60 protein-coding genes, 3 tRNA genes and 6 pseudogenes (2 of these 69 only partly in view) are annotated in these 55,653 nt (G+C 50.4%); 41 read left to right on the top strand and 28 right to left on the bottom strand.

Going from position 1 to position 55,653, the window contains the following annotated elements:
* The 7 genes and pseudogenes from HV237_RS09745 to HV237_RS09775 form a co-directional block, all read left to right on the top strand.
* Window positions 1-12 (top strand): annotated as a pseudogene (locus HV237_RS09745) (phage tail tape measure protein); its annotated part reaches 2,292 nt to the left of the window's first position; the annotation flags it as partial.
* Between the two features lie 225 nt (window positions 13-237).
* A complete protein-coding gene (locus HV237_RS09750; RefSeq protein WP_043016026.1) occupies window positions 238-453 on the top strand; it encodes a hypothetical protein in 216 nt (71 codons plus the stop codon).
* Window positions 454-536: 83 nt separating this feature from the next.
* Window positions 537-884 (top strand): phage tail protein, encoded by a 348-nt coding sequence (locus HV237_RS09755; RefSeq protein WP_094169311.1) that lies wholly within the window; start codon window positions 537-539, stop codon window positions 882-884.
* Window positions 881-1,636, top strand: a complete 756-nt coding sequence (locus HV237_RS09760) for a phage minor tail protein L (protein ID WP_094169310.1) — start codon at window positions 881-883, stop codon at window positions 1,634-1,636. The genes HV237_RS09755 and HV237_RS09760 overlap by 4 nt, the downstream gene beginning before the upstream one ends.
* A 1-nt stretch (window position 1,637) precedes the next feature.
* Window positions 1,638-2,348 carry a C40 family peptidase gene (locus HV237_RS09765; protein ID WP_043016029.1) on the top strand — a complete coding sequence of 237 codons (711 nt, stop codon included), beginning with the start codon at window positions 1,638-1,640 and terminating at the stop codon, window positions 2,346-2,348.
* A 29-nt stretch (window positions 2,349-2,377) separates the two neighbouring features.
* Window positions 2,378-2,788, top strand: coding sequence for a hypothetical protein (locus HV237_RS09770; protein ID WP_043016030.1), 411 nt, complete (start codon window positions 2,378-2,380; stop codon window positions 2,786-2,788).
* Between the two features lie 53 nt (window positions 2,789-2,841).
* Window positions 2,842-3,138, top strand: a pseudogene (locus HV237_RS09775) (tail assembly protein); the annotation flags it as partial.
* 20 nt (window positions 3,139-3,158) lie between these two features.
* Here HV237_RS09775 and HV237_RS09780 read toward each other — a convergent pair.
* A complete protein-coding gene (locus HV237_RS09780) occupies window positions 3,159-4,190 on the bottom strand; it encodes an IS630-like element ISEc33 family transposase (protein WP_046092923.1) in 1,032 nt (343 codons plus the stop codon).
* Window positions 4,191-4,281: 91 nt separating this feature from the next.
* Here HV237_RS09780 and HV237_RS09785 point away from each other — a divergent pair.
* From HV237_RS09785 to HV237_RS09805, 6 genes and pseudogenes are all read left to right on the top strand, one after another.
* A pseudogene (locus HV237_RS09785) lies at window positions 4,282-4,587 on the top strand (tail assembly protein); the annotation flags it as partial.
* A 55-nt stretch (window positions 4,588-4,642) separates the two neighbouring features.
* A complete protein-coding gene (locus HV237_RS09790) occupies window positions 4,643-7,819 on the top strand; it encodes a host specificity protein J (protein WP_181541800.1) in 3,177 nt (1,058 codons plus the stop codon).
* Window positions 7,812-8,123 (top strand): hypothetical protein, encoded by a 312-nt coding sequence (locus HV237_RS09795; protein WP_181541802.1) that lies wholly within the window; start codon window positions 7,812-7,814, stop codon window positions 8,121-8,123. Before HV237_RS09790 ends, HV237_RS09795 begins: the two co-directional genes overlap by 8 nt.
* Window positions 8,123-8,815 carry a hypothetical protein gene (locus HV237_RS09800; RefSeq protein WP_104651395.1) on the top strand — a complete coding sequence of 231 codons (693 nt, stop codon included), beginning with the start codon at window positions 8,123-8,125 and terminating at the stop codon, window positions 8,813-8,815. The genes HV237_RS09795 and HV237_RS09800 overlap by 1 nt, the downstream gene beginning before the upstream one ends.
* Window positions 8,816-8,930: 115 nt before the next feature.
* The gene (locus tag HV237_RS26165) at window positions 8,931-9,164 is read left to right on the top strand and encodes a cor protein (protein ID WP_249415307.1); all 234 of its coding nucleotides are present in this window, start codon (window positions 8,931-8,933) and stop codon (window positions 9,162-9,164) included.
* Between the two features lie 58 nt (window positions 9,165-9,222).
* Entirely contained in the window at window positions 9,223-10,596 is a 1,374-nt protein-coding gene (locus HV237_RS09805) for a phage tail protein (protein ID WP_181541804.1), read from the top strand.
* Between the two features lie 149 nt (window positions 10,597-10,745).
* Here HV237_RS09805 and HV237_RS09810 read toward each other — a convergent pair whose 3' ends face one another.
* Complete coding sequence (locus HV237_RS09810) at window positions 10,746-10,988, bottom strand: DinI family protein (protein WP_038642073.1); 243 nt, start codon at window positions 10,986-10,988, stop codon at window positions 10,746-10,748.
* A gap of 92 nt (window positions 10,989-11,080) precedes the next feature.
* Window positions 11,081-11,161, bottom strand: a pseudogene (locus HV237_RS09815) (DinI family protein); the annotation flags it as partial.
* Between the two features lie 30 nt (window positions 11,162-11,191).
* Between HV237_RS09815 and HV237_RS09820 the strand changes: the two are divergent.
* Window positions 11,192-11,697, top strand: a pseudogene (locus HV237_RS09820) (S24 family peptidase).
* A gap of 219 nt (window positions 11,698-11,916) precedes the next feature.
* On the opposite strand, the gene HV237_RS09825 reads toward HV237_RS09820, so the two are convergent.
* Complete coding sequence (locus HV237_RS09825) at window positions 11,917-12,867, bottom strand: hypothetical protein (RefSeq protein WP_220132865.1); 951 nt, start codon at window positions 12,865-12,867, stop codon at window positions 11,917-11,919.
* Between the two features lie 486 nt (window positions 12,868-13,353).
* Window positions 13,354-14,415, bottom strand: coding sequence for a porin (locus HV237_RS09830; protein ID WP_047357988.1), 1,062 nt, complete (start codon window positions 14,413-14,415; stop codon window positions 13,354-13,356).
* 444 nt (window positions 14,416-14,859) lie between these two features.
* Here HV237_RS09830 and HV237_RS09835 point away from each other — a divergent pair, with 444 nt between their 5' ends.
* From HV237_RS09835 to HV237_RS09845, 3 genes are all read left to right on the top strand, one after another.
* Window positions 14,860-15,552, top strand: coding sequence for a phosphohydrolase (locus tag HV237_RS09835; RefSeq protein WP_181541808.1), 693 nt, complete (start codon window positions 14,860-14,862; stop codon window positions 15,550-15,552).
* A 76-nt stretch (window positions 15,553-15,628) separates the two neighbouring features.
* The gene (locus HV237_RS09840) at window positions 15,629-17,059 is read left to right on the top strand and encodes a DNA cytosine methyltransferase (RefSeq protein ID WP_047357990.1); all 1,431 of its coding nucleotides are present in this window, start codon (window positions 15,629-15,631) and stop codon (window positions 17,057-17,059) included.
* A complete protein-coding gene (locus HV237_RS09845; protein WP_047357991.1) occupies window positions 17,040-17,507 on the top strand; it encodes a very short patch repair endonuclease in 468 nt (155 codons plus the stop codon). The genes HV237_RS09840 and HV237_RS09845 overlap by 20 nt, the downstream gene beginning before the upstream one ends.
* Here the strand turns inward: HV237_RS09845 and yedA are convergent.
* A complete protein-coding gene (yedA, locus tag HV237_RS09850; protein WP_016156848.1) occupies window positions 17,499-18,419 on the bottom strand; it encodes a drug/metabolite exporter YedA in 921 nt (306 codons plus the stop codon). The two genes, HV237_RS09845 and yedA, sit on opposite strands and share 9 nt — an antisense overlap.
* A gap of 178 nt (window positions 18,420-18,597) precedes the next feature.
* On the opposite strand from yedA, the gene HV237_RS09855 reads away from it, so the two are divergent.
* Window positions 18,598-19,509 carry a DUF808 domain-containing protein gene (locus HV237_RS09855; RefSeq protein WP_047357992.1) on the top strand — a complete coding sequence of 304 codons (912 nt, stop codon included), beginning with the start codon at window positions 18,598-18,600 and terminating at the stop codon, window positions 19,507-19,509.
* A gap of 77 nt (window positions 19,510-19,586) precedes the next feature.
* Window positions 19,587-19,769 carry a DUF2158 domain-containing protein gene (locus tag HV237_RS09860; RefSeq protein ID WP_047357993.1) on the top strand — a complete coding sequence of 61 codons (183 nt, stop codon included), beginning with the start codon at window positions 19,587-19,589 and terminating at the stop codon, window positions 19,767-19,769.
* A gap of 206 nt (window positions 19,770-19,975) precedes the next feature.
* Here HV237_RS09860 and yodD read toward each other — a convergent pair whose 3' ends face one another.
* Window positions 19,976-20,203 carry a YodD family peroxide/acid resistance protein gene (gene yodD / locus HV237_RS09865; protein WP_003030417.1) on the bottom strand — a complete coding sequence of 76 codons (228 nt, stop codon included), beginning with the start codon at window positions 20,201-20,203 and terminating at the stop codon, window positions 19,976-19,978.
* Between the two features lie 163 nt (window positions 20,204-20,366).
* On the opposite strand from yodD, the gene dsrB reads away from it, so the two are divergent.
* Window positions 20,367-20,555, top strand: coding sequence for a protein DsrB (gene dsrB, locus HV237_RS09870; protein WP_016156846.1), 189 nt, complete (start codon window positions 20,367-20,369; stop codon window positions 20,553-20,555).
* A 54-nt stretch (window positions 20,556-20,609) separates the two neighbouring features.
* Here the strand turns inward: dsrB and rcsA are convergent, their stop codons facing one another.
* The 14 genes from rcsA to fliF form a co-directional block, all read right to left on the bottom strand.
* Window positions 20,610-21,233 (bottom strand): transcriptional regulator RcsA, encoded by a 624-nt coding sequence (gene rcsA, locus HV237_RS09875; RefSeq protein WP_016153497.1) that lies wholly within the window; start codon window positions 21,231-21,233, stop codon window positions 20,610-20,612.
* Window positions 21,234-21,522: 289 nt separating this feature from the next.
* Window positions 21,523-22,308, bottom strand: coding sequence for a flagellar biosynthetic protein FliR (gene fliR / locus HV237_RS09880; RefSeq protein WP_047357994.1), 786 nt, complete (start codon window positions 22,306-22,308; stop codon window positions 21,523-21,525).
* Between the two features lie 8 nt (window positions 22,309-22,316).
* A complete protein-coding gene (gene fliQ, locus HV237_RS09885) occupies window positions 22,317-22,586 on the bottom strand; it encodes a flagellar biosynthesis protein FliQ (protein WP_003030425.1) in 270 nt (89 codons plus the stop codon).
* A 9-nt stretch (window positions 22,587-22,595) separates the two neighbouring features.
* The gene (fliP, locus tag HV237_RS09890; RefSeq protein ID WP_006684053.1) at window positions 22,596-23,333 is read right to left on the bottom strand and encodes a flagellar type III secretion system pore protein FliP; all 738 of its coding nucleotides are present in this window, start codon (window positions 23,331-23,333) and stop codon (window positions 22,596-22,598) included.
* Entirely contained in the window at window positions 23,333-23,710 is a 378-nt protein-coding gene (fliO, locus tag HV237_RS09895) for a flagellar biosynthetic protein FliO (RefSeq protein WP_029139581.1), read from the bottom strand. The genes fliP and fliO overlap by 1 nt, the downstream gene beginning before the upstream one ends.
* Window positions 23,710-24,123, bottom strand: coding sequence for a flagellar motor switch protein FliN (gene fliN, locus HV237_RS09900; protein WP_003030433.1), 414 nt, complete (start codon window positions 24,121-24,123; stop codon window positions 23,710-23,712). Before fliN ends, fliO begins: the two co-directional genes overlap by 1 nt.
* Entirely contained in the window at window positions 24,120-25,124 is a 1,005-nt protein-coding gene (fliM, locus tag HV237_RS09905; protein ID WP_003030434.1) for a flagellar motor switch protein FliM, read from the bottom strand. The genes fliN and fliM overlap by 4 nt, the downstream gene beginning before the upstream one ends.
* 4 nt (window positions 25,125-25,128) lie before the next feature.
* A complete protein-coding gene (fliL, locus tag HV237_RS09910; protein WP_016153493.1) occupies window positions 25,129-25,596 on the bottom strand; it encodes a flagellar basal body-associated protein FliL in 468 nt (155 codons plus the stop codon).
* 104 nt (window positions 25,597-25,700) lie between these two features.
* Entirely contained in the window at window positions 25,701-26,915 is a 1,215-nt protein-coding gene (gene fliK, locus HV237_RS09915) for a flagellar hook length control protein FliK (RefSeq protein ID WP_047357995.1), read from the bottom strand.
* A complete protein-coding gene (gene fliJ / locus HV237_RS09920) occupies window positions 26,912-27,355 on the bottom strand; it encodes a flagellar export protein FliJ (RefSeq protein WP_016153491.1) in 444 nt (147 codons plus the stop codon). The genes fliK and fliJ overlap by 4 nt, the downstream gene beginning before the upstream one ends.
* Window positions 27,356-27,376: 21 nt before the next feature.
* On the bottom strand, window positions 27,377-28,747 hold the full coding sequence (gene fliI / locus HV237_RS09925; RefSeq protein WP_016153490.1) for a flagellar protein export ATPase FliI: 1,371 nt from the start codon (window positions 28,745-28,747) through the stop codon (window positions 27,377-27,379).
* Window positions 28,747-29,454 carry a flagellar assembly protein FliH gene (fliH, locus tag HV237_RS09930; protein WP_016153489.1) on the bottom strand — a complete coding sequence of 236 codons (708 nt, stop codon included), beginning with the start codon at window positions 29,452-29,454 and terminating at the stop codon, window positions 28,747-28,749. The genes fliI and fliH overlap by 1 nt, the downstream gene beginning before the upstream one ends.
* Window positions 29,447-30,442 (bottom strand): flagellar motor switch protein FliG, encoded by a 996-nt coding sequence (gene fliG / locus HV237_RS09935; RefSeq protein WP_016153488.1) that lies wholly within the window; start codon window positions 30,440-30,442, stop codon window positions 29,447-29,449. Before fliG ends, fliH begins: the two co-directional genes overlap by 8 nt.
* Window positions 30,435-32,117, bottom strand: a complete 1,683-nt coding sequence (fliF, locus tag HV237_RS09940; protein ID WP_047357996.1) for a flagellar basal-body MS-ring/collar protein FliF — start codon at window positions 32,115-32,117, stop codon at window positions 30,435-30,437. Before fliF ends, fliG begins: the two co-directional genes overlap by 8 nt.
* A gap of 216 nt (window positions 32,118-32,333) precedes the next feature.
* Here fliF and fliE point away from each other — a divergent pair, with 216 nt between their 5' ends.
* Window positions 32,334-32,648 (top strand): flagellar hook-basal body complex protein FliE, encoded by a 315-nt coding sequence (gene fliE, locus HV237_RS09945; protein WP_016153486.1) that lies wholly within the window; start codon window positions 32,334-32,336, stop codon window positions 32,646-32,648.
* Between the two features lie 45 nt (window positions 32,649-32,693).
* Here fliE and yedF read toward each other — a convergent pair whose 3' ends face one another.
* On the bottom strand, window positions 32,694-32,927 hold the full coding sequence (yedF, locus tag HV237_RS09950; RefSeq protein WP_000790504.1) for a sulfurtransferase-like selenium metabolism protein YedF: 234 nt from the start codon (window positions 32,925-32,927) through the stop codon (window positions 32,694-32,696).
* The gene (yedE, locus tag HV237_RS09955) at window positions 32,924-34,129 is read right to left on the bottom strand and encodes a selenium metabolism membrane protein YedE/FdhT (protein ID WP_019077070.1); all 1,206 of its coding nucleotides are present in this window, start codon (window positions 34,127-34,129) and stop codon (window positions 32,924-32,926) included. Before yedE ends, yedF begins: the two co-directional genes overlap by 4 nt.
* A gap of 185 nt (window positions 34,130-34,314) precedes the next feature.
* On the opposite strand from yedE, the gene yedD reads away from it, so the two are divergent.
* Window positions 34,315-34,728 (top strand): lipoprotein YedD, encoded by a 414-nt coding sequence (gene yedD / locus HV237_RS09960; RefSeq protein WP_016153484.1) that lies wholly within the window; start codon window positions 34,315-34,317, stop codon window positions 34,726-34,728.
* A 40-nt stretch (window positions 34,729-34,768) separates the two neighbouring features.
* Here the strand turns inward: yedD and amyA are convergent, their stop codons facing one another.
* The 4 genes from amyA to fliD form a co-directional block, all read right to left on the bottom strand.
* On the bottom strand, window positions 34,769-36,256 hold the full coding sequence (amyA, locus tag HV237_RS09965; RefSeq protein WP_019077069.1) for an alpha-amylase: 1,488 nt from the start codon (window positions 36,254-36,256) through the stop codon (window positions 34,769-34,771).
* A 68-nt stretch (window positions 36,257-36,324) separates the two neighbouring features.
* Window positions 36,325-36,696 (bottom strand): flagella biosynthesis regulatory protein FliT, encoded by a 372-nt coding sequence (gene fliT / locus HV237_RS09970; RefSeq protein WP_003030458.1) that lies wholly within the window; start codon window positions 36,694-36,696, stop codon window positions 36,325-36,327.
* On the bottom strand, window positions 36,696-37,103 hold the full coding sequence (gene fliS / locus HV237_RS09975) for a flagellar export chaperone FliS (protein WP_047357997.1): 408 nt from the start codon (window positions 37,101-37,103) through the stop codon (window positions 36,696-36,698). Before fliS ends, fliT begins: the two co-directional genes overlap by 1 nt.
* Window positions 37,104-37,118: 15 nt before the next feature.
* Window positions 37,119-38,531, bottom strand: a complete 1,413-nt coding sequence (fliD, locus tag HV237_RS09980) for a flagellar filament capping protein FliD (protein ID WP_047357998.1) — start codon at window positions 38,529-38,531, stop codon at window positions 37,119-37,121.
* Between the two features lie 255 nt (window positions 38,532-38,786).
* On the opposite strand from fliD, the pseudogene HV237_RS09985 reads away from it, so the two are divergent.
* The 10 genes and pseudogenes from HV237_RS09985 to sdiA form a co-directional block, all read left to right on the top strand.
* A pseudogene (locus tag HV237_RS09985) lies at window positions 38,787-39,506 on the top strand (flagellin FliC); the annotation flags it as partial.
* A gap of 105 nt (window positions 39,507-39,611) precedes the next feature.
* Window positions 39,612-40,643, top strand: a complete 1,032-nt coding sequence (locus HV237_RS09990) for an IS630-like element ISEc33 family transposase (RefSeq protein WP_046092923.1) — start codon at window positions 39,612-39,614, stop codon at window positions 40,641-40,643.
* Window positions 40,644-40,886: 243 nt separating this feature from the next.
* Entirely contained in the window at window positions 40,887-41,594 is a 708-nt protein-coding gene (locus tag HV237_RS26330) for a flagellin (RefSeq protein WP_181541810.1), read from the top strand.
* Between the two features lie 162 nt (window positions 41,595-41,756).
* Complete coding sequence (gene fliA, locus HV237_RS10000) at window positions 41,757-42,476, top strand: RNA polymerase sigma factor FliA (RefSeq protein WP_016153479.1); 720 nt, start codon at window positions 41,757-41,759, stop codon at window positions 42,474-42,476.
* A 57-nt stretch (window positions 42,477-42,533) separates the two neighbouring features.
* A complete protein-coding gene (gene fliZ / locus HV237_RS10005) occupies window positions 42,534-43,085 on the top strand; it encodes a flagella biosynthesis regulatory protein FliZ (RefSeq protein ID WP_016153478.1) in 552 nt (183 codons plus the stop codon).
* 100 nt (window positions 43,086-43,185) lie between these two features.
* Window positions 43,186-43,986, top strand: coding sequence for a cystine ABC transporter substrate-binding protein (tcyJ, locus tag HV237_RS10010; RefSeq protein ID WP_016156835.1), 801 nt, complete (start codon window positions 43,186-43,188; stop codon window positions 43,984-43,986).
* Window positions 43,987-44,092: 106 nt separating this feature from the next.
* Window positions 44,093-45,079, top strand: coding sequence for a D-cysteine desulfhydrase (dcyD, locus tag HV237_RS10015; RefSeq protein ID WP_047358000.1), 987 nt, complete (start codon window positions 44,093-44,095; stop codon window positions 45,077-45,079).
* 21 nt (window positions 45,080-45,100) lie between these two features.
* On the top strand, window positions 45,101-45,769 hold the full coding sequence (tcyL, locus tag HV237_RS10020) for a cystine ABC transporter permease (RefSeq protein WP_003030474.1): 669 nt from the start codon (window positions 45,101-45,103) through the stop codon (window positions 45,767-45,769).
* Entirely contained in the window at window positions 45,766-46,518 is a 753-nt protein-coding gene (gene tcyN, locus HV237_RS10025; protein ID WP_003030477.1) for an L-cystine ABC transporter ATP-binding protein TcyN, read from the top strand. Before tcyL ends, tcyN begins: the two co-directional genes overlap by 4 nt.
* A gap of 231 nt (window positions 46,519-46,749) precedes the next feature.
* On the top strand, window positions 46,750-47,472 hold the full coding sequence (sdiA, locus tag HV237_RS10030) for a transcriptional regulator SdiA (protein WP_016156833.1): 723 nt from the start codon (window positions 46,750-46,752) through the stop codon (window positions 47,470-47,472).
* Window positions 47,473-47,538: 66 nt separating this feature from the next.
* Here sdiA and HV237_RS10035 read toward each other — a convergent pair whose 3' ends face one another.
* Window positions 47,539-47,763, bottom strand: coding sequence for a DUF2594 family protein (locus HV237_RS10035; protein ID WP_016153474.1), 225 nt, complete (start codon window positions 47,761-47,763; stop codon window positions 47,539-47,541).
* A 458-nt stretch (window positions 47,764-48,221) separates the two neighbouring features.
* Here HV237_RS10035 and uvrY point away from each other — a divergent pair, with 458 nt between their 5' ends.
* The 9 genes from uvrY to HV237_RS10080 form a co-directional block, all read left to right on the top strand.
* A complete protein-coding gene (gene uvrY, locus HV237_RS10040) occupies window positions 48,222-48,878 on the top strand; it encodes a UvrY/SirA/GacA family response regulator transcription factor (protein ID WP_006684079.1) in 657 nt (218 codons plus the stop codon).
* Entirely contained in the window at window positions 48,875-50,707 is a 1,833-nt protein-coding gene (gene uvrC / locus HV237_RS10045) for an excinuclease ABC subunit UvrC (protein WP_016153473.1), read from the top strand. Before uvrY ends, uvrC begins: the two co-directional genes overlap by 4 nt.
* A 55-nt stretch (window positions 50,708-50,762) precedes the next feature.
* Window positions 50,763-51,311 (top strand): CDP-diacylglycerol--glycerol-3-phosphate 3-phosphatidyltransferase, encoded by a 549-nt coding sequence (gene pgsA / locus HV237_RS10050; protein WP_016153472.1) that lies wholly within the window; start codon window positions 50,763-50,765, stop codon window positions 51,309-51,311.
* A 151-nt stretch (window positions 51,312-51,462) separates the two neighbouring features.
* Window positions 51,463-51,538, top strand: a tRNA-Gly gene (locus tag HV237_RS10055).
* Between the two features lie 51 nt (window positions 51,539-51,589).
* Window positions 51,590-51,663, top strand: a tRNA-Cys gene (locus HV237_RS10060).
* 12 nt (window positions 51,664-51,675) lie between these two features.
* A tRNA-Leu gene (locus HV237_RS10065) sits at window positions 51,676-51,762 on the top strand.
* Window positions 51,763-51,995: 233 nt separating this feature from the next.
* Window positions 51,996-53,582 carry a type I restriction-modification system subunit M gene (locus tag HV237_RS10070; protein ID WP_047358001.1) on the top strand — a complete coding sequence of 529 codons (1,587 nt, stop codon included), beginning with the start codon at window positions 51,996-51,998 and terminating at the stop codon, window positions 53,580-53,582.
* Entirely contained in the window at window positions 53,579-54,748 is a 1,170-nt protein-coding gene (locus tag HV237_RS10075) for a restriction endonuclease subunit S (RefSeq protein ID WP_047358002.1), read from the top strand. Before HV237_RS10070 ends, HV237_RS10075 begins: the two co-directional genes overlap by 4 nt.
* Before the next feature lie 21 nt (window positions 54,749-54,769).
* Window positions 54,770-55,653, top strand: the beginning of a protein-coding gene (locus HV237_RS10080; protein WP_181541812.1) for a type I restriction endonuclease subunit R. 2,401 nt of this gene lie beyond the right edge of the window; the window shows 884 of its 3,285 coding nt (coding positions 1-884); its start codon is at window positions 54,770-54,772; the stop codon falls past the right edge of the window.

Raw genomic sequence — 55,653 nt, forward strand, 5'->3', positions numbered from 1 at the left:
GGTCTGGTTGGTGGTGAGGCGATGAAGTGGAATGATTCTTTAGAAAAATCTAGCGTAACGGTTAATATGGGAGGGATCGTAATTGGTCAGGCAAACCAACAACCCTCAGGAAGTACTTCGTCAGTTGATCATGATGCAATTATGCGACAACTTAAACCTGCTATGATCTCTGTCGTCAGTGAACAGGCAAGTAAACCTGGAACACCTTTATGGAGTGCAATAAGAGGAAAGCGTTAAATGAAATTCCATGTTGAAGATATAAATGCTTATGAAAACTGCAATGGAAAAAACACTGATGCCAAAGTTAAGGTAACAACAAAGGAAAATGGTTTACCAGATATCAGCATATCTGTGAGTATTCCATTGAACTGGGATTGTACGCTGGAACAGACAAAAGAGGCATTGATTCAAGAGGCTAAACAGAAATTACAAAAAGTTGTTAATAGCTTTTGAGTTCTCACTTTTCTTAATAAAAACCTGCTTCGGCAGGTTTTTTTATGTCTGCTTAAAAAAGCAAATCCAAAACGGACGTGACTATGGCGATCGAGCATTTTGCATGGCGGATTAAAGCTTCCAGCCAACCAACTCTGAAAAGCAAAGATACGGTACGTACGGCACAGTTTGGTGATGGTTATAAGCAGGTGTCAGGTACCGGGCTGAATAATGAAACGCTCAGTTATGAGTATTCATTTACCGGCGAACCGGAAACCGTCAGGGATATCTATGCTTTCCTGCGGCGCCATAAGACGAAATCATTTTCGTTTACCCCGCCTGGCGGTGATCTTGCGCTGTGGCGCGTTGAGGCAGACAGCCTGCAGCGCGTCACCAAAAGTAAAACGGTGGAAACCGTATCAGCCACCTTTGAACAGGCGTTTGCACCATGAGCTTAAACAGTGATTATCAGAAACTTGAGCCGGGCAATGTTGTCCGGCTTTTTGATGTCGATGGCACCGCATTTGGTGTTTCCGACGTTCTCCGCTTACACGCCCACAATATTGCCCACACTCCCGATGAAATTGCCGCTGCTGGTGGAGATGAAAATAAGCTACCGGCGAAATCGATCTGGTGGCAGGGGCAGGAATATAAAGCTTGGCCCTGCCAGATAGAGGGTATTGAGACGGCGACTGACGGGACCAGCGCGCAGCCGACGCTGTCGGTCGCTAACCTGGATAGTTCCATTACGGCGCTGTGTCTTGCTTATGATGACCTGCTGCAGGCAAAGGTCACGATTCATGACACGCTGGCGCAGTATCTGGATGCGAAAAACTATCCGGAGGGCAACTCGTCAGCGGATCCGCAGCAGGAAAAGCTGAAGGTGTTTTACATTGACGCCAAGAGCAATGAAACCAACGAGGTGGTGGCGTTTACGTTGTCCAGTCCGATGGATCTGCAGGGGTTGATGATCCCGACGCGGCAGCTACATTCGCTTTGTACCTGGTGTATCCGTAACAAATACCGCTCTGGTGATGGATGCGACTATGCCGGAACGCGTTATTTCGACAAGCACAACAACCCAGTCAACGATCCGTCACTCGATGAATGTCCCGGTACGCTCACTGCGTGCAAGTTGAGGCATGGCGAGGGGAACGAGTTGCCGTTCGGTGGCTTCCCTGGCACATCCCTGATCAGGAGCTGATATGCGTCAGAAAATTATCGACGCCATTATGGCGCATGCTGCTGCTGAATATCCGCGTGAATGCTGCGGCGTAGTGGTGCAAAAAAGCAGGGTGCAGCGGTACATTCCCTGCCGTAACTTGGCAACCGATCCGACAGAGCATTTCCACCTGTCGCCGGAAGATTACGCCGCTGCCGAAGACTGGGGAACAGTGATTGCCATTGTCCACAGCCACCCGGATGCCACGACGCAGGCGAGCGAACTGGATAAGGCACAGTGTGACGCTACGTTACTTCCGTGGCATATCGTCAGCTGGCCGGAGGGGGATCTGCGTACCATTCAGCCGCGGGGCGAGCTGCCGCTACTGGAGCGCCCGTTTGTGCTCGGTCACTTCGATTGCTGGGGGCTGGTGATGAGCTATTTCCGGCAAACGCATGGCATTGAGCTGAAGGATTACCGCGTGGATTATCCCTGGTGGGAAGACAGTTATCCCGAAAACTTCTACCACGATTGCTGGTATGAATGCGGATTCCGTGAATTCAGCGGTGCGCCGCAGCCAGGTGACATGGTCATCATGCAGGTCCAGGCCAACAAGTGGAACCATGCCGGGATCCTGCTGGAGGGCAATATGTTACTCCACCATCTTTACGGACATTTGAGTCAGCGTGTGCCGTATGGGGGATACTGGCAGGAACGGACGATGAAGGTTCTACGGTATAAGTCTCTGTGCTAACCTTTTGCAAAACCAAAGGGGATAGGGATATGAAAAAGACTTTGCTGCTTCTAATCGCAATAGCTGTTGCGGGCTGTTCAACTGAACCAGTTCTTCCACAAAATGCAAAAGAAGTTGATGCCGCGGTTGAATTTCATCAAAAACCAAATACGACAGAAGTTACCATCATTCGTGATAAAGGGTTTGTAGCTGGAGGGTGTGCTATCACATCCTATGTGAATGGCGTGCCAGTTGCTGAACTTGAAACAGGGGAAAAAGTTAGAGCTTATTTACCAGCGGGTGAAATAATTATTGGTGCTGGATTCGCTGGAAAGGGGCTATGTAGTGGAGCACCAAAAAAAGAGCGGGAGTTTATAATCAAACCTGACACACCGAGGGTGTTAAGAATATTCACGGATCAAAGTGGTAATGTTGATATTTTACCAATGACTGTAAATTGAAATATATTAAATATGAGAACCACCTTCGGGTGGTTTTTTTATGGGAGTAACAAATGCAAGAAGTAATGACTCAAATTGAGCTACATGGGCCTTTGGGAAAAACCTTTGGTAAGGTTCACCATCGCTTGATTAGCACTACTCACGAGGCATGCAGGGCGCTATCTGCAACTATTAAAGGCTTCGAGCAGTACATGCACACCAGTAAACAGCGAGGTCTGACCTTTGCGGTATTTCGTGGAAAGAAAAATATTGGGGAAGATGATTTAGGTTTCCCGGTGACTGGTGAAGTAATCAGAATTGTTCCAGTTACTATAGGTAGTAAAAAATCCGGTGTCCTTCAGACAATCCTAAATAGCTGCGCCTAATACCGCTACACTTTTGCCTGACCATGTTTTCCTCCGGGGAATGGGCTGGCGGTTTCCATAAAATGGCGGACCTTTTTCAGTAACTGCCACATTGAGCGGCACTGATGATTACGGGTTATCGTGTCATGAAGTGCCTGCCATAGCCGTTCCACATGATTCACCCACGGCGAGTAAACCGGCTGGTAAATTACCCTGAACTTGGGATTTGCTTTCAACCAGCGCTGTGTTTCGCGGCTTTTATGGATAATGTAGTTATCAACGATCAGCGTGATTGTTTTCGCCCGCCGGTAAGTGGCTTTCAGGTGCTTCAGCAGAGCGATAAACAGCGCTGAACTTTTGCTGTTGCCGCCCACGTAGCTGACTTTACCCGTGCCACTGTGCAGTGCGCCGGCCAGATAGTATTTTTCGTTCTGCCCCGGCGTCACTACCCGTTTCTGCTGTCCGCGCAACTGCCAGTCCGCACCGATTTTAGGATTAAGGTGGATATCCACTTCATCTTCATAAAATACCGGATGCTCTGCGCTGCATTCATCCAGCGCTTTGTGGATTACCGCCATCTTTTCATCTTTATGTGGGTCACGGATACGCAGAGTTGGCGCGGCCCTGCGCCATACAAGCCCCGCAGATGGCAACCAGCGGCGAACGGTTCCTGCATGTAACTGGCAACCGGTTATCTCATTGATTTTTATTGCCAGTAATTCGGTGCTCCAGCGTGAACGTTGATAACCAAAATCGCCGGGAGAATGCTTTATCAGCTCACGTAACAGGGTGCAGATATGTTCAAAAGGCCAGCGTCGGGAGCGCCCTGCGGGTAAGGATTTCAGGCCTTCAATACCTGAGTGCGTAAACCAGTTAATCCAGCGACCAACGGATGAACGGGCACAACAGAGAGTTCTGGCAACATCGCTGACCCGTTCACCCCGATGAAGCATCAGCATGGCCGTGAGTCTGCGGGCATGATTTTTATCGCGCGTTTTATGAATAGCTTTCTGCATCAGGCGTCGTTCGCCACGGGGTATTGGTGCTATGATCGGCATCGCTCAGTCCGGTTGGTGGTTTTGGTTGGTTTGGCGATTGATCAGATCGCACAATCCGGGCTGAGTTCCCTTTCAGTGATCTACTATTCCGCGCAGCTATTTAGGCGCAGTATTAGTAGCTGTTGGTGTAGTTCTAAATTTTACGCCTTTTGCAGCGGCCTCGCCTTTCTTCTATCAGGCTGGTGGTGCGTTGATCATTGGTGGCGTTGTTCAAATGCTTTCACCTCAACCGTCGGGTCTTGCCAGTAAGCAAAGTGCAGATAACCGCGCTTCATATGCTTTCGGTGGGGTGACAAATACTGGCGCACAAGGTTATCCGGTCCCGCTTCTTTATGGTCGCAGACGCATTGGCGGGGCGATCATCTCTGCTGGTATATACGTCGAAGACCAGCAATAACCAAAATAATCTTCCTTTCAGGCTACCAGATGGTGGCTTTTTTTATGGGCGCAATATGGCTACAACAACCCAGATTAAAGGCCGCAAGGGCGGCAGTTCCAGTTCCCGAACCCCTACCGAACAGCCTGATGATCTGCAATCTGTAGCGAAGGCCAAAATCCTCGTTGCGCTTGGGGAAGGGGAATTTGCAGGGCAATTAACCGGAAAAAATATCTACCTGGACGGCACGGCGCTGGAAAACGCCGATGGCTCCCAAAACTTTAGCGGCGTGACGTGGGAGTTTCGCGCGGGAACTCAGGCACAAAATTACATTCAGGGCATTCCCGGTACCGAAAACGAAATCAACGTTGGAACTGAAGTATCAAGCGCAACAGCCTGGACGCATACATTTACCAACACCCAACTATCAGCCGTTCGCCTGCGACTGAAATGGCCTTCACTGTTTAAGCAGGAGGACAACGGCGATCTGGTTGGGTATTCCATCAATTATGCAATAGACCTGCAAACTGATGGTGGGACCTGGCAAACCGTGCTTAATACCAGCGCAACCGGCAAAACGACGTCTGGTTATGAGCGCAGCCACCGTATTGATTTACCGCAGGCTGGCAGCACCTGGACAATCCGACTGCGTAAGATCACCGCTGACGCAAACAGCGCCAAGATCGGCGACACGATGACGCTGCAAAGCTACACGGAAGTGATTGATGCCAAGCTGCGCTATCCGAACACCGCGCTGCTGTACATCGAATTCGACTCAAGTCAGTTCAATGGTTCGATTCCACAGATATCCTGTGAACCACGTGGCCGGGTGATCCGCGTGCCTGATAACTTTGACCCCGATACACGGACTTATAGTGGTACATGGCAGGGCGCGTTTAAGTGGGCCTGGACCGATAACCCGGCGTGGATATTTTACGATCTGGTTATTACCGATCGCTTTGGTCTGGGTAATCGCCTGAGTGCAGCCAACATCGATAAATGGACGTTGTACCAGGTATCGCAGTATTGCGATCAGCCGGTACCGGATGGAAAGGGTGGAAGCGGGACAGAGCCACGCTATACCTGTAACGTCTATGTTCAGGACAGGAATGACGCTTACACTGTGCTGCGTGACTTTGCGGCTATATTCCGGGGTATGACGTACTGGGGCGGTGATCAGATTGTTGCGCTTGCCGATATGCCGAGAGATGTGGATTACGCTTACACCCGCGCTAACGTTATCGACGGACGCTTTACCTATTCCAGCAGCACGACAAAAACGCGGTATACCACCGCGCTGGTTTCCTGGTCTGATCCGGGTAACGCTTATGCGGATGCGATGGAGCCAGTATTTGAGCAGCCTCTGGTGGCCCGGTACGGATTTAATCAGCTGGAAATGACAGCCATCGGTTGTACCCGTCAATCAGAAGCGAACCGAAAGGGGCGCTGGGGTATTCTCACCAACAATAAGGATCGTGTTGTTTCGTTTGATGTTGGCCTGGACGGAAACATTCCGCAGCCGGGATACATCATCGCCGTGTCAGACGAGCTTCTGTCCGGCAAAGTTATGGGTGGCCGCATCAGTGCTGTTAACGGTCGCGTGATAAAACTTGACCGCGTAGCTGATGCAGCAGCAGGCGATCGCCTTATTATCAATCTTCCCTCCGGTGCGTCACAGAGCAGGACTATTCAGGCGGTTAACGGGGAATCAGTCACAGTCACCACGGCATACAGTGAGACACCACAGGCCGAAGCTGTATGGGTGGTTGAGTCAGATGAACTCTACGCCCAGCAGTATCGTGTTGTCAGTGTCTCCGATAACAATGATGGTACCTTCTCGATTACCGGCGTATGGCACGACCCGGATAAATATGCCCGTATTGATACCGGAGCCATCATTGACCAGCGGCCAGTGAGTGTGATCCCGCCAGGTAACCAGTCGCCGCCGGCTAACATTGTGATCAGCTCGTTTTCAGTGGTGCAGCAGAATATCAGCGTCGAAACCATGCGTGTGAGCTGGGACCAGGCGCAGAACGCTATCGCCTATGAGGCACAGTGGCGCCGCAATGACGGGAACTGGGTAAACGTACCGCGCAGCTCCACCACTTCCTTCGATGTTCCTGGTATTTATGCCGGACGTTACCTTGTTCGTGTGCGCGCCATTAATGCCTCTGAAATATCCTCTGGCTGGAGCTACTCCGAAGAGAAAACGCTGACGGGTAAGGTGGGAAATCCGCCGAAACCCGTTGGATTTGCGACAACACCGATTAACTGGGGCATTCGTCTGAACTGGGGATTCCCGGCTAACACTGGGGATACACTGAAAACGGAAATTCAGTACACCGCGAACAGTGATTTCTCAAATCCTCTTTTGCTGTCGGATGTGCCTTATCCTTCTGCTGAATACACTCAACTGGGATTAAAAGCGGGGCAGGAATTCTGGTACCGTGCGCAGCTGGTAGACAGAACGGGTAATGAATCCGGCTGGACCGACTGGGTTCGTGGTGAATCTAATGCGAATGCTGACGACTACCTGGGCGATATTGCTGATGACTTCCTGACGTCTGCCGATGGTGACCGCCTGACAGGCGACATTGATACCAACCTTGAAGGGATCCTGCAGAACGCGCTGGCCAACCACGGAACCGTTGAGCATCAGTTTCAGCAGTTTGGGGAGGTTCGCGCAGAAATTCTGGTAGTTAAAACGACCATTGCGCAGGTAGATAAAGCCATGGCTGAAATGTCCACGCAGGTGCAGGCGCAGTTCAATGATGTGACTGCCGCACTGGAGGACAAACTTACTGCCGTAGTTGATGCCACCGGAGCATCTGCGATTTACACCCTTAAAACCGGGGTCCGGATTAACGGAGTCATGTATAACGCCGGGATGTCGATCGCGGTACTGGCGGAAGCGGGTAAGCCGGTAGTCACTCGTGTCGGGTTTAACGCCAACCAGTTCGTCCTGATGAGTGGCAGCGGTGATACGCAGTATTCTCCTTTTGCTGTTATCAATGGTCAGGTATTTATCAGCGATGCGTTTATTCAGAACGCCAGTATCACCAGTGCGAAAATTGCGGATGCTGCGATTACTAACGGCAAAATCTCAGGCGCATTCTGGTCTACGGGCTATAAAATTGCAAATCAGGGCGGTTGGTGTCTGTCTAAGGCTGATAACAACCTGTCATTTACTGGGCCCAGCGGGCGACTGCTGGTACAGCTGGGGCATATTACCGGAGTAGCGCCTAATGTCTGATTTTGGTTTTGATTGCTGGCATGAGGACGGATCATCAGCAAACTTTGGTATTAAACCAATATCAATCATTGGAACGATAAAGCTGAGTGCCGGCCAGACGTCAGGTGCATATTCGTTCAACGTGCCGGCAGGGAAGAGGCTCGGATATATGCTGGGTCTGGCAAAAACTATAGCGTATGTAGAGGGGCGCCGAACAATAACCGTTTCAGGCAATAGTATTGTAATTGGCGCAGGCACTGATAACTCTCTGAACCAGCCTCAGGCAAATGAGAGCTATGTTTTTGTTTTTCTGGAAAATGCATAATGGCTAACAGATATGGTGCGTTATTATCGTTGAAAAGCGGCGAAACATTTATCACCCCCCAGTCAGTACCTGTTTGTCTGTATTCAAAGCAGACGTTTTCGTCAGTATCGAATGGTGCTCTACATTATATTGAGCAACTGGTTAATATACCTGATGCAACACAACCTGTTATCCCGTTTGTTCTGACATCCCGTCAGGCCGCGTGTGCTGTCTGGATTGAATCAAACGGACAACTGGCTGTACGGGCCTATGAGATACTAAATACCGCATTTACCCTGACAGTCTATTTATTCACTATATTCCCTCAGCCCATGCCAAATCCTCCGTATGGGCTGGCTGTCTGGGACGACCAGACGGGGAATCTGGTTATTACTCATGAATCGAAAATCCTGACGGACGTGGTAACTGTCGGAACAATCGGGGCAAATGGAGGCATTTATATTGACGAGAGCAGAGCGGGTAAATGGGCAATTATCCCGGATGTTGCAGGTCAGCAGGTATGGCGAATATCTGGCGGTGGACCGGGCGGTCAGCTCTGGCCTGTTCCGGTTACTTTTACAGCTGTATATAACGGGGCCAGCACCCGAATTTATACCGCTGCCACTCAGGCAATTCCATCTGGTAGCGCGCAGCCAATGGCCCCTGTAAATGCAGGTAATACAGTTATTGCAGTTGAAGTGTCAAAATATTGAATGCCTGTACGATCGTTTTAAACGATCAATGTATTTTAAATGATCTGTTAAATCTATTATCTATTGTTGTCCGCTATTGATATTTTGAATATGAATAACTACAGCGAGTAACAATATGAAAATTATATTAATCGTTCTTGCATTTTTATCATTAACTGCATGTTCCGGCACTCTCGAAAAGAAATTACCCTTATGTACAGCAACGGCGATGATCGGCGATCAGGAAACAGACGTGCTCATTTACGGGATACGTAAAATTGTAAACCAGACACAATATCAGGCCGGTTATCCATTTAACTGGCGATGGGTGAATAAAAATAACTTCACCCATTCTAATTGCCCTCAATGAAATACCAAAAATAACCCGCTCCGGCGGGTTTTTTATTATCTGAATTCAGGAGATATCCATGTCAGCAGGAACCTTAACCCTGACGAATAACTCTGCTGCTGTATCCGGCAGCGGAACCGCATTCACTACAGAACTGGCGGCCGGTGATTTTATTGTCGTTACGGTCGGTGGTATTCCTTACACCCTCCCGGTTAAGACCGTTAACAGCAATACATCACTGACACTGGTGAGTAATTTCACCGGGCCAACGCAATCTGGAGCGGCCTGGTATGCAGTTCCTCGCATCGCCATGAACCTGGTCACCGCAGCTGTAATAACACAAGCGGCTGAAGCGCTGCGCGGGCTGAACTATGACAAACAGAACTGGCAGCAGGTATTCAGTGGCACAGGTAATGTCACGGTGAAATTACCTGACGGAAGTTCCTTTACCGGACCAGCATGGGGGGGAATAGTAACGATACTTAACGGAAAAGCGGGCGCTGGTGCTAACGGTGATATCACCAGTTTGTCTGGTTTGACGACGGCACTCAGTATTGTGCAGGGGGGAACAGGGGCAAAAATTCCACGAGATGCAGCAGTTAACTTAAAAACATTTCTCAATGGCGGGACAAATATCGACCGCACTACACCCACGCTGGATAGCTTTGTCGGAGGGCTGGGTAGTGCTGGCGAATCCTATACAGTTACTGCCACTGATTCACATAATATTTCGAACTGGCCAACGAAAGTATTCTCCACTAGTAAGGCTTATGGGTGGGGTAATTTATTGTCTTTCCAGTTTGCTGGTGTTAATGCTGGCAACTGCACACAGTTTTATGCAGATAATACCAACGGTTGCAATTTGTATGTTCGTAATCAGTTCGGTGGGGGGGTATTTCGAGCATGGGCAGCGCTATTAAGCGATATGAATACCGTAAAAGATACCAATGGGTTTATCAAAGCAGCTTCGCCAGTAGTTAAGTTGTTTGCTGACGGTAGCGCGGAAACAAACGAAGAATCGCAAGGCGTAACAGTAACTCGGCTGGCCGTGGGGGAATACCTTATTGAAGGCTGTATGGGCCTGAATGCTGATGCCAGCTGGGGTGGCATTGATGGTGGTTTCGATATTCCGACCGACAGGAATAAGCAACCCCGTATCTGGCTTGACTACAGAGTCAATCCTGACGGCTCAATTTTGATTAAAACATATCATCGTGTGTATGCCACTGCGCCGGAATTTGCCCAGAACAGAATAGGGCACACAGATATAAACCGGATATTCACTGAAACCGTGACAGACGGAGAGCCTGTAGATATTCCTGCCGATTCGTTTGTGTCCGTGCGTGTGGAAATGCCGGAAAACAGCATCTGGCACCAGAAACAGAAGGATTTACAGGAGGCGATGGAAAAAGCTGAATACGAACGCGAGCAAACTCAGCAGGATGTTCAGTAGGGAAAAAGTAGGGAAAAATGACAGGTGCCGCAATCACGCCGTATGCAAGAGCATGATTGCGGCCGACTGGCGAACGTTCGATAGTGCGAGTATTGAATGATTGCCAGTCACCGCGGATTGTACTTAAGCGATATGACGGTTCAAGGCGTTTAATCTGAAACCAGCCACATATCAGCCTCTTCAAACATTTCCTGAACAGTACGGCTTATCTGTTCCTTCTCATGCTTGCTGGCGTCAGTGTTGATCGCCGGCAGTGTCATCATCGGTTTAACCCGGACATCAGCATCGGGGAAGATCCGGTGAACCCTCTTACTCAATTCGCCCAGAATAATATCTTTTGCACCGGGCAGACCATCAAAATTCCTTTTGTCATAAACGAGTTCCACGAACATTGCTCATTGCCTCTTTACTGGATGGATGTACAGTATTTATACTGTTTTTTTATCCAGTATTCAAGAAGGGGTTAATGATGCCACGACGTAGCGATATTGAGATAGCCTGGCATGCTTCGATACAGCGAGAACCGAATGGCCGGAAGACTGTCACCACACAGCGGTTTGTCCAGGAACTGGGTAAGGTTAACTGGCACTGGACGCTGAAGCAGGCCAACTATTGGATAGAATGTTATGTGACAACATTCCGCGATGTCTCCACGCAGGAAGGCGAGAACCGAACCTTTCAGCTGTTCAATCCAAACGGAGGACTATAGCCATGGGGTTCCCTTCACCAGCCAGCGATTACGTTGAAACGAGGATCTCACTCGATAAGCAGCTTATCAGTCAGCCCGCAGCGACTTACTTCATGCGTGCATCACGTTCACATTTCAGGGAAGGGATAATCCAGGGGGCGCTGCTTGTGGTAGATGCGTCCCTTACTGCCTGCGATGGCTCACTGCTGATATGTGCGATAGATGGGGAATTCAGGATCAAACGATATCGAACTCACCCTCAGCCCCATCTGGTTAATCTGGAGAACGGGAGAAGGGAGGCGCTGCCAGCAGATGATGACGGTTACAGTTCTGCACCCGCTATATTCGGGGTGATCACGTACATTATTAATGATGCCAGAAACGCGGAGTTTGATGACTGCCCTGTGATGTGAATAGCTGAAAATATGCGAAGAAGTCGATGCTTTATGTCGATGATTTTGCCCTGATTATTCTCCATTGACTCCACGTTATGAAAACAGGCATACCAAGACCAGCTTTAGCAGGCTGGCCCCTATAGGATTTTGGTCGGCACGAGAGGATTTGAAACTCCGCCCCACCAAAATTGCTTGTTATAACTATTGTGTATAGGTGAAAAGTAGGGTCGGCAAAAATCACCTAAGTTTTAAGGGATGGATTTCGCGAGAATTTAGACCAGAAAGTATGTAGTTCTCATCATTTACGCCCAGTATAGCAACAAGGAACCGGCAGATTAATGCTTCCATCTGAAAGAGAATGTTGTTGTGATTAGGGGATGATTGCGTTGCCCCATAAGCAGAGAACCCAAGTGGTTGACCGAAAAAAATTGCTTCATGGAAGTTTTCATTTCGGGTTGAAACAATACTGTTTTCACCATCAGCCCAAAATGGAGGCATAATTTCGAATTTTTCGCACACCCACTTAACTCTGTTAGCATGAGTTGGTTTTTGTAATTTCTTAGTTTTGTCTCTTCTGTCCCACATGATGGAGAAACAACCATCGAGAGCCATATAAAGATACTGAAATTTTTCAAAATGCATGCTTTGAGGCCTTTGGGATAAAAATAAAGCATGAATAACCGCTGCGATGCGCATACATTCAAATGGGTGAAGATTTTGTTTGCCCAGAAAATTTAAAGCTAGCTGTATTGCATCTTGTTCGCTTGAACCTGAAACACAAAAATCAACTAACGTTCCTAGTTTTGTAGGTGTGGCATCTAAAAAACCAGCTTGTGTTGTTGTCAGACGTATGCCAGTAAAAAAAGATAAGCACCAGATGACAAAATCTAGATCCTCCCGACTAAAATCCCCATTTAGCGCCAGCGTATGAGTCTTAGGCAGACTGAAAACACGACCACTGTATGGCTTTTTTCTTACAATGCCGCGCAAATCTTGGGTTTCTTGTTGCCCAGCATAGATCCATCCGTTGTCAGCGTTAGGATGATCTTTTAGATGCTTTATGACTGATTCATAATCTTGGAGAGTACTAACTGAAAAACAATCGGTTTTAATCTCCACGAATTTGGGATAAAAGCCAAATTTAGCGACGTAATGTTTATCACCTTTCTCATTCGTATCCATGCTCATAGTTATCCTTCTTGAACATATTAATTTCTTCTATGGTAACCAGAAGAACTCACTTCTGCTACTGGAGTAATGCTGACGTTATCGCGAGCAATTAGCTATGAAATCGTTCATACACATATGTCTTCTTATCGAGATCATGTACGCAAAAAGTGTTGGTATATTAAGTATGGACAAGCGATTAAATAGTTGAATTTTATGAAGTGGAAATGTTGTGTATATACCAGCGTGAAAAGTTAAGTTATTGAAAATATTAGCAATGAAATCGGTCTCGAAAACCGGAGTAGGGGCAACTCTACCGGGGGTTCAAATCCCCCTCTCTCCGCCACTATTCAAGCACTTGCACGCCTTGCTTTCAACGACAGTTCTCATGGATGTCTTTTTCTTTGAGTATCCTCACAAGTTTATCGTTGTAATGCCCGTGTGGTAAAAAATACGCTTCGTTGAACAAAAAAAAGCCCGCAGCGCGGGCTTTTGAGTTTGTGGAGATTAGAACTGGTACACAATACCCATGGCAAACTGATCATCAACTGCGTTGCCAGTAATTGCGCCGTCTTCTTTATCCAGCAGGTTAAATTTATACGCTGTGTAGACGTTCATATTTTTATTGAAGTAGTACCAGGTGCCGAGCTCGACGTAATTCACGCGGTCAGCGTTAACACCGCCGGCCAGGTCTTTACCCTGCGAGTAAACGTAACCCAGAGATGGACGCAGACCAAAGTCGAACTGATATTGAACGACTGCTTCAAGGTTTTGCGTTTTGTTTGCAAAACCGCGATCGGTTCCGGTTTTGGTCATATTACGCGTTTCGCCATACATCGCTGCCGCATAAACGCTGTTGGCGTCATATTTTGCTGCCAGAGACCAGACTTCAGCGTTGCTGCCATAGCCATCGATGGATTGTTTATCCGTACGGTCGGATTTACCATATACCGCGACGAAACCAAAGCCATCTACGTTGTAGTCCACCGACATGCTGTAGCCGTCGCCATTTGCTTTAGCGTAATCGTCATCGTGATTCTTGCCCTGGTACTGTAGCGCGAAATCAAGACCCTCAACCATGCCGAAGAAGTCTGTGTTGCGGTAGGTCGCCACGCCGTTGGTACGACCGGTCATGAAATTATCCGTCGCAGCCCATGAATCGCCACCCCATTCAACCAGCATATCGGTGTAGGCTGCCGCATCGTAGGCTACGCCATAGTTACGACCGTAATCAAATGAGCCGTAATCCGCATATTTCAGGCCCGCGAAGGCCAGACGGGTTTTTTGCTCCTGAACTCCTTCTGCATTGCTGGCGTCGAGGTTGTGTTCAAACTGACCAAAACCTGTCAACTCGTTGCTGATCTGGGTTTCACCTTTCACCCCAAAACGGGCGTAAGAGGTGTCAGCATTTTCACTGTTACTGCTATCCGTATTCGACCAGATGCGTTCGCCTACCATCTTGCCGTAAAAATCAATTTTATTGCCGTTCTTATTATAAATTTCAGCCGCATTTGCTGCGCTTGCAGCGAATAAGGCAGGGAGAAGCAGTGCCAGTACTTTTCTTTTCATTATGTATTCCCTTTATATAATAATTAAAATGAATATGTAGCGCTATCTGAAAGACTACATTTGAATACTATCTATGAAGTTCATTTAATTTTAAATATAACATGTAACAAATGTATTTAAGATATTTCAAAATATTTCATTGCTGCTTTTATATAATTAAAATCGCATGTCGTTTGAATTAATATTATCTATATAAATGTATTTTTATCATATGGTTATGATTTTTGTTGTTCTATCTTGTTAAATGTATATTATTGGTATTTGTTATTTATTTTTGTGTGCGTAATTATAATTGATCTGTTTGTTATTGAATAATGGATTTATATATCCGTGATAGTGATAATTATTAAGGGGATAATATGTAGTGATGATAAAAAAGCGTCGACGGTAGTCTGACATGAGAATTGTTGCTAAGGTGGTTTTCTTTCTGCGAAGAGCGAGAGTATGGAACTACAGTACTGGCAGTCGAAATTTGAAGCCTGGTTACGTGACAATCATTCCGGGCACGACGCTGGCCATGACATCTTTCATTTTCGTCGCGTCTGGATGACATCACAAAAGTTGAGCATGGATGTGACCGTAGACTGGCTGGTGGTGCTGACGGCGTGCTACTTCCACGATCTCGTCAGTTTGCCGAAGAACAATCCCGATCGTCATCGCTCGTCGGTTCTGGCAGCCCAGGAAACGCGTCGCGTTTTGATGCGCGATTTTCCTGATTTCCCACAACAACGATTACCTGCCGTGTGCCATGCTATTGAGGCGCACAGTTTCAGCGCCAAAATCGTACCAGAAACCCTTGAAGCCAAAATCGTGCAGGATGCTGACCGGCTTGAGGCGTTGGGCGCAATTGGTTTAGCACGGGTATTTGCCGTGTCCGGCGCGTTAGGCGTGGCGCTGTTTGATGCGGAAGATCCGTTTGCCCGACAGCGTAACCTTGATGATAAACAGTACGCACTCGATCACTTCCAGACTAAATTGTTGACGCTGCCGATGACGATGCAAACTGAACACGGTCGGCATTTGGCGCAACATAATGCTGACTTCTTACTGACGTACATGGCGAAGCTGAGTGCGGAGTTAAAAGGAGAATATGAAATGCTGGATCTTGACGCGATTCAACCCTTTAAGCTGCGTTAGTCGCCAGTACAGCCGCAACGTCAACCGCGCTAATTTATGTTAACCTGTCAGCTATCCATTTCGGCCGGTTAAATGTATGCAGGATAATTTTTCAGTAGCAGGTTCCATGAACCCGATGACAGATGATAACGAGGCCGCCGCACAGGTGATTTTGGCTAAGTTGCTTGAAATATATGACGTGAAAACGCTGGTTGCTCATCTGAATGGTGTTGGCGAGAACCGCTGGAGTCCGGCCATCTTCAAGCGAGTGGTTGCCAATGAAACGTGGCATCGCCTCAGCGACGGTGAGTTGGCTCATCTGAACGACTTGCTGCCGAGGCCGCCTGCGCATCATCCACATTATGCTTTTCGCTTTATCGATCTTTTTGCCGGTATTGGCGGCATTCGTCGCGGCTTTGAGGCGATTGGCGGGCAGTGCGTGTTTACCAGTGAGTGGAACAAGCATGCGGTGCGCACCTACAAAGCGAATTACTACTGCGATCCTCACCAGCACCATTTTAATGAAGATATTCGCGATATCACCCTCAGTCATCATGATGGGGTGAGTGACCAGCAGGCGGCGGAACATATCCGCCAGCATGTTCCGCAGCATGACGTGCTGCTGGCGGGATTTCCTTGTCAGCCATTCTCTCTGGCCGGTGTATCAAAGAAAAACGCGTTAGGGCGGGCTCATGGCTTCGCCTGCGATACGCAAGGCACACTTTTTTTTGACGTGGTGCGCATCATCGATGCGCGTCGGCCGGCAATATTTGTGCTCGAAAACGTCAAAAACCTGAAGAGTCACGATCAGGGGAAAACGTTCCGCATCATTATGCAAACGCTGGATGAGCTGGGTTATGACGTGGCTGATGCACACGATAACGGGCCGGACGATCCGAAAATTATCGATGGGCAACATTTTTTGCCCCAGCATCGCGAACGTATTGTGCTCGTCGGCTTTCGCCGCGATCTGAATCTGAAATCAGACTTCACGCTGCGCGATATTGTCTCCCGCTATCCTCAGCGGCGTACGACGCTGGCGGAGCTACTTGAGCCGACCGTCGACGCAAAATATGTGCTCACGCCGGTGCTGTGGAAATATCTGTATCGTTATGCGAAAAAGCATCAGGCACGTGGCAATGGATTTGGCTATGGCATGGTGTATCCCAGCAATCCCGATTGCGTAACGCGCACATTATCGGCGCGTTACTATAAAGATGGGGCGGAGATCTTGATCGACCGCGGTTGGGAAATGGCGCTGGGTGAAAAGGATTTTGATGATCCGCACAATCAGCGATACCGTCCGCGCAGGCTGACGCCCAGAGAGTGCGCGCGCCTGATGGGATTTGAATCACCTCAGGGCTATCAGTTCAGGATCCCGGTGTCGGACACACAGGCTTATCGTCAGTTTGGTAATTCGGTGGTCGTCCCGGCATTTGCGGCAGTAGCCAGACTGCTGGAGCCAAAAATCAAACAGGCGGTTGCTATTCGCGAGAAAGAGAAACTGCATGGCAGACGTTCACGATAAAGCGACGCGCAGTAAAAATATGCGGGCGATAGCAACCCGCGATACCGCAATTGAAAAACGCCTTGCCAGCGTACTGGCAGAGCAGGGGGTAACGTTTCGCGTGCAGGATGCGACGTTACCCGGTCGTCCCGATTTCGTGGTGGATGATTATCGTTGTGTGATTTTTACCCACGGCTGTTTCTGGCATCATCACAACTGCTATCTATTCAAAGTCCCCGCAACACGAACAGCGTTCTGGCTGGAAAAAATAGGCAAAAATGTTCAGCGTGACGCGCGGGATTGCGAAAAATTGCAGGCTCTGGGCTGGCGCGTACTGATTGTCTGGGAGTGCGCCCTGCGTGGGCGCGAAAAGCTGGGGGATGACGCGTTGTCCGAACGCGTCATCGAGTGGATCTGCGGCGGTGGCGCAAGTGCGCAGATCGACACCCTCGGTATCCATTTACTGTAACGTCTTTTCCGACGGGGTTGCAACGGCGTCCGCTTTAATGGGAAATAGGTATTTACCGAGTGTGACCAGTACCACCGCAAATACAATCACGCCAAGCGCCAGCCATTCGATGGGCGCCAGACTTTCACCTCCCAGGCCGGTACCTAACAGTACGGCGACAACCGGATTAACGTAGGCATAGCTGGTGGCTAATGCCGGGCTGACGTTGCGGATCAAGTACATGTACGCGTTGATGGCAATAATAGAACCAAATACGGCCAGATAGGCGACCGCCATAAAGCCTGAAAACGTCGGCATAGTGGTCAACTTTTCCCCGGAAATCAGCGAGGCGCACATCAGCACAATACCGGCGGCTAACATTTCAATGGCTCCGGCCATCATGCCAACGGGTAACGTTATGCGCGAGCCGTACACTGAGCCAAACGCCCAGCTTATCGAACCTATCAGGATTAAAATTGCTCCCCATGGATTACCGCTCAAATTACCACCGCTGTTCAGCATGATGATCCCCGCGAGTCCAATTGCGATCCCCATCCATTCAAGTTTGCGCGTTTTGATGCCAAAAAAGTGGCTAAAACACAGCGTAAACAGCGGGACGGTGGCGACCACCACGGCGGCAATACCGGAAGGCACGTTTTGATGTTCTGCGACAGTGACCAGTCCGTTACCGACAGCCAGCAGCAGGATACCAATTAACGCGGCGTTCAGGAGCACGCGCAGAGGCGGCAGCTTATGTCCGCGGATAAGTAAGAATGCTGTTAATAAAATCCCCGCAGAGAGAAAACGAACACCAGCCATCATCAACGGCGGCCAGCTTTCAACGCCAATGCGAATAACGAAGTAAGTGGAACCCCAAATGATGTACAGCGCGAAAAGCGCACTGAAAAGCGGTAGCAATTGCCTGAAACGCATAATCCCTCACGGTGGAAATAAAAAGGTGCAACATAGTAAACGTCAAAACTATCTTGCTGGCGAGATTTATAATTACGTGCCGATGTTAAAAATTTGTTGACCAGAAAGGTCAGTTTCAGCATTGCGTGTTTTACTTCATACTTATGACTGCAAAAAAATAATATTGAGGGTAAAAATTTTGGCAGGAAGTAGCTTATTGACCTTACTCGATGATATCGCCACTTTGCTGGATGATATCTCTGTCATGGGAAAACTGGCCGCGAAAAAAACCGCGGGTGTGCTGGGTGATGATCTGTCGCTTAACGCGCAGCAGGTGTCGGGTGTGCGGGCGAACCGCGAACTCCCGGTGGTCTGGAGCGTCGCGAAAGGATCGTTTGTTAACAAAGTTATCCTTGTGCCGTTGGCGCTATTGATAAGCGCCTTCATTCCCTGGGCGATCACCCCCTTATTAATGGTAGGCGGGGCGTTCCTCTGTTTTGAAGGTGTAGAAAAAGTTCTCCATACCCTGGAAGCGCGTAAGCACAAAGAAACCCCGGAAGAGCGTCAGCAGCGTCTGACATCATTGGCAGCACAGGATCCGCTCACCTTTGAGAAAGATAAAATCAAAGGGGCGATTCGAACCGACTTTATTTTATCTGCTGAGATTGTCGCGATTACGCTGGGGATCGTAGCGGATGCGCCATTGTTGAATCAGGTGTTGGTGTTATCAGGCATCGCGTTAGTGGTGACTGTGGGAGTCTACGGCCTGGTCGGGATTATCGTTAAGCTCGATGATATCGGATACTGGCTGGCTGAAAAGCGCAGTACGCTTGCCCAGTCGCTGGGTAAAGGATTGCTGGTTGTTGCCCCCTGGCTTATGAAAACACTTTCCGTGGTCGGCACGCTGGCGATGTTTTTGGTTGGCGGCGGAATTGTGGTGCACGGAATAACACCGCTGCATCATGCGATTGAACATTTTGCCCAACAGCAAAGTGCATTGATTACGCTGATGCTTCCGACCCTGCTGAATCTGGTGCTCGGTTTTATCATTGGCGCAATAGTGGTGCTGCTGGTGAAAGGCGTCGCCAGAGTGCGCGGAGTTTCGCACTAATTGTCGCAGGGTTGATTACGCAAAACCCTTCTTTGTCGTCTAAGGTGTAAAGGTTTCTCTTGATACAGGAGGCAGGTATGGTCTTTTCTGTCAGTGAGGAAGTCACCTCCAAAGAGGGTGGCCCACGCATGATCGTTACCGGGTATGCCAGCGGAATGGTGGAGTGTCGCTGGTACGACGGCTTTGGCGTCAAACGGGAAGCATTCCGTGAAGATGAACTGGTGCCGGGCGAGCGAAGAACGCTCTGCCAGGACGCCTGAACACCTGGGGTGCGCGTAACCGGGTGATCTTTCAATCATTAGTTATATTTATCATTTTAGTGAGAATTATTTACTTGTCAGGCAAAAAAATTGCAGATAAGGTTTGTTTCACATCAGATTTCCTGGTGTAACGAATTTTCAAGTGCTTCTTGCATAAGCAAGCTTGATCCCGACCCGATAAGGGCCGGGATTTTTTTCGCCCTCAGTCAGCGATTGATCTCCGACACGCTAAAATCATGGATATCAAGCTCGAACGCGTCGGCCAGTTCATGCCACGTGTGGTAATCACGTCCGTCGACGCTGACGCGTTCCGGGTCATCCTGACTGCGATGAATTTCACTCTCGCAGATTTCGTTGATTGCCTTCAGTAGCGCGTCCACATCGACGCTGACTTCACGTTTGGCCGTATCGCTGTACTCTTTCGCGGTTTTCATCCTCATACCTCTCAACCGTTAAGGATACCGGGGGAGCGCATCCAAACATCAGATACGCACAACTTAAGTATAGACCGTCGATAAAACCCGCAATCGCGCGAGGCGGGCGCTGCCAGAAAAAGGAAATTGTTCTACACTGGCACAAAGCCACAGGAGGAAAACTATGAAGGTGAATGATCGGGTCACAGTCAAAACGGACGGCGGTCCTCGTCGACCGGGCGTGGTACTGGCTATCGAAGAGTTTAGTGAAGGCACCATGTACCTGGTTTCGCTGGAAGACTACCCGCTCGGTATCTGGTTCTTTAATGAAACAGGTCATCAGGATGGTATCTTCGTGGAAAAAGTAGAATAAGGTGAGTTTTGCTGCATGATCCTGACTGGTGGATTCGCCACCAGTCAGAACGTGTTAGCGCGTATTCACAAAGATACCATTGGTAACGTTATCGGTGAGTCTCACAACGTGATAGATAACTTGCTTATTATGCGTTTTTATCTTTCGTTTTATATTCCCCTTATGGGATGACACGGTCTTGGCCTTGATATTCATTTGGTCGGATATCTGTATTGTGCCCTGACCCTCCATCCACATGCGTAGCATGCTGGACTCGGTACGGCTCAATGATAATGTCGGTAGATTCACATCAATGACAAAATCTACTTCTTTTTTCAGAATATCGCCAAGGAGTTCATCCAGTGAATCGGGTTTAATCGACTTAGAACTAATCAATAAATTTTTTCTGACTAATAGATACTCATCAAAATGCACGTTGGCAATTGCCATAAATACAATAAATAATGTGCCGGGATGCTGATTAATGATTTGCTTTATTTGCTGGCTATTAGCAGGATCGTGGATAAAGCAGTCCTCATTAATAAACACCACAGCGGGCTGTTGAGAGACACAGGCGAGACTGAGCTCCTCAACGTTGGAAATGTTGTTGATTTCCCTTTTCTTCACCCCCCGACTTACCAGATATCCGGTCAACCCTAGCCGGGTGTAACTGCACAAATCCATAATAATCGTTGACATGGCATACCCTCACTCAATGCGTAACGATAATTCCCCTTACCTGATTATTTTCATCACAACTAAACGGAATAATAACGACCCAAGATGACGCTTTCGCTGTTTTTCAGGCGAAATTACTATCCCGTAAAGTTGCGTATAATTTGCCAGGAAACATCTTAAAGTAAAGTAAATGTTGCGTTATGTGAGTGAGTCAATAATAAATAAACCGCGACAGAGATATCCTGGTGGATGTTGTCGCTTTTTAAAATTAGGACAATCCTTAGTAAAACAGGATAAAAATTAAGGGTTATTATTTTCCGGGCATTTCGCTGACAATATCAGCCAACAGATTAAAATTTTCGCTGAATAATCGCCCGCAGAATGGCGCAATTAATGGCATCAGGGCCGCCATTAATGAAATACCCACGGCGAGGGTGAGTGGAAAACCGATGACGAAAATCGACAGCTGCGGCGCCATGCGATTCAACAGACCGAGTGCGAGGTTTAGGGTGAGTAGCAGCGTCATTATCGGCAGGGCCAACATTAGCCCGTTGAGGAAAATCAGGCTACCCGCCCGCGCCAGCGCGAGAAACGCATTGCTGTTCACCGGATTGCCGCCGATTGGCAAGGTATGAAATGTATCCACCAACAGCGAAATAAGCCACAAATGGCCGTTAAAAGTCAGGAATAACAGCATGGCGAGCATGTCGAGCAGTCTCGCCAGTACCGGCATATTCAGACGGCTGCCGGGATCAAAGAAGGTTGCGAAGGAGAGACCCATTTGCAGACCAATCAATTCCCCGGCGGTACGTACTGCCGCGAACGCAAACTGCATAGTGAAGCCCAGAGCGATGCCGATCAGGATTTGTTGCATTGCCTGCCATAGCGCCACGATAGAAAAGATAGGGACGTCTACTGGGGGAATCGACGGAGCGATAACGACGGTTATCATTAACCCCAGCCCCAGTTTTACTCGTTTGGGGATCGCGCGCTCGCTGAGAATTGGAGCCGTTGAGATGAGCGCCAGGATGCGCAGCAAAGGCCAGAAGTAAAGATTCAGCCAGTGGAGCCACTCAACGCTGGTCACCTGCAGCATAATGTCATCTACCCGATGATGTAGGGGATATTGCTGAACAGCGTACGCACGTAGTCGAGCAGCAGGTTAAGCATCCACGGGCCGGCAACAATGATGGCAATAAAAACCGCGACAATTTTGGGAATGAAGGACAGCGTCATTTCGTTTATCTGGGTCGCCGCCTGCAAAATACTGATGATAAGACCTGTGACGAGGGCGACCAACAGCAAAGGCGCGGCAAGGGCCAGGGCGACTTTCATCGCCTCTGTGCCCATCATCATGACCGATTCAGGTGTCATTTCGCGCCTCTAACTGTAAAAGCTTTGTGCCAGCGAGCCGACAAGCAACTGCCAACCGTCTACCAACACAAACAGCATCAGCTTGAACGGTAGCGCGATCGTGGCCGGGGGGACCATCATCATCCCGAGCGCCATCAGCACGCTGGCGATGACCAGGTCGATAATCAGAAACGGAATAAAAATGGTAAAGCCTATCTGGAATGCCGTTTTCAGCTCGCTGGTGACATAGGCTGGAAGCAAAATCCGCATCGGTACGGCTTCTGGTCCCTGTAGGGGACCGCTGTTTGCTAAGCGCGCGAAGAGTGCCAGATCGGCTTCACGGGTCTGGCGCAACATAAACTCGCGCAGCGGCTGTGCGCCTTTCTCCATGGCTTCCTGCATAGAGATTTTCTCTTCGCTGAACGGCTGATATGCGTCAACGTAGATTTTGTCGATTACTGGCGACATGATGAAAAAGGTCAAAAATAGCGCCAGACCCAGTAGCACCTGGTTCGGGGGGGCCGAAGGGGTTCCCAGCGCATTTCGTAACAGACCGAAAACGATGATGATGCGGGTGAAGCTGGTCATCATCAATAAAATGGCGGGCAAGAACGTCAGCGAGGTGATAAACACCAGCGTTTGCACGGGCAAAGACCAGCTTTGTCCGCCGCCAGGCAGCGGCTGGCTAACCAGACCCGGGAGCTGGGCGAGGGCTACTGGGCTGAAAAGCCATAAGCCTGCCAGCGTGATGGATAACAAACGGCGCATCAGGATCTCCCGGGACGCTTAAGCAAACTCTTCATCATGGCCTGGAAATCCGCGGGGGAGGCCGGTTTTTCTTCTGCATCAGCAGGCGCCGGGGGCAGGGTGTGCAGCACGTTAATTTGCGAGGCCGTGACGCCCAGTACCAGGCGCGCATCTTCAACCTCAACAATCACCACGCGCTCACGTGGACCCAGTGAGGTACTTGCCGCAACTTTCAGTCCGCGCGTACCGGCGCTTTTGGGGGCAAACCCCATACGCTTAATCACCCAGGCTGCAGCCAGGATCAATACGATGATCCCAAGCAGCGCGCCGCTTACCTGAACCAGCGGTGAGCCGGGTACGGCGGCTGGCTGAGAAACTGTAGCCTGGGTATTCATGATTAACGGCTCAGACGGCGCATGCGTTCAGATGGGGTAATAATGTCGGTGATACGTACGCCGTATTTGTCTGCGACAACCACCACTTCACCCTGGGCAATCAGGTAACCGTTGATCAGGATATCCAGCGGCTCGCCCGCCAGACCATCCAATGCGACGACCGAACCCTGCGTCAGACGCAGCAGCTCTTTGATGGTCATGCGGGTTCGGCCCAATTCGACGGTCAGTTTGACCGGAATGTCCATGATCAGGTCGATGTCCTGCAAGGCACCGCTGACGTCGCCGCCACCTAACTGCTGGAATACCGCATCGGCCGCACTTTTGGTGGGCGTGGTTTTTTGCTCGTTTAACGCGTCAGCCCACAGATCGTCCAATGCACCAGTGTTCTCATCGGACGGATTATTCATATCACTCATTTGGGCTGTTCCTCATTCAGCGAATTCAAAATCGGGTTTATCAGATGTTCTACGCGTAACGCATACTGACCGTTCACCGTGCCATACTGGCTGGTCAGTACAGGCACGCCGTCCACATGAGCAATAATGCGGTCGGGTTTTTCAATCGGCAGTACATCGCCGGGTTTCAGTTTTAAAATCTGGGATAGCCGCAGCGGAATGTCAGCAAAGTTTGCCACCAGCTCCAGCTCAGAATGCTGAACCTGACGCACCAGATTATTGCGCCAGTTCTGATCTTCATTACGCGAGTTTTCCAGCGGCGGGTTCACCAGCAGCTCACGCAACGGTTCAATCATGCTGAATGGCAGACAGATGTTAAATTCACCGGTCAGGTTGCCAATTTCAACGTGGAATGGGGTATTGACCACGATGTCGTTAGGAGACGTGGTGATATTGGTAAATTTCACCTGCATCTCGGAACGAACGTATTCCACTTCCAGCGGATTGATGGCCTTCCACGCGTCGCTGTAGCTTTCCAGCGCCAGCTTCAGCATGCGGTTGATAACGCGCTGTTCGGTATGGGTAAATTCGCGGCCTTCCACTTTCGTCGGGAAGCGGCCATCACCGCCGAACAGGTTATCGACGGCGATAAATACCAGACTCGGTGAGAACACCACCAGACCCGTACCGCGCAGCGGCTTCAGGTGGATTAAGTTCAGGTTGGTCGGAACCGGTAAGTTGCGCGCAAACTCGTGGTATGGCTGGATACGGATCGCACCCACGGTAATATCCGGGCTACGGCGCAACAGGTTAAATAACCCCATACGGAACTGGCGCGCGAAGCGTTCGTTAATGATCTCCAGCGCCTGTAAACGCTCACGTACCACGCGGCGCTGGGTGTTGGGATCGTAAGGACGAATATCGCTTTCTTTTGCGATACCGGAAATGGGTTCGTCTTTAGTTTCGCTATCGCCATTAAGCAATGCGTCGATTTCAGCCTGAGAAAGAATACTGTCGCCCATGTCTTTACCGCAGAATAAAAGCTGTATAAAGAACGTCGGTGACAACCTGTTTGGGTTGCCCAACAACGAGCGGAGTCGCGAGCGTCTCTTTGATGGCGGCAATGAGCTGTTGCTTACCTTCTTCGGTGGCGAGCGTAGCCGCGTTCTGACGAGAGAACAGCAGCAGCAAGCGGCTGCGCACTTCCGGCAGATATTCGTTAAGACGTGAACGCGTTGCCTCGTCTTTCATGCGCAGCGTGATACCGATATACAGTACACGGTCCGCATCACCCAGATTGACGGTAAAGGTATCCAGCGCAAAGAATACCGGGGCTGGCGGTGGAGCCGGTTCCGCTTTGACGCTGGCGGACGGCTGCTGCTGCATGCGCCAGTAGCTATAACCCGCAGTTGCGCAGGCGGCGAGGGTAATCAATACCAGCAGAGGGATCCAAATAGCGCGTTTACTTTTTTTGTTAATCGCGGAGTCAGTCATCAGATACGGGCTTCCTGTTTCGGTACAGCTTATGGGCTGATTATCCCGTGTCCTGTCCACGACAAAGCGTGGAAAAGACGCGGATAATCATGCTACCTCTGGCGTTAGGCGAAGATGTCTACTGCTCCATCACCGCGTGCTGCGGCTTGCAGTGAGGCTGGCGCTGCCAGTACGGCGTCATCTTCAGCGGCAAAAATGTCTTGTCCCTGAGCGCGACCCGCCTGCTGTTGCTGCCCGGAAGACTGCTGATTACCGGCAAAGCTTTCACTACTGATACTGCTTTGTCCAAGCTGGATCCCGCTTTCAGCCAACTGAGTACGCAGCATCGGTAATGCAGCTTCCAGCGCAGCGCGCACGTGACTGTGTGGCGATACCATTTGCAACTGCGCGAGGTTGTCATCCAGCTTGAGGGAAATGTGCACCTGGCCCAGAGCCTGTGGATGCAGACGCAGTTCTGCGCTTTGCTGGCCCTGGCGAGTAAACAGAGTGACGTGCTGGCTCAGTGATTGCTGCCATTCCTGGCTACCCAATGGCGCGCTTAGCACAGGTGCGGCGGTCGGTAACGGCTGAGCGTGGGACTGCGGGCCACTTAACGGCGGCGTCGTCATGCCAATGCTGGTCGGCGAAGGGGAGCTTTCAATTTCCGCTCTGGTCGTCGCCGCTGCCGTCAACGGGGTTAATGTCGGATTGTTTGTCTGATCTACGCTGCTGGCAGGCGTTGCAATATCCGCTTTGCCTTTTTTGGCATCACCTGGCAGCAATTCGCCAGCATTATCGGCGATAGCGCTGTGTACCGAACCTCGTGACAACGCCGAAAGCGTTGCATCAACGGGGGCTGGCGCGCTGTCGACGGCAGGCGTGGTCTGCGGTTGTCCTGGCAGCATGGCGAACAACGCGCTCAGGTTGGCGAGATCCTCATCGCTCAGTGCGGTGTTTTTTTCATCCTGCTGAGCGACTTTGCCCAGAGTCGTCAGGGCATTAACTTTCAGTGAGGGCGTGAGGGCAGACAACAGTTGCTGGGCGTCTGTCATGTCGACAAGAGAAGCATCAGTGTGCATCTCTTTTTGCGCCAGTAGTTCGGTCAACTTGAGCGACGGTGCTGAATCGCCATTTTTTTGCAGTAACCCTTTTTGCAGTTTGCTACCGGCCGCCTGTAAGTCGGCAAACGACAGCGGGGCGTCTTTACCCTGCGCGTTGTCCGCACCTAATGCACCCGCCAGCAGCGCTAAAAAATCCTCGGGTGAATCAACCGCTTTGCCTGACTGAAGACCTGCGGCTACGTCGGTGTCGGTGGTAATCAGTTGGGGTAAAGTAATCATTCGGGTTTCCTCATAGCTGCGCGCTGAGCAAATTCATCCATTTTTTTCTGATCCAGGCGGTTTTCGGCCAGTAACGCCGCCGAGGTTTGTCTGTCCTGCAGAGTCTGCCACGCCTGTAAACGTTGTTTTTTGTCGCGCCAACTGTTCAATGCCTGGTCTACTTTCTGCGTCCACTGATTGAGCTGTTGGCGGTGTTGCTCAATCGCTTTTTCCAGCGTCTGAATAAATTGTTGGTAATTGATCCAGCGATTACTGGTAATACCCTGACCCATGTCACTGTTCAGATTGTTGCGGTACTCATGCTGATAATCGATCAGCATTTTCAACTGCTCTTCCGCCTGCTGACAGCCACGACGCATCTCTCCCAATAAGACAGCGGCGTCATCTACCTCTTTTTCAGCCAGGTCTTTCAGTGTGGCTAATGCACCATGTTGTGCCATGACCTATGCTCTCCTGCTTACTCACACACCAGGGAAAATCAGTTCTAACGCGTGCAGAGAATCTTCCCAGTCCGCCCGTTCAAAAATGCCTTGCTGTAAGAATGCCTCCAGTTGTGGCCATAGGGCGATGGCTTTATCCAGCATGGGATCGCTGCCTTTGGCATACGCCCCCACGCTGACCAGATCGCGGTTGCGCTGGAAGCTGGATAGCAGCTGTTTAAAGTTACGTACCCGCGCATAGTGTTGTTCACTAATGAGCGCGGTCATGGCGCGGCTGATCGAAGCTTCAATATCGATGGCCGGATAGTGACCCGCTTCGGCCAGATGACGGGACAGCACAATGTGGCCGTCCAGAATCGCGCGCGCGGAATCCGCAATGGGGTCCTGCTGGTCGTCACCTTCGGTCAGTACAGTGTAAAACGCGGTAACGGAACCGCCGCCGTGAATACCGTTCCCGGCGCGTTCGACCAGCGCCGGTAATTTGGCGAATACTGAGGGGGGATAACCTTTCGTTGCCGGCGGCTCTCCGATCGCCAGGGCGATTTCACGTTGCGCCATCGCGTAGCGGGTGAGGGAATCCATAATCAGCAATACGTGCTGTCCACGATCGCGAAAATCTTCGGCGATACGCGTGGCATAGGCCGCGCCTTGCATACGTAACAGCGGCGAGACATCTGCGGGAGCAGCAATCACCACCGAGCGTGCACGACCGTCGGTACCGAGAATATTTTCAATAAAATCTTTAACTTCGCGACCACGTTCGCCAATCAGACCCACGACGATAACATCGGCCTGGGTATAGCGCGCCATCATGCCGAGCAGAACGCTTTTACCGACACCGGAACCCGCGAAAAGTCCCATACGCTGACCGCGACCGACGGTTAACAACGCGTTGATGGGGCGTACGCCGGTATCCAGGACGTGTTCAATCGCGGTGCGTTGTAGCGGGTTAAACGGCGGCGTAATCAGTGCCCCGGTTTCGGTGGTATCCGGGGCGGGCAGACCGTCGAGCGGTTTTCCGCTACCGTCAAGCACACGACCCAGCAATGCAGGGCCAAGCGGTAATTGCTTCCCGCTTTGCAGGCCTTCTCCGGCAATGTTTTTTGCGTACACGCGTGCGCCGGGCAGAACGCCTTCAACCTCTTCGAGGGGCATCAGAAACAGACGCTGACCGTTAAAGCCCACGACTTCACTTTCGACCTCTTGGGTTTCGTTGCCGTCCTGGCGTTCAATAACGCAGGTGGCGCCCAGCGGCAACTGTAATCCCGTGGCCTCCAGCACCAGCCCGGTGGCGCGGGTCAGGCGACCGTAACGGCGCACCGCAGGCAGTAGCGACATTTTCTCTTCGAAGCTGTCCAGCGTGTTGAGCCAGCGAGTCAGGCGAGTGGTCATTACACGACTCCCGGCGCTGCCAGACGGCAGAGTTCTTGCCAGCGCGTGGCGACGCTGGCATCCAGATCGCCTTCATCGGCAGAGACTTTACAGCCGCCGTGATGCAGCGTCGGATCGCCGCGCAGCCGCCAGCCGTGCAGGCTGAGGGTCGCACCGAGCATCTCCTCTACACGCTGGAGATCGTCCGGATGTACGCGTAGCTGCGGTTTACCGCTAAACAGCGGTTCTTGCTGCAACAGCTGTTGGATTTGTTTAATCAGCGCAGCGTTATCCACAATAGGCGTCTGACCTATAACCTGACGCGCAGCTTCCAGCGCCATTTGCATCAGACGCGAGGCAATGACGCTGTCCAGCGCGTCCAGCGTATTCTGAAACTCGCTCACTAGTTGCTGCATGCGGGCATGGATCGGCGCATGCTGAGCGCGCGCCTGGTTCTGGCCTTGCTCCAGCCCCTGACTCAGGCCTTCCTGATAACCTTGTTCGTGGCCTTTTTGTCGACCTTCCGCCAGACCCGCGTTATAACCTTGCTCATGGGCCTGCAGTTGCAGCTGTGCGAGCTGCTGTTCAAGCTGTTGCTCTGCGGAAAGCTCTGGTTCTGCTGTTTCTTCTGACAGCGGGGTTTCGCTGTGGTCAGCCAGTACGAACTCCGCCATCGGTGGGGCGAGGTCGTCCGGGGTCCAGACTTTCCACGGCAGTTCGTTAGACATAGGTATCCTCGCCGCTGCCTATCACCATCTCGCCGGTTTCCGCCAGACGGCGCACAATAAGCAGAATGGCTTTCTGTTCGTTTTCCACCTGCGACAAACGCACCGGACCGCGGTTGGCGAGGTCGTCGCGCAGAATATCGGCAGCACGTTGCGACATGTTGCGCAGGAACTTCTCGCGCAGTGGCTGTTCGGCACCTTTCAGGGCAATCAGCAACGATTCGGAATCCACTTCCTGCAGCAGGCGCTGGATACTGCGATCGTCGACATCCACCAGGTTCTCGAACAGGAACATCTCGTCGATAATTTTCTGCGCCAGCTCGCCGTCGAATTCGCGTACGGCGGTAATAACCGCTTCTTCCTGCTGGGTTTTCATCAGGTTGATAATTTCTGCCGCCGTTCTCACGCCGCCCATTTTGCTGCGCTTGAGGTTCTGGCCATCGAGCAGGCCGTTGAGAACCTCGGTCAACTCTGCCAGCGCGGCAGGCTGTACGCCGCCAAAGGTGGCGATACGCAGCATCACGTCGTGACGTAAACGCTCGTCGAACAGCGCCAGAATATCGGCGGCCTGGCCCCGCTTGAGGTGCACCAGAATGGTGGCGATAATCTGCGGATGCTCGTCGCGGATAAGGTCGGCGGCGCTTTGCGGCTCCATAAAGTTAAGCGTTTCAATGCCGCTGGTGGTATCGCGGGTTTCCAGAATATCTTCCAGCAGACTGGAGGCACGTTCTTCGCCCAGCGCTTTCACCAGCACGGAACGCAGATATTCGTTGGCGTTGATATTCAGCGCGGCAAACTGTTCGGCTTCTTGTTCAAATTCGGCCAGCACTTCCGTCAGCTGTTTGTTGGAAATCTGGCGAACGTTGGCCATCGCCGTACTGAGCGCCTGAACTTCGCGCGTGGAAAGGTGCTTAAACACCTCCGCCGCGCGATCTTCGCCAATGGTCATCAGCAGGATGACGCTTTTATCGGTACCGGTAAGATTACTCATGATCGTTACTCATCCACTGGCGAATGACCAGCGCCACGACGCGCGGATCGTTATCTGACATTTCACGAATACGCTGACTCATGACTTCTGCTCCCAGACGCTGATTAGTACGACGCTGCTGAGTTTGTTCGTCTTTGCTGAGGCGAACTTCTACCGCTTCTTCGGTTTCCTGACGGACACGCGTTTGTTCTTGTACGGCTTTCGCTTCTTCGCTGCGACGGACCAACTGCGGACGAACGGCTTTTCGCCACAGGATCCACGCCACCAACAGAACCAGCAACCAACGACCTGCGGACATTAACTGATCAATAAAGAACGGCTGTTTCCAGAACGGTAGCTCGCCCATGGAATCGTCGGTCGCCGTGAAGGGAGAGTTCACCACGTTCAGGGTATCGCCACGCTTGTCGGAGAATCCCATCGCTTCGCGGGTCAGATCCTCAATCTGTTTCATCTGCTCGGCGGTTAACGGCAACGGTTTGCCGTCTGGTAACGTTTTGTAGTTGACCACGACAGCCACCGAGAGACGCTGCACATCGCCAACGTTCATTTTGGTATGGCGAATAGTGCGGTCAACTTCATAGTTGCTGGTTTCATTGCGCTGAGTATTGCGCGGGCCGGCATTATTACTGTTATTCGCCGTCTGTGCGTTTTGCGTATTTTGCGCGTTTTGCTGATTAGCGGGTGGGTTGGCGATTGGCGCAGTATTTGCCGGAGCGGGCTGATTTGACAACGCGCCCGGGACGCCGCCTGGTGCTCCGCTACCGACCTGCTCACTGACGTTCAACTGACGAGAACGCAGCACGGCCTGGGACTCATCACCGTTTGGACGGTACTGTTCTTCGGTTTGCTCTTTGTTGGCAAAATCCAGCTGCGCGGTAACCTGCGCATGTACGTTACCGTTGCCGACAATCGGCGACAGAATTGATTCGATACGACGCTGAACGCGGCCTTCGACGTCGCTGGCGTATTTCAGCTGCGCATCGTTAAGATCGCGGCTACTGGTATTTGACTGGGTTAACAGATGACCCGCCTGGTCGACCAGCGTAACGTTGCCCGGCGGCAAGCCTGCAACAGCGCTGGAAACCAGATGCGTGACCGCACTGATCTGACCTTCATCCAGCGCGCGACCCGGCTCCAGGTTGACGGTGACGGAGGCTGAAGGCGCTTTTTGCTCACGCACAAACAGCGACGGTTTCGGCATAGCCAGATGCACGCGGGCGCGTTTTACCGGTCCCAACGTTTCAATCGTACGGGCTAATTCACCTTCCAGCGCGCGCTGGTAGTTGACCTGCTCGCTAAACTGGCTGATACCAAACTTTTCCTGATCCAGCAGTTCAAAACCCACCGCGCCGCCTTTGGGCAGACCTTGCTGCGCCAGACGTAAACGCAGTTCGTGGACTTTATCGGCAGGAACTTCAATGGCGCCGCTTCCCTCAGTAAAACGGTAGGGAACGTTCATCTGCGTCAGTTGGGTGACGATCGCGCCACCATCCTGATCGGAAAGATTGCTGAACAGCGTGCGGTAGTCAGGCGCTTTGGCCCACAGGACCATCGCCACGATGATCGCGACGGCAGCGGCTCCCGCCACAATCAGAGGAATTCTGGGATTCGCGCGCAGGCGGTTTAACCACTCGAGAGGTTTAAGCTGGGTTGCAGTCGATGCTGTCGCACTCATCTCGCACCTCGTGGCTTATCGTGGACGGCGTTTTTTGCAAAGTGGAACAAGACTCACTCCCGGGTCAGCAAACTCGAAAAATTGACGGTCTCATTATTTGCGGTTTCGAATTTTTCTATGCGTTAAAAACCGTGGTTTTTTATCGTTATTTAACGCCTTTATCTTATTGACTAACTGGTAATCTCAACTACGTAAAAAATTATCCAGGGGATCAGAATGTCGGCAATACAGGGGATTGAAGGGGTCATCAGCCAGCTACAGACCACGGCGATGTCAGCAAAAATGCAGGATATGCAGCCACAACCGACCGTGAGCTTTGCCGGTCAACTGCATGCGGCGTTAGACAGGATCAGCGATGTACAAACCGCGTCCCGTGTGCAGGCTGAGAAATTTACCCTCGGTGAACCGGGTATTGCGCTGAACGATGTGATGACCGATATGCAAAAAGCGTCGGTATCGATGCAGATGGGGATCCAGGTGCGCAACAAACTGGTGTCGGCGTATCAGGAAGTAATGTCGATGCAGGTGTAGCAAGCCGAACATTCTCCCGCTGCGTCGGGCAACGGGAGAATCGCATTACTTCTGAATTAAATAACGAATCGTTGGACCATCCTGCTGAATATCCAGCACCGTATAGCCGTGATTACGCGCATCCAGTGGAATATTGTTGATTGACTGCGGGCAATCGCTCACCACTTCCAGAATCTCACCTTTCTTCAATTGCGGCATCGCTTCCAGTGTGGCGACAGCCGGATACGGACACGGCTCGCCGACCATATCGAGGCGATAATCAGGCACGATATTTTTCATACAGACTCCTTGGCAGGCGTCAGCCCAGCGCGACGGAAGAAGCGTTTTTCCCAGCCGATGATGAGCATCAGCGCGGTAAATAACAGCAGATAGGTTACCAGCAGGCCACCGAGCGGGCCGAAGGTGTTGAGCAGATTCACTTTGTCCCAATTGGTGGCAAGTGCAGGAGCAAAATCATCCCAGTAGTAGGCCAGAATGGTCGAGCCAATAACGTTGCCCAGACCCACCCACCAGTAATGCACCTGGCCTTCAACGGCGCGGTACATCCAGCCCGTTTCACACCCGCCCGCCAGAACAATGCCGAAGCCGAACAGCAAGCCGCCGATCACCGCATTCGGACCTGCCCACATGATTTTAGGCTCGACGCCCAGTTGCACGTAGCTAAAGATACCAATGGCGCTGACCGCCATCCCGAAGATGATCGCTTTCGCCATATGGGTGCGACCGGAAATCCACAGGTCGCGGAAGGCGGAGGTGAAGCAGATTTGCGCCCGTTCAATCAGCAGCCCGAACCCGACGCCGAACAGCATGGCCAAACCAAGTTTGGGCTTATCCATCGCAGTGAGGAGCGCCCAGCCGATCATGGCGATAAACACCAGCATGCCGAGGCGGAAACGGCGACGGGCCTGATCCGGCTTTTGCGTTAACGGAGAAGCGGCGGAGACTTTCTGCATTTTAACCGGAATACGAAACATCGGCAGCAGGGTAAAGCGTGCGCCAAACCATGAGCCAATAGCCGTTGCCAGGGCGAAAAACCAGGCGTGTAGCGAGAACTGTGGAATACCGGTGAAGAATGCGGCCAGGTTACAGCCCATTGCCAGCCGGGCGCCGAATCCGGCAATCATTCCGCCGACTATCGCCTGCATAATGCGCACCCGACTGCGCGGCATGCGTAATTTGACGTTGTTTGCCCACAATGCGGCAGCAAAACAGCCCCCGAACATACCGAGGATCATCATGCCGTCAATGCGGGTCAGGGGTGAGCCTTCGAGATGGATCAGCTTGTAGTATCCCCATTCTTCGGCGTGAACGCCGAACAGTTGCAGGATTTGACCACCCCAGCGAGTGAATTCGCCGGTAACGGCCCAGAAGGTTCCCGTAATGCCGAAATAGTAGGTAGAGAGAATACCCGCTGCGATGACCGCAGGGGCGGGGGCCCAAAATTTAATTAACCAGGCCTGTTTGAAGTGTTGCCATGACATGCGTTGTGCCTCTGAACTCAGAAGGTATGTAACAAGAAGTGTGGATACTACACCGATCAGAATTTTTGACTATGAGTAATAAGAGGTAACACCGTCTGGATCAATCTTTCTCGACACTGCCGAAAGGCTGGCGACATCAGGCCTTTAATGCCACAATCCCATTTTCTTCGCATGCAGGATGAATGATGAAAAAATTAGCAATCGTTGCTGTATTTCTGGCGCTTACCGGATGCGCCGAAGTAGAAAATTATAACGACGTGGTGAAAACGCCAGCGCCAGCCGGTCTGGAAGGATACTGGCAGTCAAAAGGTCCGCAACGCAGTCTGGTGAGCCCGGAAGCGATTGCCAGCCTGGTGGTAACAAAAGAGGGCGACACGCTGGATTGTCGCCAGTGGCAGCGAGTGATCGCGCTGCCGGGGAAACTGACGATGATCTCTGGCGATCTCACCAACGTGACGGTGAAACGCGAGCTGTATGAGATTGAGCGGGAAGGCAATACGCTGGAATATGACGGTATGACGCTGCAGCGGGTCGACCGCCCGACGCAGGAATGTGCTGACGCGTTAAAGAAAACGCCGCTGGCCACGCCACTGCCATAAGCTATACGCCCCGGTAGCCAACGGCCACCGGGGTTGAGCTTTATAACACGTCTTCAATCACCCACACGCTGACGCTACCGCCGTTGCAATAAAACGTCGCTTCACCGTTTTCATCGGTGACCACGCTTTCTTCGCGATTTCCCAGATAGTCGCGCCAGGTTTTATTCCCGTAATTCGCACCGAGATTGATGGTCTTTTCCCCGTCATCGCCGTTAGACAGAACAACCACACAGCCGGGATCGTCGTCCGTTCCGCTGCGGCTAAAAGCGATACAGTTAGGGTGATCGAAAAAGAGCGTCTGTACCCCGTGTGCGAAGCGCTGGCGCGCGAGGATCAGTTCATCAAGCTGTTCAATGATCGGCATGTCGATAGGATAGGTTTCGCCATCGCCGCCGGTGTCTTCGTAATGCGCTCCGTAGAGGTCAGGATAAAACACTGACGGCACGCCGTTTTCGCGCAACAGGATCAGCGCATAGGCCAGCGGCTTAAACCACGGTTCGACAGGGGCTTCCAGCGCCTGCAAGGGCTGAGTGTCGTGATTGGCCACCAGGGTGACGGCATGAAACGGATCGGCTTCCACCAGGGTGTCGGTGAAAATCTGACTCATGTCGTAATCGCGTCCCTGACGAGAGGCTTCGTGGAATTTCATCTGTAAAGGGGCGTCGAATAACATGGTTTTCCCCTCCACCTGATTAATGTAGGTTTGCAGCTTGTCGACTTCATGCGACCAGTATTCCGCGACGATAAACAGCGGCTTGGGGGCGACTTCCTGCACATGCTCAATCCACTCTTTATAAAACCATGCCGGAATATGTTTCACGGCATCTAAACGAAAGCCGTCACACTGGGTTTGCTCCATCACCCAACGCGCCCAGTATTTGATCTCCTCAGTTACGGCGTGATTGCGAAAATCGATGTTTTCGCCCATCAGATAATCAAAATTACCCAACTCATCATCAACCTGATCGTTCCAGCCTTCGCCGGTGTAGTCGTTCACGATTTTAAAAATGCCGTCTTCGGTTGGGTTTTCGATATGGTCAATACCGCTGAAGCATTTAAAGTCCCAAATGAATTGCGAGTACTGGCCTGCGCGGGCAGGGAAGGTGTAGCGCGTCCAGCCTTCGCATTCGACGATCTCATCGTCTATTTGCGTGCGATCCTCGGCGTTAACGCGCTGCACACGAATATTCTCTTTTTCATCTGCGCCCATCTTGTGGTTAACCACCACGTCGAGCAGTACGGCAATATCATTGTGTTTTAGCGCGTCTATCGCCGCCAGCAGCTGGTTTTTATCGCCATATTTGGTAGCGATGGTTCCCTTTTGGTCGAATTCCCCCAGATCAAACAGATCGTAGGAGTCGTAGCCAACGGAATAGCCGCCGGATGCGCCTTTATAAGCGGGAGGTAACCACACCATATTGATGCCGATGTCATTGAGTCCACCTGCGCGTTCGGCAAGTTCGGGCCAGAGTTGACCGCCCTCGGGGTAATACCAGTGAAAATACTGCAATAACGTGGGATTTTTCATCTTCCGTGCTCCAGAAGTCGTTTGGCCGACCTCTGGAGTATGGAAGATTATTCAGACGAGACGGGAAATTATTGTGGTGCAGTGGGGGCGTCGGGAACTAACAGCATGCCGGAAAGACGGCCATAAGCGTTATTTAGCGTCTTTTGGCGCGTCGACTGACCGATGAGATTGCTGAGTTCATCCAGACGCTGCTGCAACAATGTTTTGAGCAGTTGTTCGTTATCCAGCGTCTGTTTAATGTACCCGGCCACTAAATCCTGAATACTTCGCGTAATGCCTGGTGGAGTTTGCTCTTCCATGACCACTTCAATACTTTGCAGATAGGTAACTTCCTGTTCCAGTAAAAGGTCCCATTCACCGCGCTGCGCCAGTTCCAGCAGTGAGTGACTGAGCAGCGCGATGCGCTGCCAACGGTTGATAAACTCCACGGCTGAGGTCATTAACGAGACTCCTGGGAAGATGCTTTCGGTGAGATCTGTTTCCAGGCATCTGCAATGTTGCCGAGTAACCCTTCGACTTCTTCAATGGCCTGACAATCATTACGCAAGTTAGCTTGCAGTAAACGGCGAATCATATAGTCGTACAGTGAAGACAGACTGGTGGCGATTTCGCCGCCATTCTCTTGATCAAGTCCTGCCTTCAGGCCATTGTCGATAATATTAATGGCTTTACTTAACGCTTCACCTTTAGCGACAATATCACCCTGTTGCATAAACAGGCGAGCGCGCACCAGGGCGCTGTTCGCGCCGTCAAATAACATTTCAATCAGCTGATGCGGATTTGCGCTCATTACGCCACTCTCTATGCCGACCTGTGCATAGGCTTTGGTACCGCTCGCGGTATACATGCTTACCTCGTGTTATCAGGATTTATTCATCGCCGTAAATTGCTGACTCAGATAAGTACTGGTGTTGTTGAGCTTGCTCATCATGGTGTCTAACTGCGTAAACTGTGCCGTGTAACGCGCTACCGTGTCATCAATGCTAGCGCTGACCGACAGATACTGTTTGGTCAGTTTTTTCAGCGTTGAGTTAATGCTGTCTTGCGCGCTGTCGATAATACCGTCGTCTGCTAAATAGCTTTTTACTTCGGTGGCAATTTTGGTGGTAATACCGGTTTCTTTGGCGTCGCCGACCAGCAATTCACGCACGGATGCTGTATTTTCGTTCAGGACTTTTTTCAGCTTATCATCGTCAATTTTCAGCTTGCCGGTTGCGCCGTCCTGCTTAATACCAATTTCATTTAATGTCTTAAAAGCGCCATCACTGGCACCGTTGGCAAATTGTGCACGAATTCCACTTTGGATGGTACGAACAACGCTGTCACCCAGCAGCGCTCCGTTATTTTTGTCTTGCGCTTCAGCACCCGGATCAACTTCTTTATATTTGGTCAGCGTGTTAAAGGTATCAATAAGGGAGTTATATGAATCCACCCAACCTTTAATGGCTTCGGTTGCTTTGTCGTTATTCTTTGTCACCGTAACGCGAACGTCAGTGACTTTTTTGGTCAGATCAAGCACCACACCCTGAGGGGCATCGGTAATTTTATTACTGGAGCGTTCAATATCGATACCGTTCACGGTTAACAGCGCATTCTGTGCGTTAACCTGTTCCTTCATATTCCCGGTACCGGTTTTGCTGTCATAAGCCAAAAGATCATTGAGTTTGCTGTCTCCCTCAACGGAGATAGTCATTTTATTGGCTTCGCCTTCACTGGCGGTCAGTACCAATTGATAGTCGCCGTCTTTGACTTTGACGATACTGGCTGAAATTCCGCTATCAGCATCGTTTATCGCTTTGCTGATCTCATCCAGTGAGGTCTGATCTTTATTAAGCTTAATTTCCAGCGGCTCTTTACGGCCATCCTGCGTAATTTTTATGGTGCGTGTTTCTGCTGAAGTATCACCCAGCGCGTCTTTTGTTGATGCAATTGTTGTCGTTGAGTTAGTTCTTAAAGATTGCGCTTGTGCCAGTTGGGTGACGCTAATTGTATAGATACCCGGTGCCGCCCCAGCTTCGGTGGTGACTTTCAGGTCTTCATTACTGCTGGTAACGGTCGTGCTTTTGAATATGTCAGCTTTATTCAACGCAGTGTTTGCCGTCTGGAATTTTTCCAGTGCGCTCTTTAATGTGCCGTACGCTGTCAGACGTGCTGTATTGTCGCTTTGCTGCTGCGTGATCGGGTTTAAGCGTTTTTTTTCAGCGATGGTCAGATTGTTTAGCAAGGTATCCAGCGGCAGGTTTGAACCGACGCCGAGAGATGTAAATGAAGCCATGCCTAATTCCTTTTGATTGCAAACAGTAGTTAAGCGGGTTATCGGCAATCTGCGCACAAAGTTTAATGATAGTTTTGCAAAAATAATGCGCAGAATAGTGGGGCATATTGCGGGTATTTCTGGGGCTAAGAAAAAAGAGGGCGGAAAGTAAAAATTTTCTAAAGTTCGAAATTAAGGTGCCGATACATGGGTTACGGTGAGAAACCGTGGGCAACAGCCCAATAACATCAAGTTGTAATTGATAAGGAAAAGATCATGGCACAAGTCATCAATACAAACAGCCTGTCGCTGTTGACCCAGAACAACCTGAACAAATCTCAGTCTTCCCTGAGCTCCGCTATCGAGCGTCTGTCTTCTGGCCTGCGTATCAACAGCGCCAAAGACGATGCTGCTGGTCAGGCGATTGCAAACCGTTTCACTGCCAACGTTAAAGGCCTGACCCAGGCTTCCCGTAACGCCAACGACGGTATCTCCATCGCGCAGACCACTGAAGGTGCACTGTCCGAAATCAACAACAACCTGCAGCGTGTGCGTGAACTGTCCGTTCAGGCAACCAACGGTACTAACTCCCAGTCTGACCTGGATTCCATCCAGAACGAAATCACCCAGCGTCTGAGCGAAATTGACCGTGTTTCCGGTCAGACTCAGTTTAACGGCGTGAAAGTACTGGCGTCCGACAGCTCCATGAAAATTCAGGTTGGCGCGAACGACGGCGAAACCATCACCATCGATCTGAAAGAAATTACTTCTTCTACCCTGGGACTTACTGGTTTTAATGTGAATGGTAAGGGAGGGGTAGCTAACTCAGTTGCGACTGATAAAGATTTACTTGCAGCTGGTTTTAAATTTGATGCTACCGCCAAAACTTATACTGGGGAAGCTGGATATAGTAAAGCAACAGCATCCGATGTACTGTCAAGTCTGGCGGATACTAATGTTGTCAAAGCAACGGTAAACAATGGTTTTGGTACCGCTACTAAATAGCTGCGCGGAATAGTAGATCACTGAAAGGGAACTCAGCCCGGATTGTGCGATCTGATCAATCGCCAAACCAACCAAAACCACCAACCGGACTGAGCGATGCCGATCATAGCACCAATACCCCGTGGCGAACGACGCCTGATGCAGAAAGCTATTCATAAAACGCGCGATAAAAATCATGCCCGCAGACTCACGGCCATGCTGATGCTTCATCGGGGTGAACGGGTCAGCGATGTTGCCAGAACTCTCTGTTGTGCCCGTTCATCCGTTGGTCGCTGGATTAACTGGTTTACGCACTCAGGTATTGAAGGCCTGAAATCCTTACCCGCAGGGCGCTCCCGACGCTGGCCTTTTGAACATATCTGCACCCTGTTACGTGAGCTGATAAAGCATTCTCCCGGCGATTTTGGTTATCAACGTTCACGCTGGAGCACCGAATTACTGGCAATAAAAATCAATGAGATAACCGGTTGCCAGTTACATGCAGGAACCGTTCGCCGCTGGTTGCCATCTGCGGGGCTTGTATGGCGCAGGGCCGCGCCAACTCTGCGTATCCGTGACCCACATAAAGATGAAAAGATGGCGGTAATCCACAAAGCGCTGGATGAATGCAGCGCAGAGCATCCGGTATTTTATGAAGATGAAGTGGATATCCACCTTAATCCTAAAATCGGTGCGGACTGGCAGTTGCGCGGACAGCAGAAACGGGTAGTGACGCCGGGGCAGAACGAAAAATACTATCTGGCCGGCGCACTGCACAGTGGCACGGGTAAAGTCAGCTACGTGGGCGGCAACAGCAAAAGTTCAGCGCTGTTTATCGCTCTGCTGAAGCACCTGAAAGCCACTTACCGGCGGGCGAAAACAATCACGCTGATCGTTGATAACTACATTATCCATAAAAGCCGCGAAACACAGCGCTGGTTGAAAGCAAATCCCAAGTTCAGGGTAATTTACCAGCCGGTTTACTCGCCGTGGGTGAATCATGTGGAACGGCTATGGCAGGCACTTCATGACACGATAACCCGTAATCATCAGTGCCGCTCAATGTGGCAGTTACTGAAAAAGGTCCGCCATTTTATGGAAACCGCCAGCCCATTCCCCGGAGGAAAACATGGTCAGGCAAAAGTGTAGCGGTATTAGGCGCAGCTATTTAGTACCGATTATACCTTCAACAAGGCAAGTAATACATACACCTTTGATGCAACAGCAGCAGGCGTAAGCGATGTTCAGGGTTATTTAACCCCTAAAACTGGTGATAGCGTAAAAGCTACTATCGACATCAATGGTAAAAAACTTGATGTATCGATTGCCAAAGATGGTTCAATCACTTCAGCAGCAGATAATAGCGAGTTATTCCTTGATTCCAGTGGTAACTTGACTCAAACAGGAGCAGGCACTCTAAAACCAGCCTCGCTGGAAAATTTAGCACTTAATAATGATGGCACAGCTAAAGTTGATGCAAAAATTACATTTGCTGATAACAAAACTGAAATAAATATTGCTGGTAGTATGAACACAACTGCAGGCGCTGTTAGCATCAAAAATGCCGAAATCAGTGCGGAAAGTTTGAAAGGAGCTATTGGAAAAACAGATTTTGAAGCCGGCGGTTATACTGTTACTGCAGGAGTTGTTGAAAATGCGGCAAATGAACAAATTTACCTTAACGATAAGGGTGCTTTAGTTAACTCTAATGAAGCGGTTTATCACGTACAAGCCGATGGCGCTATCACCAATGGATCTGGTAAATTAGCATACAAAGATGCTAATGGTAAAATTACTGCTGAAGCTCAAACAGCAACTGATAAAACTACCGACCCTCTGAAAGCTCTGGACAAAGCGTTGGCACAGGTTGATGCCCTGCGCTCTGACCTGGGTGCGGTGCAGAACCGTTTCGATTCTACCATCACTAACCTGGGCAACACAGTCAACAACCTGTCTTCTGCACGTAGCCGTATCGAAGATGCTGATTACGCGACCGAAGTGTCTAACATGTCTCGTGCTCAGATCCTGCAACAGGCGGGTACTTCTGTTCTGGCACAAGCTAACCAGACCACGCAGAACGTTCTGTCTCTGCTGCGTTAATTTACACTTATCGCGCAAACCCCGCTCTGGCGGGGTTTTTTACATTCAGCTTTACCCGTAACCCCCAAATAACCCCTCATTTCACCCACTATTCACCCGATTAAAACCCCTGCAGAAACGGATAATCATGCCGATAACTCATTTAACGCAGGGCTGTTTATCGTGAATTCACTGTATACCGCTGAAGGTGTAATGGATAAACACTCGCTGTGGCAGCGTTATGTACCGTTGGTGCGTCACGAAGCATTGCGCCTTCAGGTGCGTTTGCCGGCGAGCGTAGAACTGGATGACCTGCTACAAGCGGGCGGCATCGGGTTATTGAATGCAGTCGACCGATATGACGCTTTGCAAGGAACGGCATTTACCACTTACGCAGTGCAGCGTATTCGTGGAGCGATGCTGGACGAACTACGTAGCCGGGATTGGGTGCCGCGTAGCGTTCGGCGCAATGCTCGCGAAGTGGCACAGGCGATGGGGCAACTGGAGCAGGAATTAGGGCGTAACGCGACGGAAACCGAAGTGGCGGAGCGTCTGGCTATTCCTGTGCAAGAGTATCGTCAGATGTTGCTTGATACCAATAATAGCCAACTCTTCTCCTACGACGAGTGGCGGGAAGAGCATGGCGATAGTATTGAGCTGGTGACGGAAGAACATCAGCAGGAAAACCCGTTACAGCAGCTACTTGAGGGTAACCTCCGCCAGCGCGTGATGGACGCGATCGAAGCGTTGCCGGAACGCGAAAAGCTGGTGTTAACGCTGTACTACCAGGAAGAGCTGAATCTGAAAGAGATTGGCGCGGTACTGGAAGTGGGGGAGTCACGGGTTAGCCAGTTGCACAGTCAGGCCATCAAACGTCTACGCACCAAGCTGGGTAAGCTATAGGGGTACACCATTACCCCTGAACAATGCCGCATTACGAATTGACTACCAGGAGTTCTCATGACGGTGCAGCAATCAAAAAGACGGCCTCTAAGCCGCTACCTCAAAGATTTCAAACACAGCCAGACGCATTGCGCCCATTGCTTTAAGTTGCTCGACAGGATCACGCTGGTTCGCCGCGGGCAAATTGTGAATAAAATCGCCATCGCCCGACTGGACACGTTGCTGAATGAAGCAGAGTGGGAACAGGAGAAAAAAGAGTGGGTGGCACTGTGTCGCTTTTGTGGTGATTTGCACTGCAAAGAGCAGAGCGACTTTTTTGACATTATCGGCTTCAAGCAATTTTTATTCGAGCAGACCGAAATGAGTCACGGCACGGTACGCGAATACGTTGTGCGCCTGCGTCGCCTCGGGAATCATCTGACCGAACAAAATATCTCTCACGATCTGCTGCAGGAAGGGTTTCTCGACGAAAACCTTGCCCCGTGGCTACCGGAAACCAGCACCAACAATTACCGCATCGCCTTGCGTAAGTATGAGCAGTTTAAAGCCCATACGCATATGGGACATATGCAGAAATCCTCCTGGACAGCCAGTTCTGATATATATTAAAAACGAATAAGGTGTAACAGAGTCGTGTTTGTGGATCACGGCAAACGCTTTACACTGTAGTCATAAATGATAGTCACTAATGACAATATTCGGGGTAACTATGAAATTAGCACTTCTGGGACGTCAGGCTCTGATGGGTGTAATGGCTGTTGCACTTGTCGCCGGAATGAGCGTGAAGACTTATGCAGATGAAGGTCTGTTAAATAAAGTTAAAGAGCGCGGCACGCTGCTGGTGGGCCTGGAAGGGACCTATCCCCCGTTTAGTTTTCAGGGCGATGACGGCAAGCTGACCGGTTTCGAAGTGGAGTTTGCCGAGGAACTGGCCAAGCATCTTGGGGTGAAAGCCACGCTGAAGCCGACCAAATGGGACGGTATGCTGGCTTCTCTTGATTCCAAACGCATTGACGTGGTCATCAACCAAGTGACTATCTCTGATGATCGTAAGAAAAAATACGATTTCTCTACCCCGTATACGGTCTCTGGTATCCAGGCGCTGGTGAAGAAAGGCAATGAAGGCGTTATTAAGACTGCTGCCGATCTGAAAGGTAAAAAAGTCGGCGTGGGTCTGGGAACCAACTATGAAGAGTGGCTGCGCCAGAACGTGCAGGGCGTGGATATTCGTACCTATGATGATGACCCGACCAAATATCAGGATCTGCGCGTAGGGCGTATCGACGCCATCCTGGTTGACCGTCTGGCCGCGCTGGATCTGGTGAAAAAAACCAAGGATACGCTGGCCGTTACCGGTGAAGCATTCTCCCGCCAGGAGTCCGGCGTGGCGCTGCGTAAAGGCAATGAAGATCTGCTGAAAGCGGTGGATGCAGCCATTGCTGAAATGCAGAAAGACGGTTCGCTGAAAGCCCTGTCTGAAAAATGGTTTGGAGCAGATGTGACGAAATAATCGTCATCTGATGAAAAAAGGCGCCTTTAACAGCGCCTTTTTTTATTTCATTGCGCCTGAACGTGCATAATAAAAGAACATCACAACAACGAATACCGGAGGCTGTATGCCGCTGCATAATTTAACGCGCTTTCCACGTCTGGAATTTATTGGCGCGCCAACGCCACTCGAATATCTTCCGCGCCTCTCAGATTATCTCGGGCGCGATATTTTCATTAAACGCGATGACGTCACGCCGATGGCTATGGGCGGCAATAAGTTGCGTAAGCTGGAGTTTCTGGCCGCAGACGCGCTGCGTGAAGGCGCGGATACGCTGATAACCGCGGGTGCTATTCAGTCTAACCATGTTCGCCAGACGGCGGCGGTCGCCGCTAAGCTAGGCCTGCACTGCGTGGCGCTGTTGGAAAATCCGATAGGCACCACTGCCGAAAACTATCTCACCAATGGCAACCGTCTGCTGTTGGACCTGTTTAATACGCAGATTGAAATGTGCGATGCGCTGACCGATCCGAATGCACAGCTGCAGGATCTGGCGACGCGGATTGAAGCGCAAGGGTTCCGCCCGTATGTGATCCCGGTTGGGGGCTCCAATGCACTGGGTGCGCTGGGCTATGTGGAAAGCGCGCTGGAAATTGCCCAACAGTGTGAAGGGGCCGTTTCGCTCTCTTCCGTAGTGGTGGCCTCGGGCAGTGCGGGAACCCATGCCGGACTGGCCGTGGGCCTGGAGCAATTGATGCCTGACGTCGAACTTATCGGCGTGACCGTCTCACGCAGCGTGGCGGATCAAAAGCCCAAAGTTGTTGCACTGCAGCAGGATATTGCTCGGGAGCTGGAACTGACGGCCTCAGCGGAAATCCTGTTATGGGACGATTATTATGCGCCGGGATACGGTACGCCAAACGAAGAGGGCATGGAGGCGGTAAAACTGCTGGCGCGTCTGGAAGGCATTTTGTTGGATCCGGTGTATACCGGCAAGGCGATGGCGGGTCTGATTGATGGCATCAGCCAGAAACGCTTCAAGGATGAAGGGCCAATTCTCTTTATTCATACTGGTGGGGCGCCTGCGCTGTTTGCCTACCATCCTCACGTGTAACGACCAGGTAGAAAAACGCTAATGCATGAAAGTATCCAACTGGTGATTGATTCTCTGCCGTATCTGCTCAAGGGCGCAGTTTTTACGCTGCAACTGAGTATCGGTGGGATGTTCTTTGGTCTCGTGCTGGGTTTTATCCTGGCGCTGATGCGTCTGTCGCCGCTGCTGCCTGTGCGCTGGCTGGCGCGCTTTTATATCTCTATCTTTCGCGGAACGCCGTTGATTGCCCAGCTGTTCATGATCTATTACGGTCTGCCGCAGTTTGGTATTGAGCTTGATCCTATTCCGGCGGCGATGATTGGCTTATCGCTTAATACGGCGGCCTACGCTGCGGAAACGCTGCGTGCGGCAATCTCCTCCATCGACAAAGGGCAGTGGGAAGCGGGTGCCAGTATTGGTATGACGCGGTGGCAAACCATGCGCCGGGCAATCCTGCCGCAGGCTGCGCGGGTTGCACTCCCACCGCTGAGTAACAGCTTTATCAGCCTGGTGAAAGACACCTCTCTGGCCGCGACTATTCAGGTACCGGAACTGTTCCGTCAGGCGCAGTTGATTACCTCGCGTACGCTGGAGGTATTCACAATGTATCTGGCAGCCTCGTTGATTTATTGGGTGATGGCGACGGTGCTTTCTGCACTGCAAAACTATTTTGAAGAGCAACTGAATCGCCAGGAGAGAGAGCCGAAATGAGTGCTATCGAAGTCAGAAACCTGGTCAAAAAATTCCATGGGCAAACGGTGCTGCATGGGATCGATCTTGACGTCAAACCCGGTGAAGTTGTGGCGATTATCGGGCCGAGCGGTTCGGGCAAAACGACGCTGCTGCGCAGTATTAATTTGCTGGAGCAACCGGAGGCGGGCACCATTAAGGTGGGTGAGATTACCATTGATACCGCGCGTTCGTTAACTCAGCAGAAAGGTCTGATTCGTCAGTTGCGCCAGCACGTGGGCTTTGTGTTCCAGAACTTTAATTTGTTCCCGCATCGCACGGTGCTGGAAAACATTATTGAAGGTCCGGTGATTGTTAAAGGCGAACCGAAAGCCGAAGCGACAGCCCGAGCGCGCGAACTGCTGGCGAAAGTCGGGTTAGCTGGTAAAGAAACCAGCTATCCGCGGCGTTTGTCCGGCGGGCAGCAGCAGCGCGTGGCTATTGCCCGGGCGTTGGCGATGCGCCCCGAGGTGATTCTGTTTGATGAGCCTACCTCCGCGCTTGATCCTGAACTGGTTGGCGAGGTACTTAATACCATCCGCCAACTGGCGCAGGAAAAACGCACCATGGTGATTGTGACGCATGAAATGAGCTTTGCGCGCGACGTTGCCGATCGGGCGATATTTATGGATCAAGGACGGATAGTGGAGCAGGGGCCCGCTAAATCCTTATTCACGCATCCGCAGCAGCCGCGAACCCGTCAGTTTCTTGAAAAGTTTCTGATGCAATAAATAGTGCATGCAGCACTCGTCGAAATTGTTTTTTGACGAGTGTTGTTCGCATAACTATTTATAATTATTGCTTTATTATTAACTCCCAATACTTTTACTTCCTGCCGTCGTTGAGTAATGCTCAAGTAATTGACCATTTGTCCGATAATTTGCATATATAAAATACATTTATGTGTTAGCTTGTTTCATATGTTTGGATGATTATCAATCTCAGGGGTATTACCACTTAGTATGCAGGGTCATGATTTCTTCACCTGGCGACGGAGTATGCTGTTACGCTTTCAGGAAATGGCGACGGCAGAGGATGTCTATAATGAATTACAACAACAGACGCAGCATTTAGAGTTCGATTTTTACGCGCTCTGTGTTCGTCATCCCGTACCTTTTACCCGACCTAAAACGTCGCTTCACACGACCTATCCCAAAGCATGGGTGGCGCATTATCAGTCCGAGAATTATTTCGCTATTGATCCGGTGCTGAAGCCTGAAAACTTCAGTCAGGGGCATTTACCCTGGAACGATACCTTATTTCGCGATGCACAGCCCCTGTGGGATGCCGCGCGCAATCACGGTTTACGTAAAGGGATGACGCAATGCTTAATGTTGCCTAATCGGGCGTTGGGTTTTTTATCGGTATCGCGTGCGAGTGTCCGTAATAGTCGCTTTGCAAACGATGAGGTAGAGCTCAGGATGCAACTGCTGGTGCGGGAAAGCTTGTCGGTACTGACGCGGCTGCAAGATGACATGGTCATGGCGCCAGAGATGCGCTTTAGCAAGCGGGAAAAAGAGATATTGAAATGGACGGCAGAGGGGAAAACCTCTTCAGAGATAGCGATAATTCTGTCGATTTCTGAAAATACCGTTAACTTTCACCAGAAAAATATGCAAAAGAAATTTAATGCACCCAACAAAACGCAGATCGCCTGTTATGCCGCGGCAACCGGGCTGATCTGAGTAAATCATCGTTCTGAGTGTCAGACGCAAACCCGGCTGAGAGCATCGCTGTCAGCCGGGTTCTTATTACTGGCGGTAGGCCTGTTTAATTTGCTTAACAGTGCTGGAAAATACCGCAGCCTGTGATTGATCTTCAATCAGCGCGATCTGTTTTTCCATTTTAAGAATCACGCGCCCTGCATCGGCTTGGCCCATTGCCTGCAGCATCAGCGTTAACATGGCTTTCAGGCAGGTGACTTCGTTGGCCAGTTCCTGGTTATTCTCAGCAGTGGAAAAGTCAGGCGTACTCATTTATTTTCCTCGTTATGTTTCAATGAAAAAGTGCGATGTCAAATCTTAAGGCGCCGGAGTATACCATAAGCGAGGCTAAAAATATCAGCGGTTGTTTTCTGCGCAAACATAAGCCGCGGACATTAAAATAAACAACATGTTGCACTGCATATATTTTCTCCATCTGTTGTTTATTTCGAGTATTTTACTCGTTAATTATTGTTACAACTTTAGCTGCCTATTTTGCATTCAACGGACGAATATGAATTTTTTGTCACTATTCTGAAACAGCTATGCAGATATAACCGTGGCAAAAGGTTGCCATAACAGAAAGTTTCCACTCGTCGTACCTTCTAATTTCCAAAAACGAGAGCAAAATCGAAAGACGGCGATTTTTACATTTCAAAGTTGAGATAAAACCCGTTAACATAGGACCGATTAACTATCGGTAGCGTTATCCCTATTCTGGAGATATTCCTTTGATCAACGTTTTTCTTGTTGATGACCACGAACTGGTGCGCGCAGGGATACGACGCATTCTTGAAGATATAAAAGGCATTAAAGTTGTCGGCGAGGCGTGCTGCGGTGAAGATGCGGTAAAATGGTGCCGCTCAAATTCCGTTGATGTTGTGCTGATGGACATGAATATGCCCGGTATTGGTGGCCTTGAGGCAACGCGTAAAATTGCGCGTTCAACGGCTGATATTAAAGTGATCATGCTGACTGTCCATACCGAAAACCCGTTACCTGCAAAAGTCATGCAGGCGGGAGCCGCGGGCTATCTCAGTAAGGGGGCTGCGCCCCAGGAGGTCGTGAGTGCGATTCGTTCGGTTTATTCTGGCCAACGTTATATTGCCTCCGATATCGCTCAGCAGATGGCGCTTAGCCAGATTGAGCCTGAGAAAACGGAAACCCCGTTTGCCAGTTTGTCTGAACGTGAGTTGCAGATTATGCTGATGATCACCAAAGGTCAGAAGGTCAATGAGATCTCAGAGCAACTGAATCTTAGTCCTAAAACGGTGAACAGCTATCGCTATCGAATGTTCAGTAAATTAAACATTCACGGCGATGTTGAGCTGACTCACCTGGCAATTCGCCATGGCCTGTGTAATGCGGAGACATTAACAAGCCAGTGACCGATCAGTTTGATGCCAAAGCGTTCCTGAAAACCGTGACCAGTCAGCCCGGTGTTTATCGTATGTATGATGACGCCGGGACGGTCATCTACGTCGGGAAAGCGAAAGACCTGAAAAAAAGGCTTTCCAGCTACTTCCGTAGCAACCTCGCATCGCGTAAGACCGAAGCACTGGTCGCGCAAATACAGCAGATTGATGTCACGGTAACGCACACCGAAACCGAGGCGTTATTGCTTGAGCACAACTACATCAAGCTGTATCAGCCGCGTTATAACGTTTTGCTGCGCGACGATAAATCCTATCCTTTTATTTTCCTCAGCGGCGATACCCATCCTCGCCTGGCAATGCATCGCGGGGCCAAGCATGCCAAAGGCGAGTACTTTGGACCGTTTCCTAACGGCTACGCCGTACGCGAAACGCTGGCGTTGCTGCAGAAAATCTTCCCTATTCGTCAGTGCGAAAATAGTGTTTATCGCAATCGCTCGCGGCCCTGTCTGCAATATCAGATTGGCCGCTGCCTCGGTCCGTGTGTGGCGGGCCTGGTGAGTGAGGAAGAGTATGCACAGCAGGTTGATTACGTTCGTCTGTTCCTGTCCGGGAAAGACGATCAGGTATTAACGCAGCTGATCGCCCGGATGGAAAAGGCCAGCCAAAATCTCGAGTTTGAAGAGGCTGCCCGCATTCGTGACCAAATTCAGGCCGTACGCCGCGTGACCGAAAAACAGTTTGTCTCTAATACCGGAGATGATCTGGACGTCATCGGCGTGGCGTTTGACGCCGGCATGGCGTGTGTGCACGTGCTGTTTATTCGCCAGGGTAAAGTGTTAGGCAGTCGTAGCTATTTCCCGAAAGTCCCAGGTGGAACAGAACTCGGCGAGGTCGTTGAAACCTTTGTCGGACAGTTTTATCTGCAGGGAAGTCAGATGCGCACCTTACCCGGTGAGATCCTGCTCGATTTTAATCTTAGCGATAAAACCCTGCTGGCAGACTCTCTGTCTGAGCTGGCCGGGCGGAAGATCAACGTTCAGACGAAACCGCGAGGCGATCGCGCGCGGTATCTGAAGCTGGCGCGTACCAACGCGGCGGTGGCGTTAACCACAAAACTTTCCCAGCAGTCGACCATTACTCAACGCCTGACGGCGCTGGCATCAGTACTCAAGTTACCCGCAGTGAAACGCATGGAGTGCTTTGATATCAGCCACACGATGGGCGAGCAGACGGTAGCCTCCTGCGTGGTATTCGATGCCAATGGACCACTGCGCGCCGAGTATCGCCGCTATAACATCACGGGTATTACGCCGGGTGATGATTATGCGGCAATGAATCAGGTTCTCCGTCGGCGCTACGGTAAGGCGATTGAAGAAAGTAAGATTCCAGATGTCATATTGATCGACGGCGGGAAAGGTCAACTGGGGCAGGCGAAAGCCGTGTTTGCTGAACTGGACGTGCCCTGGGACAAACAGCACCCGCTTTTGTTGGGCGTGGCAAAAGGGGCCGATCGTAAAGCTGGTCTGGAAACGCTGTTCTTCGAGCCGGAAGGTGAGGGCTTTAGCCTACCGCCGGATTCGCCTGCATTGCACGTTATCCAGCATATCCGCGATGAATCTCACGATCATGCAATTAGCGGGCACCGTAAAAAACGGGCGAAGGTGAAAAGTACCAGCACGCTGGAGACTATTGAAGGTGTCGGGCCGAAGCGTCGGCAGATGTTGTTGAAATATATGGGCGGTTTGCAAGGGCTTCGTAACGCGAGTATTGAAGAAATTGCAAAAGTGCCGGGTATTTCGCAAGCTCTGGCAGAAAAGATCTTCTACTCGTTGAAACATTAGGCCCTCTGTAGCAACATAGGGGTAATTTTACTGACAACAGATAGTTATCCGTCATATGCAATTTAATATCCCTACGTTGCTCACGCTGTTTCGCGTCATCCTGATCCCATTCTTTGTATTGGCTTTTTATCTGCCATTCACCTGGGCTCCCTTCGTTTGTGCGCTGATCTTCTGTATTGCGGCGGTCACCGACTGGTTTGACGGCTATCTGGCGCGTCGCTGGAACCAAAGCACGCGTTTTGGCGCCTTCCTCGATCCGGTGGCTGATAAGGTACTGGTGGCTATCGCGATGGTGCTGGTGACCGAGCACTATCACAGCTGGTGGGTAACGCTTCCTGCCGCCACGATGATTGCGCGTGAAATTATTATCTCTGCGCTGCGTGAGTGGATGGCTGAACTGGGTAAACGTAGCAGTGTGGCGGTGTCCTGGATCGGCAAAGTGAAAACCACTTCGCAAATGGCCGCGCTCGCATGGCTGCTGTGGCGTCCAAATATTTGGGTAGAGTACGCCGGGATCGCACTTTTCTTCGTCGCCGCGATACTGACGTTGTGGTCAATGTTCCAGTATTTGAGCGCTGCGTGGGGAGATTTGCTTGAACAGTGATCGTTTCGGCGCAAATTTCAGCAAACGATCGTCAGTGGTGAAAAATATCGTTGACTCATTGCGTCAGGTAAGTAGAATGCAACGCATCGAACGGCAGCACTGATTGCCAGACGATAACAAAATCAAGTGATTAACAAAGTTACTTGGTGATGCGGGAATAGCTCAGTTGGTAGAGCACGACCTTGCCAAGGTCGGGGTCGCGAGTTCGAGTCTCGTTTCCCGCTCCAAATTAAAGACATCGGCAATAGCGGATGTCGGCTGAAAAGCCAGAAGATTTCGGCGCGTTAGCAAAGCGGTTATGTAGCGGATTGCAAATCCGTCTAGTCCGGTTCGACTCCGGAACGCGCCTCCAATTTCTTCCCGAGCCCGGATGGTGGAATCGGTAGACACAAGGGATTTAAAATCCCTCGGCGTTCGCGCTGTGTGGGTTCAAGTCCCACTCCGGGTACCATGGGAAAGAAAAGAATAATCAAAGCAATAAGCAGTGTCGTGAAACCACCTACGGGTGGTTTTTTTGTTTTTGTTTATTGCGTTCATCATCCTGCTTCATTTCTCTTTTTCCTCTTATTTCATTTTGATTTCTGTCAGAGTATGACATGCCCCAAAATATGTTTTCCGGTATTATTAGCCCATTAATTGCCAATGCTGAATGCTGGTGCAATCACTCTCGTAATTGGATGATTCATGAATAATAAAATCAGTCAGGATACTATCAACAAAGCCCTGTGGTCCGCGTGCGACACCTTCCGTGGCACCATCAGTGCTGATACCTATAAAGACTTTATCCTTACCATGCTGTTCCTCAAGTACATTTCGGATGTATGGCAGGATCACTATGACGAATACAAAAAACAGTATGGCGATGCGCCGGAACTGATTGAAGCGATGATGGCGAACGAGCGCTTCGTGTTGCCGAAAAGCGCCAGTTTCTATGCGTTGCACGAGCGGCGTCATGAGCCGGGCAACGGTGAGCGTATCGATCAGGCGCTGCATGCGATTGAAGAAGCCAACGGCACCAAACTGAAAGATGCCGGGAAAAGCGTGTTCCAGGATATCTCGTTTAACACTGACCGTCTGGGCGAAGAAAAACAGAAGAACACCATCCTGCGTCAGTTGCTGGAAGACTTCTCCGGTGAAGATCTCAACCTGAAGCCAAGCCGTGTAGGTACGCTGGACGTTATCGGTAATGCTTACGAATATCTGATCAAAAACTTTGCCGCCAGCGGTGGGCAGAAAGCAGGTGAGTTCTATACTCCGCCGGAAGTCTCGGATCTGATTGCTGAACTGCTCGATCCGCAACCGGGTGATACAATCTGCGACCCGGCCTGTGGTTCCGGTTCTTTGCTAATGAAGTGCGGGCGTAAAATTGTCTCAGGACATGATAGCCGCAATTATGCGTTGTTCGGTCAGGAGGCCATTGGCTCTACATGGTCGCTGGCGAAAATGAACATGTTCTTGCACGGCGAAGACAACCACAAAATCGAGTGGGGCGATACCATTCGTAACCCGAAGCTGCTCGATAAAAATGGCGACCTGATGCTGTTTGATATCGTGACCGCTAACCCGCCGTTCAGTCTGGACAAGTGGGGCCATGATGAGGCCGAGAACGATAAGTTTGGTCGTTTCCGTCGCGGTGTACCGCCGAAGACTAAAGGAGATTATGCCTTTATCTCGCATATGATCGAAACCCTGAAACCGGGAACCGGCCGTATGGGCGTGGTGGTGCCACACGGCGTGCTGTTCCGTGGCTCCAGCGAAGGTAAAATTCGCCAGAAAATGATTGATGAAAACCTGCTGGATGCGGTAATTGGTCTGCCGGAAAAATTGTTTTACGGTACGGGGATTCCTGCTGCGATTCTGATTTTCAAAAAGCTGAAAGTGGATGACAAGGTGTTGTTTATCGATGCCAGCCGTGAATTCAAGGCGGGTAAAAACCAGAACCAGCTCAGCGCAGAAAATATCCAGAAGATCGTTAACACCTATCGCGGTGGCGATAACGTCGAGAAATACGCTTATCTCGCCAGCCTGAAAGAGATTCAGGACAACGACTATAACCTCAATATTCCGCGCTATGTCGATACCTTCGAGGAAGAGGATGAGATTGACCTGCTGGCAGTGCGTGCCGAGCGCGAGCAACTGAAGGCGGAACTGGCAAAGCTGGAAATGGAGATGGCTGGGTATTTGAAAGAATTAGGGTACGATTGGCAGAAAGATTCCGAGGGCACACAAAAAATAAACTCTGCGGAAGTGAATTTTGGAGATTTTGAATGACTCTTAAATGGGAAAAGGTTCGTTTAGGAGATGTCGCAGAATTACAACGTGGTTTTGATCTACCCAGTACTCAGCGTATTGAAGGGGAGATTCCTATTGTTTCATCAAGTGGAATAACAGGCTTCCATGTTGAAGCGAAGGCAAAGGCTCCAGGAGTTGTCACTGGGCGATATGGTTCGATTGGTGATGTCTTTTATTTAGAACAGGATTTTTGGCCATTAAATACATCCTTATGGGTTAAAGATTTTCATGGAAATGACGAAAAATTTATCTACTTTCTGTTGAGTAACTTTGACTTTAAAAAATTTAGTGACAAAACAGGTGTGCCCGGTGTTAACCGTAATGACTTGCATGCAGTCAATGTATTACTGCCGCCTTTCCTCGAACAAAAGAAAATCGCCCAAATCCTGTCTACTTGGGATAAATCTATTTCGGTGACGGAAAAGCTTCTCACCAACAGTCAGCAGCAGAAAAAAGCCCTGATGCAGCAATTGCTTACCGGGAACAAACGGTTGCGGGATGATAATGGGTCAAGGTATTCTGAAACTTGGGAAGTGTATGCCCTATCGAAATTATTTCAGAGAGTTACGACAAAAAATAATGGAAAAAGTACTAATGTTGTAACCATTTCGGGTCAACATGGTTTGATTAAGCAGGAAGAATTTTTCAAGAAAACAGTGGCATCAGATACCCTTGATGGGTATTTTTTATTAAAAAAAGGGCAGTTTGCATATAATAAAAGTTACTCTAATGGTTATCCGATGGGTGCAATAAAAAGATTAAATCGATATCCAGAGGGAGTAGTAACAACTCTGTATATATGTTTTGAACTTGCTACACCCAAAGAATCATTCGGTGATTATTGGGAGCATTATTTTGAGTCAGGTCTTTTGAATAACAGTTTGTCTCAAATCGCTCATGAAGGTGGACGAGCTCATGGCTTACTAAATGTAAAACCTTCAGACTTCTTTTCATTAAAAGTTCCGGTTCCTAGCTTTGAAGAACAACAAAAAATCGCCGCCGTCCTGTCCGCTGCTGACGCCGAAATCTCCACCTTGGAGAAAAAAATCGCCTGCCTGAAAGACGAGAAAAAAGCCCTGATGCAGCAATTACTGACCGGGAAGCGCCGTGTCAAAGTAGAAGCTGAAGAAGCCGTGAGCGCTTAATACGAAGAACAAGGACAGCTAATGAACCAGACGTACACGCCAAAGTTCCAGGAAGAATACAGCGCCAAAATTCCGGCACTGACAATACTAACCAGCCTCGGCTGGACGTTTTTATCCCCGAAACAGATTATGGGTTATCGGGGCTATAAACAGGATGAGGTAGTGCTGCGTCCGGTTCTGCGTGAGGTGTTGTCGAAGCGCTCGTTTATGGCAGGTGGCAAAACCTGTCAGTTATCGGAAAAGGCACTGGATAACCTGATATCACAGGTCTGTTCTCCGGCACTGAATGAAGGGCTGCTGAAAGCTAACGAGCGGATGTACAACCATCTGCTCTACGGTATTGCTGTCACCGAGTTTGTCGATGGCAAGAAGGTGAACCCCACGATTGCGCTGATTGACTGGGAACATCCGGAAAATAACCAGTTCCATTTTACTGAAGAGTTTACGGTATTGCGGTCAGGCGGTGTTGAAACCCGCAGGCCGGATATTGTCTGTTTTGTTAATGGTATCCCGCTGGCTGTCATTGAAGCGAAAAGCCCGGCAGGTCACGGTAAGAAAGGGCCAACCATTGACGAGGGGATATCCCAGAGTATCCGCAACCAGCTCAACGATGAAATCCCGCAGCTGTTTGCTTACAGCCAGATATTACTATCGATTAACGGGCATGACGGGCGCTACGGTACCTGTCATACACCAATGAAATTCTGGGCGGCATGGCGCGAAGAAGATATTACTGACGCGCAGATGTATGCGCTGCGCAACCATAAGTTATCGTCTGAACAAATTCATGCGTTGTTTGATCATCGTCCTTCAGCCGATCTCGACTGGTACCAACAGTTAATAGCCGCTGGTGAACTGGCTGTCAGTGGACAGGATAAGCTGCTTATCAGCCTGCTTTCGCCGGA

The organism is Citrobacter sp. RHBSTW-00570 (genome assembly GCF_013739755.1).
In the GTDB taxonomy this organism is placed as follows: Bacteria; Pseudomonadota; Gammaproteobacteria; order Enterobacterales; family Enterobacteriaceae; genus Citrobacter; species Citrobacter braakii.

What these genes read in the sequence shown, in the direction of transcription:
- HV237_RS09750 (WP_043016026.1), top strand. Translation starts at nt 238, where the DNA reads ATGAAATTCCATGTTGAAGATATAAATGCTTATGAAAACTGCAATGGA.
- HV237_RS09755 (WP_094169311.1), top strand. Translation starts at nt 537, where the DNA reads ATGGCGATCGAGCATTTTGCATGGCGGATTAAAGCTTCCAGCCAACCA.
- HV237_RS09760 (WP_094169310.1), top strand. Translation starts at nt 881, where the DNA reads ATGAGCTTAAACAGTGATTATCAGAAACTTGAGCCGGGCAATGTTGTC.
- HV237_RS09765 (WP_043016029.1), top strand. Translation starts at nt 1,638, where the DNA reads ATGCGTCAGAAAATTATCGACGCCATTATGGCGCATGCTGCTGCTGAA.
- HV237_RS09770 (WP_043016030.1), top strand. Translation starts at nt 2,378, where the DNA reads ATGAAAAAGACTTTGCTGCTTCTAATCGCAATAGCTGTTGCGGGCTGT.
- HV237_RS09780 (WP_046092923.1), bottom strand. Translation starts at nt 4,190, where the DNA reads ATGCCGATCATAGCACCAATACCCCGTGGCGAACGACGCCTGATGCAG.
- HV237_RS09790 (WP_181541800.1), top strand. Translation starts at nt 4,643, where the DNA reads ATGGCTACAACAACCCAGATTAAAGGCCGCAAGGGCGGCAGTTCCAGT.
- HV237_RS09795 (WP_181541802.1), top strand. Translation starts at nt 7,812, where the DNA reads ATGTCTGATTTTGGTTTTGATTGCTGGCATGAGGACGGATCATCAGCA.
- HV237_RS09800 (WP_104651395.1), top strand. Translation starts at nt 8,123, where the DNA reads ATGGCTAACAGATATGGTGCGTTATTATCGTTGAAAAGCGGCGAAACA.
- HV237_RS26165 (WP_249415307.1), top strand. Translation starts at nt 8,931, where the DNA reads ATGAAAATTATATTAATCGTTCTTGCATTTTTATCATTAACTGCATGT.
- HV237_RS09805 (WP_181541804.1), top strand. Translation starts at nt 9,223, where the DNA reads ATGTCAGCAGGAACCTTAACCCTGACGAATAACTCTGCTGCTGTATCC.
- HV237_RS09810 (WP_038642073.1), bottom strand. Translation starts at nt 10,988, where the DNA reads ATGTTCGTGGAACTCGTTTATGACAAAAGGAATTTTGATGGTCTGCCC.
- HV237_RS09825 (WP_220132865.1), bottom strand. Translation starts at nt 12,867, where the DNA reads ATGAGCATGGATACGAATGAGAAAGGTGATAAACATTACGTCGCTAAA.
- HV237_RS09830 (WP_047357988.1), bottom strand. Translation starts at nt 14,415, where the DNA reads ATGAAAAGAAAAGTACTGGCACTGCTTCTCCCTGCCTTATTCGCTGCA.
- HV237_RS09835 (WP_181541808.1), top strand. Translation starts at nt 14,860, where the DNA reads ATGGAACTACAGTACTGGCAGTCGAAATTTGAAGCCTGGTTACGTGAC.
- HV237_RS09840 (WP_047357990.1), top strand. Translation starts at nt 15,629, where the DNA reads ATGCAGGATAATTTTTCAGTAGCAGGTTCCATGAACCCGATGACAGAT.
- HV237_RS09845 (WP_047357991.1), top strand. Translation starts at nt 17,040, where the DNA reads ATGGCAGACGTTCACGATAAAGCGACGCGCAGTAAAAATATGCGGGCG.
- yedA (WP_016156848.1), bottom strand. Translation starts at nt 18,419, where the DNA reads ATGCGTTTCAGGCAATTGCTACCGCTTTTCAGTGCGCTTTTCGCGCTG.
- HV237_RS09860 (WP_047357993.1), top strand. Translation starts at nt 19,587, where the DNA reads ATGGTCTTTTCTGTCAGTGAGGAAGTCACCTCCAAAGAGGGTGGCCCA.
- yodD (WP_003030417.1), bottom strand. Translation starts at nt 20,203, where the DNA reads ATGAAAACCGCGAAAGAGTACAGCGATACGGCCAAACGTGAAGTCAGC.
- dsrB (WP_016156846.1), top strand. Translation starts at nt 20,367, where the DNA reads ATGAAGGTGAATGATCGGGTCACAGTCAAAACGGACGGCGGTCCTCGT.
- rcsA (WP_016153497.1), bottom strand. Translation starts at nt 21,233, where the DNA reads ATGTCAACGATTATTATGGATTTGTGCAGTTACACCCGGCTAGGGTTG.
- fliR (WP_047357994.1), bottom strand. Translation starts at nt 22,308, where the DNA reads ATGCTGCAGGTGACCAGCGTTGAGTGGCTCCACTGGCTGAATCTTTAC.
- fliQ (WP_003030425.1), bottom strand. Translation starts at nt 22,586, where the DNA reads ATGACACCTGAATCGGTCATGATGATGGGCACAGAGGCGATGAAAGTC.
- fliP (WP_006684053.1), bottom strand. Translation starts at nt 23,333, where the DNA reads ATGCGCCGTTTGTTATCCATCACGCTGGCAGGCTTATGGCTTTTCAGC.
- fliN (WP_003030433.1), bottom strand. Translation starts at nt 24,123, where the DNA reads ATGAGTGATATGAATAATCCGTCCGATGAGAACACTGGTGCATTGGAC.
- fliM (WP_003030434.1), bottom strand. Translation starts at nt 25,124, where the DNA reads ATGGGCGACAGTATTCTTTCTCAGGCTGAAATCGACGCATTGCTTAAT.
- fliL (WP_016153493.1), bottom strand. Translation starts at nt 25,596, where the DNA reads ATGACTGACTCCGCGATTAACAAAAAAAGTAAACGCGCTATTTGGATC.
- fliK (WP_047357995.1), bottom strand. Translation starts at nt 26,915, where the DNA reads ATGATTACTTTACCCCAACTGATTACCACCGACACCGACGTAGCCGCA.
- fliJ (WP_016153491.1), bottom strand. Translation starts at nt 27,355, where the DNA reads ATGGCACAACATGGTGCATTAGCCACACTGAAAGACCTGGCTGAAAAA.
- fliI (WP_016153490.1), bottom strand. Translation starts at nt 28,747, where the DNA reads ATGACCACTCGCCTGACTCGCTGGCTCAACACGCTGGACAGCTTCGAA.
- fliH (WP_016153489.1), bottom strand. Translation starts at nt 29,454, where the DNA reads ATGTCTAACGAACTGCCGTGGAAAGTCTGGACCCCGGACGACCTCGCC.
- fliG (WP_016153488.1), bottom strand. Translation starts at nt 30,442, where the DNA reads ATGAGTAATCTTACCGGTACCGATAAAAGCGTCATCCTGCTGATGACC.
- fliF (WP_047357996.1), bottom strand. Translation starts at nt 32,117, where the DNA reads ATGAGTGCGACAGCATCGACTGCAACCCAGCTTAAACCTCTCGAGTGG.
- fliE (WP_016153486.1), top strand. Translation starts at nt 32,334, where the DNA reads ATGTCGGCAATACAGGGGATTGAAGGGGTCATCAGCCAGCTACAGACC.
- yedF (WP_000790504.1), bottom strand. Translation starts at nt 32,927, where the DNA reads ATGAAAAATATCGTGCCTGATTATCGCCTCGATATGGTCGGCGAGCCG.
- yedE (WP_019077070.1), bottom strand. Translation starts at nt 34,129, where the DNA reads ATGTCATGGCAACACTTCAAACAGGCCTGGTTAATTAAATTTTGGGCC.
- yedD (WP_016153484.1), top strand. Translation starts at nt 34,315, where the DNA reads ATGAAAAAATTAGCAATCGTTGCTGTATTTCTGGCGCTTACCGGATGC.
- amyA (WP_019077069.1), bottom strand. Translation starts at nt 36,256, where the DNA reads ATGAAAAATCCCACGTTATTGCAGTATTTTCACTGGTATTACCCCGAG.
- fliT (WP_003030458.1), bottom strand. Translation starts at nt 36,696, where the DNA reads ATGACCTCAGCCGTGGAGTTTATCAACCGTTGGCAGCGCATCGCGCTG.
- fliS (WP_047357997.1), bottom strand. Translation starts at nt 37,103, where the DNA reads ATGTATACCGCGAGCGGTACCAAAGCCTATGCACAGGTCGGCATAGAG.
- fliD (WP_047357998.1), bottom strand. Translation starts at nt 38,531, where the DNA reads ATGGCTTCATTTACATCTCTCGGCGTCGGTTCAAACCTGCCGCTGGAT.
- HV237_RS09990 (WP_046092923.1), top strand. Translation starts at nt 39,612, where the DNA reads ATGCCGATCATAGCACCAATACCCCGTGGCGAACGACGCCTGATGCAG.
- fliZ (WP_016153478.1), top strand. Translation starts at nt 42,534, where the DNA reads ATGACGGTGCAGCAATCAAAAAGACGGCCTCTAAGCCGCTACCTCAAA.
- tcyJ (WP_016156835.1), top strand. Translation starts at nt 43,186, where the DNA reads ATGAAATTAGCACTTCTGGGACGTCAGGCTCTGATGGGTGTAATGGCT.
- dcyD (WP_047358000.1), top strand. Translation starts at nt 44,093, where the DNA reads ATGCCGCTGCATAATTTAACGCGCTTTCCACGTCTGGAATTTATTGGC.
- tcyL (WP_003030474.1), top strand. Translation starts at nt 45,101, where the DNA reads ATGCATGAAAGTATCCAACTGGTGATTGATTCTCTGCCGTATCTGCTC.
- tcyN (WP_003030477.1), top strand. Translation starts at nt 45,766, where the DNA reads ATGAGTGCTATCGAAGTCAGAAACCTGGTCAAAAAATTCCATGGGCAA.
- sdiA (WP_016156833.1), top strand. Translation starts at nt 46,750, where the DNA reads ATGCAGGGTCATGATTTCTTCACCTGGCGACGGAGTATGCTGTTACGC.
- HV237_RS10035 (WP_016153474.1), bottom strand. Translation starts at nt 47,763, where the DNA reads ATGAGTACGCCTGACTTTTCCACTGCTGAGAATAACCAGGAACTGGCC.
- pgsA (WP_016153472.1), top strand. Translation starts at nt 50,763, where the DNA reads ATGCAATTTAATATCCCTACGTTGCTCACGCTGTTTCGCGTCATCCTG.
- HV237_RS10070 (WP_047358001.1), top strand. Translation starts at nt 51,996, where the DNA reads ATGAATAATAAAATCAGTCAGGATACTATCAACAAAGCCCTGTGGTCC.
- HV237_RS10075 (WP_047358002.1), top strand. Translation starts at nt 53,579, where the DNA reads ATGACTCTTAAATGGGAAAAGGTTCGTTTAGGAGATGTCGCAGAATTA.